The sequence below is a fragment of the Sphingomonas phyllosphaerae genome (genome assembly GCF_029623345.1).
GTDB lineage: Bacteria > Pseudomonadota > Alphaproteobacteria > Sphingomonadales > Sphingomonadaceae > Sphingomonas > Sphingomonas phyllosphaerae_C.
Genome location: NZ_JAPYKH010000007.1, coordinates 172134 through 229537, shown reverse-complemented (window position 1 = coordinate 229537; position 57404 = coordinate 172134). Strand labels below are relative to the sequence as shown.

The following is a 57404-nucleotide window of genomic DNA, read 5'->3' as shown; positions in this document are numbered from 1 at the left end:
GCGCGCGAGTGCGCCGACGAGCAGCCCCATCAGCAGCCCGCCGACCAGGTTGACGGTCAGCGTGCCCCAGGGCCAGTCGGGTCCGAGCGCGGCGGTCATCGCGCGCCCAGTCAGGTAGCGCCCGGCCGTACCGACCGCGCCGCCCGCCATCACGAGAAAGAGGGAGTTCATCGCGCCGCCCTAGTCTCTTTCGCCGCCGAAGGAAATCGGTGGGCGTGCAGTGGATGACGGCAGGGGTGATCGCGGCGCACGGAGCGACACGACGGCGACGTGGCGTCGGAGGTGCAAACGGGCGAAGCGTCGGCGGCGGACAATGGCGACGTGGCAGTAAATTGCTCGACGGTCGACGGATGGAGGTGACGTTTGTTGCCACAAACGAGGACCGAAGCTGAGGCGCACCCGACCAGCCCCACCCACTACCGTCATTCCCGCCTCCGCAGGGATGACGGTCGGACGGCTGGGGTTTACGAGAGTCATGGCATTAAGCGTGCGACAAACGCCCGACCGTGCGCCTCGCGCCGCGGGCACGCCTACCGCCGTCTCACCCTTGCAATACACCTCGCTGGCCGCCATCTTGCGCGCATGCTCAACCTGTTCTCGATCCTGATCGGCCTCGTCGCGCTGCTGCTCGGCATCGTGCCGTTCCTGCCGTTCCTCGCCTGGGGCTATTGGTTCGTCATACCGATCGCGGTGGTCGGCGCTGCGGTCGGCGCGCTGTCGTCGCGCAACACCGGGCGCAACCTCAACCTCGTGCTCATCCTGATCTTCGGGCTGCGGCTGATGCTCGGCGGCGGCTTCATCTGACGCGAGACGGGCCCCGGCATCGCTGCCGGGGCCCGCTCCTACGCATCACTGACGTCGAGCAGCCTCAGCGGCAAACCACCTGGCCGCGATCGACCTGCTGGCCGAGCAGCGCGCCGCCGCCCGCCCCGATCACGGTGCCGAGCAGGCGCGAGCCGCCGCCGGCGATGATGTTGCCGAGCGCGCCGCCGGCGAGACCGCCGACGATCAGCCCGGTCGTGCCGTCGTTGCGGCGGCAGTAATAACGGTTGTCCGAGCCGCGGTAGATGCGGTCGTTGCGGTTCAGTGCGCGGGCGCGATAGTAGCGGCCGTCGCGGTAATAACGGTCGGCATAATAAGCGCGCTGCCCCGGCTCGTACCGGTTATAGTCGTAGCGCGCCGAGCGGCGCCAGTCGCGCACCCGCTCGTTGCGGTCACGCCGCGCGTCGCGGACATTGTCGCGATACTCGCGGCGCGCGTCGCGCACGTCGCGGCGCGAGTCGGCGCCGCGCAGATCCTCGCGATATTCCTGGCGCGCGTCGCGCACGTCGTCGCGATACTCGCGGTTGGCGCGGCGCGGGTCCTGCGGCGCGGCCGTGGCGGGGACGCTGGCCAAGGTGGTGGCGGCGAGCGCGGCGGCGAGGATGATACGCATCACTGATCTCCCTACAGAGTGATGCCGTACCAACGGCGCCGCCGCGCCTCCGGTTGCGTGAACGGGAAACTACCTCTTGTTCACTTCAGAGACACTTACGACTCCAACTTGTGCGTCAGCGTCACTTCCGCGTTCAACACTTTGGAGACCGGGCAGTTCGCTTTGGCGTCCTCGGCGATCCGCTCGAACTCGTCGGGCGCGATGCCGGGGATCTTGGCGGTGAGGTCGAGCTTGGACGAGGTGATGGTGAAGCCGTCGCCGTCCTTGTCGACCGTGACTCGCGCGCTCGTCTCGAGCGTGCCGTCGTTGTAGCCGGCGCCGGCGAGCGCGAAGCTCAGCGCCATGGTGAAGCAGCTGGCGTGCGCCGCTGCGATCAGCTCCTCGGGATTGGTGCCGGGCTCGTCGCCGAAGCGCGTGCCGAAGCCATAGGGCTGCTCGTCGAGCGCCTTGGACTGGGTCGAGGTCCAGCCCTTCCCCCCCTTGCCGAGACCTTCGTAGCGTGCCGAACCACCGCGCGTGGGCATGAGTCACTCTCCCGTTGGGACCATAAGAGAAAAGGCGCGGCCCGCACTCGCGGACCGCGCCCCTCTAACGTCGGTCAGGCCGAAAGGCTCAATCGCGGCTCCGCTTCAGCGGCACTGGCGCTTGCCGCTGCGCTCGATCTCGCGACCGGCGAGCGCGCCGCCGACGCCGCCCAGCACGGTGCCGAGCGTGCGGTCACCGCGCGAGTCGATGGTGCGACCGAGCAAACCGCCCGCCACCGCCCCGACCACGAGGCCGGTGGTGCCGTCCGGCTTGCGGCAGCGCAGACGACCGTCGTTGCCGCGCCACTCGCGATACTTGTACCGGCGCTGCGCGTCGGCATCGACGGTGGTGGCGACGAGCGTCGGCGCGACCATCGCGGCGGCACCGAAGGCCAGCATCAGCTTACGCATGACTTCTTTCTCCCGTTCGAAATTCATGTTGGGGACGTAACGTGTCGCTTGTAGCGCGGTTGCATGAACCGGGAACAACGAGGCGTTCATGGTGTTGCGCGCGTCCCGCGGCGGGGCGATGGGAGGTTGCGGGGTGGGGGAGTTGAACGTTCCTTTTGCCACTCCACGGCGTCATCCTGACCTCGTTTCAGGATCCATGGTGCCGCGTAGCCGGATGCCGCTGCGCCTGCCGGACAGTGGATCCTGAGACGAGTTCAGGATGATGGTGAGGCCCAGGCGGCGGACTCGTCACCCGGCGTCGCTGAACCGCGGCGGCCGCTTCTCCAGGTTGGCGCGCACTGCCTCCGCCTGGTTGGGCGAGCGCAGCAGCGCGAGCTGCTCCGCGCTCTCGGCGGCGAGAAGGGCGGGCGCGTCGGCGTCGGCGGCGAGCGCGAACAGCCGCTTGGCGGCGCGCACCGCGTCGGGGCTGCGCGCCGCGATGGCCCGCGCGATCGCCAGCGCGCGCTCGCGCGGTGCCTCGTCCAGATAAGTGAGCAGCCCGCACGCCTGCGCCTCGGCGGCGTCGAGCTCGCGCGCGGTATAGACCAGCTCGCGCAGCACATCGTCGCGCACGCTGCCGCGCCACAGGGCATAGCCGCCCATGTCGGGCACCAGCCCCCAATGCACCTCGCGGATCGCCAGCCGCGTCTCAGGATGCGCGACGCGCACGTCGGCGCCGGCGAGCAGCTGGCAGCCGCCGCCGAAGGCGACGCCGTGCGCAGCGGCGATCACCGGCACCGGCAGCGTGCGCCAGCCGGTGCAGACATATTGCACGTCGTTGCTCGCGCCGTGCGTGCGCTCGCCGAGCGCAAGCCCCGAGCCCCCCGCCGCCATCGCCGCCATGTCGAGCCCGGCGCAGAAGCCGCGCCCCTCGCCGGAGAGCACCACCGCGCGCAACCCGGGTGCGCCGGCGAGCCGGTCGATCGCCGCCGCCAGCGCGGCGAACATCGCCGGGTCGAGCGCGTTCATCTTGTCGGCGCGCGCGAGCCGCACGTCGGCGACGCCGTCCTCCAGCGCGATCGTCACCCGCTCGTCCATTCCGCCTCCGCTCGCGCACCACGCCTCACCGCGCGAGGAACGGCCGCGCGGCGGCCGGAGTCAACCGGGGATCGGCGCGGCGCTCGCTCACAGCGACCCGCGCAGCTGCACCCCGATCCAGCGCGGAATGCCGGGCTTATACTGGTTCCACGACGGTTGCAGGCTGTTGTCGACGTCGAACAGGTTGCGCACCAGCAGCGCGACGTCGAAGCGACCCTCGCCCAGGCCAAGCCCGGCCGAGACGTCGGTGATCCCCCAGGCGTGCGTCCTGGTGTAGCGCGACAAGGTCGTATCGGCGAAATAGCCGCTCTGGAAGTTATGGTTCACGTCGACGTGGAGCACGCGCCCCGGCGCGACCGGATAGGACCAGTCGCCGAACAGGTTACCGCTCCACCGCGGCGCCCCCGGCAGCGCGCTGCCGCTGGCGTCGCGATAAGGGCCGGCGGGATTGTCCCCGCCCAGCTCGCCGGGAACGGGCGCGCGCGGGAACGAACGGTAGCGCGCGTCGGTATAGGCGCCGGCGAACCGCAGCGTCGTATAGGGGATGGCGAACAGCGCCACGTCCAGCTCAACCCCCTGGCTGCGCACGCGCGGCACGTTGCCCAGCGCGGCGCGATAGGCCGGATGACCGTCGCCGTTGAGCGCGCTCTGCACCGGATCGTAGACGAAGGTCGGCTGGATGTAGTCCGCGAACGCCTCGCGGAAGCCGGTGGCGCTGGCCTGGAGCTTGTGCGCGAGCGCGATCGTGCGCACGCCCAGCTCATAGGCGTCGACCCGCTCGGCCGCGACCGGCAGCGAGGTGCCGCCCGCCGCGCTCGCGCCGACGATCTGCGCCACGCCCGGCTTCTCGCCGTGGCGGTAGGAGGCCACGATCGTGTGCTCGGCGCTGAGCTTGTAGCTCGCCGCCAGATCGCCGGTGACGAGCGTGCCGCGATACGGCGCGGCCTCGCTGCGGCGATAGAGCGCGCCCAGCCGCGCGGCGCGGATCCCCTTGGCGGCGCCGAGCTGCGCGCGCTGCACGTCGCTCAGCTCGGCGTAGGAGGCGACGTGGAAATATTTCTGCGCGGTGCGGTCGGCGAGCGCGCACTGCGCGGCGTCGTTGCCGGCGGTCAGCGCGCCGTGCGCGTCGCTGTCGAAGCCGCCGAGCGCCACGTCGTTGACGCGCGCGGGGTCGAGCTCGGCGGCGAACCCCTCGGACTGGATGAAGCTGCGCGCACGGCTGTGCCGCGTCTCGCGCGACAGCCGCGCGCCGGCGTCGAGCGTGAGCCGCGCCGTCGCGTCCCAGCTAAGATGCGAATAGGCCGCGAGCGTGCGGTTGAGGTAGCGCTCCTGCCGCTTGGTGATCAGCGCGTCGGCGGCGTTAAGCAGCAGCCCGCGCCCGGCCGGGTCGACCGCGTCGGGCAGCGCCGGATCGACGGGATCGAGCAGCGCGTATTGCGCGGGACTGGCGTACCAGGCGCCCGCGTCGGAGCCGTAGCGTTCGGTCTGGCTGTAGTTGGGGAACAGCCCGCGATAGGCGAACAGGCCGCCGCGATAGCGCAGGCTCGTGAGCGGCCGCGCGTCGAGCCGCAGCTCCTGGCTCCACTGTTCGAACGAGGTCTGCGTGCCGCGCGGCGCGCGCAGCCACTCGAACTGGGTGTGCGAGCCGGCGCCCTGCGAGAAGGAATAGTCGCGCCACGCCGTGATCGAGCGCAGCACCGTGTCGGGCGCGAGCGTCAGCCGAATGTCGCCCGAGGCGCCCTTGGTGGCGTAGGTGTTGGGATATTCGCCGATCGTGTTGATCGCCTTGGCGGTGAAATCGCGCACCGAATAGTCGCTGCGCTGGCGGAACCAGCGGCGCTCGAGATGGCCGGTGTCCTCGTTGGCGTAATTCACCGCGGCGAGCCGCCCCGTGGCGGGATCGATCCAGTCATAGGTCGGCGGCGACACCAGGTTGAAGGCGAAGCAATTCTCGCAGATCTCGCGGTTGGTGGGGGTGATGTCGGCGATCAGCCGCGCCTCGATCGCGGGTGAGGGCGTGACCAACAGCTGCGCGCGCACGCTGGTGCGGTCGGTGTTGCGCCACGTGAAGTGCGTGTCGTTGCGGTTCTTATAGGGACCGTCCGCCTGCTCGCGGTTGATCGAGACGCGATAGGCCAGCAGGTCGTCGACGATCGGTCCGCCCAGCACCGCGGTGGCGACCAGGGTGTTGCGCTGCCCGACGGTGACCGCGGCCTCCGCCTCGGGGGTGAAGCTCGGCTTGCGCGTGCGGATCACGACCCGACCCGCGTTGGTCGCGCGCAGCCCGTCGCTGCCGGTCGGGCCGCGCACCACCTCGACCGTCTCGACATCGAGATAGTTGCTCAGCGCCGACATCGCGCTGATGCCGTGGCTGACATCGTCCACCGCCACGCCGACGCTGGGTTCGAGCACGCCCGCGCCCGCGGCCCAGCCGACGCCGCGGATGAAGATCGACGCGGTGTTGGGGTTGTTCCACGACGTGCGCACGTTGCCGATGCGGTTGACGATGTCGCGGAAGTTGTTGACCTGGAACTTCTCCAGCTCCTCTCCCGTGACCGCCGAGGTGGAGCGCGGCGCGTCCTTGAGCCGCACTGCGGTGACGGTGATCGCGTCGTCGAGCCCGCGGTCACCGCGATCGTCGCCCGTCGTGGCGGCGGGTGCGGGGCTCGCCGCGGGTAGCGCGGGCGCGTCCGGTGCCGCGACGCCGGCGCGGGCGAGCGCCGCGCGAAGCTGCGTCACCTGATCCGGGAGCGCCGCGTTGCGCTGACGCAGCGCCTCGGCATCCTGCGCCGCGACGGGCGCGGGCAGCAGCGGCGCCACGCCGGCGAGCAGCAGCGCCAGCCAGCGTCGCCGCGACCCGATCGGGGCGGCACCGAGTGAAGAATAGAAAGACATCGCAGCGACTCCTCGATCTCGCGGACGATCGCTCGCGCGCGACGAGGATCGCCGACAGGGACTGAACGCCCTCTCCCGCGCCGATGATAAGAATCACGCGGGATGACCGAAGATAGATTTTCTGTGACGCTTGCGAGAACTTTGAGAAGGCCAGCGACTACTTGGATTTACTGGGCAGCAGGGCCAGCTTTTCTCCGTTCCGGGTCATCTCTCCTACGCGTCGGGACAGGAGGCTTGCTAGCACGCGAGGGAAAGCTCCTCCCCTTCAGAAAAGGGGAGGGCAATCGCCGCGCGGCATCGACGAGAAGATCATCCGCCCAGTTTTGCGACAAACGCCTTGTCCGGACTTCAACCCCGGCCACCGCACACCCGAGCGCGTTCTGAGCGGTGGCGTCAAACCGAGAGCGTCTGCCCGGTCGCCAGCCCCCAGGCGGCGTAGACCGACAGAGCGGCGCTCAGCGCGCAGGTCGCGCCGAACAGGACATAACCGACATAGTTCAGCACCGCCGGGTTCGGCCGCGCCAGCTTGCGGTTCTGCGACGCGCCCGAGAGCACGAAGCTCAGCAGCATGCCATAGGTCAGTGCAACGGCTTCCAGCATTCCCACACCCTCGTGATTGGTGATCCACGCGGCCGCCCCCAACGCCCGCCACGGCTTAACCATATTCGTTCCCACCTACGAAGAGGTTAACGAGCGCCCCGCCGCGACCCGCGCACGCCTCGCCGCTGCGCCGCAGCATGAAACGGGCTGGCGCTTGCGGCACGCCCGGCCTAAGCGCGCTCATGCCCCCACGTCTCGCCGTATTCGACTGCGACGGCACGCTCGTCGACAGCCAGGCCAATATCTGCCGCGCGATGGAGGCCGCCTTCGCCGGCGCCGGCCTGCCCGCGCCCGCGCGCGAATCGATCCGCGGCATCGTCGGGCTCAGCCTGATCGAGGCGATGGCGGTGCTCGCGCCCGCGGCCGGCCCGGCGCGGCACGCGGCGCTCGCCGAGGACTATAAGGTCGCCTTTCAGCGCATGCGCGCCGAGGCGGCGCTCGATCCCGAGCCGCTGTATCACGGGCTGGTCGACGCGCTCGACACGCTCGCGAGCGCGGACTGGCGGCTCGGCGTCGCCACCGGCAAGTCCGATCGCGGCCTCGCGCTGCTGCTCGCGCACCATGGCCTGACCGAGCGGTTCGTCACGCTGCAAACCGCCGACCGTCACCCGTCCAAGCCGCACCCCTCGATGCTCCTTGCAGCGATGGCGCAGGCCGGGGCGGCGCCCCATATGACGGTGATGATCGGCGACACCAGCTTCGACATGGCGATGGCCCGTGCCGCGGGCGTGCGCGCGATCGGCGTCACCTGGGGCTATCATCGCGAGGAGGCGCTGTGGGCGGCAGGCGCCGACGCGGTGGCGCGGCGCTGCGACGAGCTCGCCGGGTGCTGCGCGTGAGCGCGCCGAGCGACCCCGCCTTCGCGCGCTGGTTCGCCATCGCGGGCGTGCGGCTGGCGACGAGCTTCGGCGCGATCCTCGGCGTGGTGCTGCTCGGCCGCGCCGAGACGCTGGCGCCGCGGCTGCTCGGCGTGGCGATCGTGCTGTCGGCGCTGTGGGTGATGGCGACGGTGCCGCGCGCACTGGCGGCGCGGTGGCGGAGCGAGCGATGAGGCGCTTCTGGCGCGAGGTGGTGGTCGACGCCGAGCGCGTCGTCCGGCTCGACGAGCGGCCGGTGCGCACCCCCGGGCGCGTGCCGCTGGCGCTGCCGAGCGCCGCGCTGGCGGCGCTGGTGGCGGACGAGTGGCGCGCGGTGGGCGAGACGCTCGACCCGCGCGCGATGCCGCTGACCGGGCTCGCCAACGCCGCGATCGACCGGATCGCACCCGCGCGTGCCGACTTCGCTGCGGGCCTTGCGCGCTACGCCGAGAGCGACCTGCTCTGCTATCGCGCCGATACCCCTGCCGCGCTGGTCGAGCGCCAGGCCGCCGCCTGGGACCCGCTGCTCGCCTGGGCGCGCGACCGCTATGACGTGCATTTCGAACTGGTCGCTGGCGTGATGCACCGCGCCCAGCCCGCGGAGACGCTGGCGCGGCTCGGCGAGGCGGTGGCGAGCCGCGACGCCTTCGCGCTCGCCGCGCTGTCGCCGCTGGTGACCGTGACGGGCACGTTGGTAGGCGCGCTCGCGCTCGCGGAGGGCGCAGTGTCGGCCGAGACGCTGTGGGACGCGGCCACGCTCGACGAGCGCTGGCAGGCCGAGCACTGGGGCGACGACCCACTCGCCGCCGCGGCGACCGCGGCGCGCCGGCGCGACTATGACGCGGGCGTGGCGTTCCTGGCGGCGCTGTAGAAGCCGTCGTCCGAAAATCGCATCGTGCTCCGGCGCACGCTCGAGCCCAAAGCAACGAGGGTGGCGCCCGCGACTCTGGTGCTCCTGCGTGCGCGGGAGCACGGCCGTTTCACCGCGGACACGCTATCGCGCGCCGCCCGCCCCCCTCACCCCGCCGGCGTGCGCAGCTTGCGGATGAAGCCGATCAGCCCGGTCTGGCGCGAGCGCTTGAGCCGCTCCGCCGCGAGGATCGTCTTGACCTTGGCGAAGCAGCTCTCGACCTCGTCGTTGACGAGGACATAGTCGTAGCCGTCCCAGTGGCTGATCTCGGCGTCGGCGCGTGCCATGCGCCGGTCGATGATTTCCTGCGCGTCGGTGGCGCGACCCTCGAGCCGGCGGCGCAGCTCCTCCATCGACGGCGGCAGGATGAACACGCGCACCACGTCGCCGCCCGCGATCTGGTGGAGCTGCTGCGCACCCTGCCAGTCGATGTCGAACAGCACGTCCTTGCCCGCCGCCAGCATCGCCTCGACCGGCGCGCGCGGCGTGCCGTAGCGCTGGTCGAACACGTGCGCCCACTCGAGGAACTCGTGGTTCGACGCCATCTCCCGGAAGCGGTCGAGCGAGACGAAATGATAGTCGCGCCCGTCCTGCTCGCCGCGCCGCATCGCGCGCGTGGTGGCGGACACCGACAGTGACAGCTCGGACTCGCTCGCCAGCAACATCCGCGCGATCGTCGACTTGCCCGCGCCCGAGGGCGAGGAGAGGACGAACAGCACGCCGCGGCGCTTCATCTGGTGCGGGTCGGCGGGGGTGGCGGAATCCATGCCGGCTGATGCCCCGCGGGGTCGCGGCGCGTCAAGGCAAAGCGTCCGCGCGCACCAGCGGCTTAGAAGCCCCACTGGCTTTATTGTAGGGGCAGCGTGCTCCTGCGGGAGCAGGTGTCCGGGGCCCCCGGCGACTCCCCCGCGGCCCTCAGCTTCGGCGTGCGCCGGCGCACAAGGCGGTCGCGACCGACCTGTCTAGCCGGCGGCGACCGCCTGGACGACCGCCAGCCCGTCCCGGTCGATCCGCAGCGCGGAGAGCACGCCGGTCTCATAAGCGCCGGTGTCGAGCCCGATCCGGTGCGGCAGCAGCACCGGCCGCTCGCTCGCCCAGGTATGACCGTGCACCACGATCGTCTCGGCGGGACGCGGATGTTCGAGGAAATCGTCGCGGATCCACAGCAGGTCGTCGCGCTGCTGCGCGCGCAGCGACACGCCCGGCCGCACGCCGGCGTGAACGAAGGTATAGTCGCCGACGCGCACCATCGGCTCGAGCCGCTCGAGCAGGCGGAAATGCGCCACCGGCATGACGTCGAACAGGCGATCACGCAGCGCGGTGAGCGCGGCGGCGTCGGGCACCTCTTCCTCCGGGGGCGCAATGCCGTAGGAGCGCAGCGTCTCCGAGCCGCCGTAGCGCAGCCATTGGCCGTGCGCCGCGGGCCGCTCCATGAACAAGCGGAACATCGCCTCGTGGTTGCCCTCGAGCAGCCGCGCGGTGATCGCGCTGGAGCGCGCCAGCCACGCCAGCGCGGCGAGCACCTTGGCCGAGTCGGGACCGCGGTCGACATAGTCGCCCAGCAGCACCAGCACCGGGGCGACGCCGGGGGAGCGCTCGGCGGCGTCGCTCGCCACCCAGGCGAGCAGAGCGTGGAGATGGTCGTAGCAGCCGTGCACGTCGCCGATCGCGTAGAGCGGCCGGTCGCCGGCGCGCGCCCCCGCGGAGGCGGCGTGGCGCTCGTGGCGCAGCGTGATCAGCGCCACGTGCTCCGCTCGTCCCCGCGCAGGTCCTCGCCCGGGTCGGTGGCGAGCATGCGGAGGTCGGCGGCGACCATGCCGTAGACGCGCAACGCCTCGCGCGGCCGGTCGCGCCCGACGCGGCGCGCGCGCAGCCATTCGCCGCGATAGTCGCGCAGCAGCCGCGCGCTCACCCCCGCTTGCGTCGCCTCGTTGTAGGCTGCGGCGACCTCGCCGTCGGCGTCGTAGAGCCGCTCAGCCGCGCAATAGCGATCGTCGAGGCAGCGCTCGCCGCGCAGCGCCACTGGCCGCACGCTCGGCGCCGCGGGCGAGCGCGGCGCCGCGGCGAAGCGCGTCGGCGCGGCGCTTCGCGGCGGAGCGGTGTAGCGCGACGGAGCGGGCGGCACCTTGGGTGGTCCCGCGGTCGGAGCGGCGGCATATCGCGTGGGGGCCGGCGCCACGGCGCGTACGGGGTCGACGAAGGACGGCACCGGCTCGGGCGCGGCGGCGAGCGCGGTCGCGGGCGGGGCGACCGACAGCACCGGCGCGGGCGTTCCCGGCGTCGGAAGGGCGCGCGCGGTGGCGCGCACCGGCGCGGTGGCGCCGTGCGGCGGCACCACCGGCCCGACCGCGCTGGTGCCGGCGAGCACCCCGGCGGTCACCGCCACGGCCAGCCCGGCCGCACCGAGCGCGAGCGAGCGCCCCCGCCGTCCGGACCGCACGGGCAACGGCCGTGGCGGGGGCGCGGCCGTGGGTCGGATGCCCGGCCCGAACAGCGCGGCCATGTCCTCGGCCACGTCGCGGCCAGCGATACGGTCTGGGTCAGTCATGACGTCGTTCCTGCCTTCATGCCACTGAACCGACGCTGTATGTGGGCGGATCCGTCGACAGTCGCGGGCTCGAGCGGCGCGACGACGAGCGGGCGCACGTCGATCAGTCGTCCATGCTTGCCGATCGCCGCCGGTTTGCCGTTGTCGACACGTTCGGCTATGAGCATGCAATGTCCGCCGAGGCTCCTCCCGTCGACGTCCGTGCGCCTGCCCGCAAGGGCGACCGACATCAAGAGGCGGTCACGCTGCTGCGCCGGATGATCCTCTCCGGCGAGCTCGCTCCGGGCGAACCGCTGCGCGAGGTCGCGCTCAGCGAGCAGTTCGGCACGTCGCGCACGCCGGTTCGCGAGGCATTGCGGACGCTGGCGGCGGAAGGGTTGGTGACGCTGCTGCCCAACCGGACGGTGCAGGTCAGCCAGCTCGACGAACAGGCCGCCTCCGACGTGTTCAGCGTGCTCGGCGCGCTCGAGTCGCTCGCGGCGCGGCTCGCGTGCGAGCGGATGCGGCCCGAGGACATGGAGGTGCTGGCCGAGCTGCACGGCGATCTGGCGCATTATTTCGAGGTGCGGGATCGGCCGCGCTATCTCGAGGCCAACCGGCTGATCCACGAGCATATCGTCGAGTCCTCGGGCAATATCTCTTTGGTGTTGGCGTGGCGGCTGCTGCTGCCGCGGGCCGAGCGCGCGCGCCACGTCAGCACGCTCGATCATGCGCGCTGGGCCGAGGCCTTCCAGGAGCATGTCGAGATCGAGCGCGCCTTTCGCGCGCGCGACGCCGGCGCGATCGCGCGGCTGATGGAAGCGCATTTCGACAATGGCGCCGCCAGCATCCAGGAAGCGCGCAAGCGCGCCCGGCGCGAGCAGCGGTCGCGCGCGTATAAGAGCGCGCCCGGCGCCGAGTGACGCCCCCGCCGCGCGGATTCAGCCGGCGTCGCGATAGAGCAGCCGCGACGCGTCGATCCGCAGGAACAGCAGCCCGCCCAGCGCCGACAGCGCGGCGAGCACGTACATGGCCGCGTTCCACCCGCTCCAGTGGAGGATATAGCCGGTGATCACCGCCGCGAGCGCGCCGCCGATGTTGCCGAACGTGTTCATCACCGCGGACACCGATCCGGCATAGACCCCGCCCACGTCGAGCGTCAGCGCCCAGGAGACACCGACCGTCAGCTCGAGACCGAACACCGCGAGCGCGAACCAGGCGACGCTCACCAGCGGCGAGGCGCTCAGCACGCCGGCCGGGATCGCCACCGCGGCGAGCGCGAAGCCCACCACCGCGACCGCGCGCCGCGCCGAGGTGACGCGCCCGGTGCGTCGCAGCAGGCGGTCCGACACCCAGCCCCCCGCCACGTCGCCGATCACGCCCGCCATCAGCGGCAGGCTGGCGAACAGCCCCATCCGCGCCAGCTCAAAATCGCGCACCTCGCCGAGATACTTGGGGAACCACGTCAGGAAGATGTTGATCGAATAGGCGTAGCAGAAATACATCGCCGAGATCAGCCAGAGCTGCGGCTGCGCCAGGATGCGCCGCCACGGCACCCGCGCCGTCGCCCCCGCCGCGGTCTGCGGCGCCAGCGCCGCCGCGATCATCTCGCGCTCGGCCGCGTTGGTGCCGGCGTGATCCTGCGGCCGGTCGCGGTAATAGCCGAACCACACCGCGGCCCAGACCAGCCCCAGCCCGGCGAAGATCAGGAACGGCGCGCGCCAGCCGAAGTGGATCATCAGCCATACCACCAGCAGCGGCGTCAGCGCCGCGCCGAGCCGCGCGCCCGCGTGCGTCACGCCCTGCGCGAAGCCGCGCTCCGACGGCAGCATCCAGCGGCTGAGCGAGCGCGTCGCATTGGGAAAGGCGCCCGCCTCGCCGCAGCCGAACAGGAAGCGACACGCGATCAGCGAGCCCATGCTCCACGTCGCGGTCGTCAGCGCGGTGAAGCTCGACCACCATACCACCACCGCGGTGAGCACGCGGCGCGGGCCGAAGCGATCGCCGAGCCAGCCGCCGGGGATCTGGAACAGCGCGTAGCCGATCTGGAACACGCCCAGCACCCAGCCCCAGGCGCGGTCGCCGATGCCATATTCCTGCTGGATCATCGGCCCGGTCACCGAGATGACCACGCGGTCCATATAGGTGATCATATAGGCCAGCACGGTGAGCCACAGCACGACGTGGCGCACCCGCGTCGGACGCATCGCCGCGGTGGAGCTCGCCGGCGCCGGCGCCGCGGCGAGCGGCACCCCGCTCATCGGACCGACGGCACCTTGCTGCCGCCGACATAGACCGCGGCGATGCGGCGGCTGTTGCGGACGTCGCGCGTCGGATCGGCGTCGAGCACGACGAAATCGGCGAGGCGGCCGGGGGCGATCACGCCGCGGTCGCCCGTGCCGAGCCACTCCGCCGAGCGGCCGGTCGCGGCGTGGATCGCCTGCGCCGGGGTGAAGCCCGCCTTCACCAGCTGCTCCAGCTCCCAATGTTCCGAATAGCCCGGCAGCCGCCCCGGCGGCCCCGCGTCGGTGCCGAAGCCGTAGCGCACGCCCGCGCGCGCCAACGCCATCTCATTGTCGCGCGCCTGCTCGTCGATCCGGGGCAGCGCGGGATAGATGCGGCTCGATGCGATCGACTTCTCGCGCTCGGGGCTCTCCAGCCCGGCGATCGTGGCGGGATCGGCGGCCTGGCGGAAGAACGGGTCGCGCGTGCGCGGATTGTCCGCGGCGAAGGCATAGACCGCGGCCTCGCGGCTCAACGTCCCGGCACCCTGCCACACGCCGCGCGCCTTCATCGCGCCGATCAGCTCGGCATCGACGGGCTTGTCGCGGACGCTGTGCATGAAACCGTCGATCCCCTGCGCCACCAGCATCTTGGCGTCGGCGAGATAGAAGACGTGGGCGAGCACGCGCTTGCCGCGGCGGTGGCCGGCGTCGATGATCGCCTTGCTGATCGCATAGGGCATCTTCGGCATGGCGCCGAGTTCGTCGTCCATCCACAGCTTGATGTAGTCGACGCCCTTGCGCGCCTGCGTGTCGACCTCGGCGGCGGCCTCCTCGGGCGTGGCGACGGGATGGTTGATCCCCGGCACGCCGCCATAGCCGCCCTTGAACACCAGCCCCTGCCCCGCGGTCAGCAGCCGCGCCATCGTCTGGGGGCCGCCCCGGCCGGCGTCGCGGATGGCGAGCACGCTGTCCTTGTCGGTGCCCATCGACTGCACTGTCGTCACCCCGAAGGCGGCATAGGTGCGCAGGTCGCGTCGCACCGACTCGGGCGTGAAATAGTCGGCCTTCTGGACGAGATCGCGCACCGTGCCGATGTGGATGTGCAGGTCGATGATACCAGGCATCAGATACTTGCCGCCGAGGTCGACGGTGCGCACGCCGCGCCGCTGCGGTGCCTTGCGCTGCGCGCCGACCCAGCGGATCCGCGCGTCGTCGACCAGCATCGCCTGCCCCGCGCGCGGCGCCGCGCCGGTGCCGTCGATCAGCGTGAAGCCGCGGTAGAGCACCGGCTCGGCCCGCGCCGCGCCCGTCAGCAGCAGCGCCGCGAGCGGCGCCCACCGCGCCGCACCCGTGATCGTCCGTCGCATCGTCATCCTCCCAGGCTGTTCCAGCATCAAGCGGCGAGTCGCTCAGCGCGGCGGCGCGACCAGCACGTCGCGCCCCACCGCCGTCGCGTCGCGCTGCCCCGCCAGCGCCATCGCGACCGCCAACTCGTGGCGCAGCAGCGCGAGCATCCGCGTCACCCCCGCCCCGCCCTGCGCGCCGAGCGCATAGGCCCAGGCGCGCCCGAGCAGCACGCCGCGCGCGCCGAGCGCCAGCGCGCGCAGGATGTCGGTGCCCGAGCGGATGCCGCCGTCCATCAGCACCTCGGCGCGGCCGTCGACCGCCGCCACCACGCGCGGCAGCGCCGCAATCGCGGAGGGCGCGCCGTCGAGCTGGCGACCGCCATGGTTGGAAACGATGATCGACTCCGCCCCGGCGGCGACCGCGTCGCGCGCGTCTTCGGCGTCGAGCACGCCCTTGATGACGAGCCGCCCGCGCCAATGCCGGCGCAGCCAGTCGAGGTCGGCCCAGGTGACCGAAGCGTCGAAGTTGCGGCTGACCCAGGCGGTGAACTCGGCCAGCCCCGCGCCGCCCGGCATCTTGGCGGCGTAATTGCCGAGCGTATGCGGCCGGCCGCGCACGCCGACGTCCCACGCCCACGCCGGATGGCGCGCGATCTCCACCGCGCGCCGCAGCCGCGCCGCCGCGCCCTGGTCGCCGGTCAGGCCGGTGCGTACGTCGCGACGCCGCGGGCTGTGCACGATCAGGTCGACCGTCAGCACCAGCGTCTCGACCCCCAGCGCGGCGGTGCGCGCCAGCAGGTCCTCCATGAAGCCGCGGTCCTTGATGATGTAGAGCTGGAGCATCACCGGCGCCGCCGCGGCCACCTCCTCGATCCCGCAGCAGGATGAGGAGGAGAGGATGAACGGCACGCCCGCCGCCGCCGCCGCGCGCGCCGCCTGGACCTCGCCGCGGCGCGCGTACAGCCCGGCGAGCCCGATCGGCGCGAGCGCCACCGGGAAGTCCGCCGCCTGCCCCATCAGCGTCGTGCCCAGGCTGAGCCCGTCGACGTCGCGCATCACGCGCTGGCGCAGCTTGAGCGCGGCGAGATCGGCGGTGTTGGCGCGCAGCGTCTCCTCGGCATAGGAGCCGCCGTCGATATATTCGAACAGGAAGTCGGGCAGGCGCCGCCGCGCCATCGCGCGGAAATCGTCGATCGAGGCGGCGATCATCGCAGGGTCACGCGCCGCGCCACTGCGGCGTGTCCTTGGCGAGGAAAGCGCGCACGCCCTCGGCGAAATCGACGCTGCCGTAGACGCGCGCGATCAGGTCGCTGATGTCGGGCTGCGCGGCGACGGCGGCGCGGCGGATCGCCTCCTTGCTCACCGCCATCGTCAGCGGCGCATGCGCGAGCAGCCGCTCGACCAGCGCGGCAACGATGGCGTCGATCTCACCGGGCGCGACCACCGCGTTGACCAGCCCGAGCGCGTGCAGCTCCGCCGCGTCGACGATCTCGGCACCGAGCAGCAGCCGCTTCGCCATCGCCACGCCGGCATGCTGGACCAGCCGGCCGTAGCCGCGCGCGGACAGGCAGTTGCCGATCGTCCGCGCGAGCGGCGAACCGAAGCGCGCGCCCGCGGCGGCGACGCGAAAGTCGCTCGCGAAGGCCAGCGCCAGCCCGCCGCCGACCGCCCAGCCGTCGACGATCGCGATCACCGGCTGCGGCAGCGCCTCGACCGCGCCGACATAGCCGTCCATCTCCGCCTCATAGGCGACACCCTGTTCGCCCCCGGTGAAGTCGCGGAAGCCGGCGATGTCGGTGCCCGAGACGAACGCCTTGCCGCCCGCGCCGCGCAGCGTGACCACGCGCACCTCGCGGTCGGCGGCGATCGCGGCGCAGGCGTCGCCGAGGCCGCGCCACATGTCCCAGGTGAGCGCGTTATAGGCGGCGGGGCGGTCGAAGGTGATGCGTGCGACCGCGCCCTGCTTCTCGTAGCGGGTGACGCCCGCGCTCACGCCGTCGCGCCCTGCGCCAGCCGGCCCGCCGCGCGCAACTCGCCGCGGATCTCGTCGCCGTGCTGGTCCAGCAGCGGCGGGGGATAGCGGACCTGCTGCGGCGTCGCCGACAGCTTCACCGGGAAGCCGAGCGCCTTGATGCTGCCCTCCACCGGATGCGGAATGTCCTGCACCATCGCGCGCGCCTGCGCGTGCGCGCTGGTGGTCGACTGCGCGTAATCGAGGATCGGCCCGGCCGGCACGCCCGCGGCGAGCAGCGCGTCGACCCAGTCGGCGACGGTGCGCGCGCGGAAGCTGGGACGCAGCAGCTCGATCAGCTCGCGCGCCTTGCCGACGCGCGCGCTATTGTCGAGGAAGCGCGGGTCGTCCGCCAGCTCGGCGCGATCGATCACGCCGAGCAGCGCGAGCCAGAGCTTCTGGTTGGCGGCGGCGAAGACGAACCAGCCGTCCGCCGCCTCCACTGCCTGATAGGGCGCGGACATGCGGTTGGCGCTGCCGAGCGGGCGCGGGCTTTTGCCGGTGCCCCACAGCTCCGCGGTCTCCCATACCGACAGGCCGAGCGCGGCCTCGAACAGCGAGGCGGTGACGAGCTGCCCTTCGCCGGTGCGCTCGCGCACGAACAGCGCGGACAGGATGCCATAAGCCGCGAACAGCGCCGAGCCGAGATCGCCCACCGGCGTGGTGTTCTTGACCGGCTCGGCGTCGGGAAGGCCCACGGCGCTGATCAGCCCCGACATCGCCTGCGCGATCAGGTCGTAGCCGGGCCGCGTCGCCCAGGGTCCGCTCGCGCCGAAGCCCGAGATGCTCGCGTAGATCAGCCGCGGGTTGCGCGCGCGCAGCGTCTCATAGCCCATGCCCAGCCGCGCCGCGACGCCGGGACGCCCGTTCTCGACCAGCACGTCGGCGGTGTCGACCAGCGCGTAGAAGGTGTCGCGGTCGGCCGCGTCCTTGAGGTCGAGCACGATGCTGCGCTTGTTGCGGTTGAGCGCGAGGAAGCCGGGGCTGTCCTCGCCCTTGAGCCGGAATCCCATCGAGCGGCGCGAGCTGTCGCCGACGTGCGGCGGCTCCACCTTGATGACGTCGGCGCCCATGTCGCCCAGCAGCATGCAGCAGAACGGCCCCGCCATCACCTGCGACACGTCGAGCACCCGGATCCCTGCCAGTGGCTGATCGCCCGTCGTCATCCCCGCCCCGCTCCCCGGCGCCAGTGTGTACTCATCTTATGCACCTTGCATACAATGTCCGCGAGCGGCGGCAAGGGTCGGTGGGCGCTCACGCCCCCGGCTTGTCCTGCGTGATCGCGATCGCGCCGAGCGCCCCCGCATCGCTCGGCAGCTCCGCCGCGCCCGCGGGGAAGCCGTTCTTCGACAGGATCATCGCCTCGACGTCGGCCACCTTGGCGGCGCCGAGCGAGTTGGGATTGTCGAACGGCATGGTCGTCTTGATGCGGGTGAACAGCGCCGCCGCGGTCTGGCCGTTCCAATTGGCGAGGAAGCCGCTGCCCGCCAGCGCCGGCGCCTGGTCGTTGCCGCCGAGCGCGTCGCCGTGGCAGCTCGCGCAGCTGGCGGCATAGACCGCGGCGCCGCGCTGCACCTGCGCCGCGCTGTAGACGCCGCCCCAGACGCTTCGGGGCGCGGCCTGCGACAGCGCGACGGCCGGCAGCGCGACCAGCGCGACAGCGAGCGACGGGCGGAGCGACGGATGGGTCATGCGCACCTCTGGGGACGGGCCGCTCATGCGGCGGGGAGACGGAAGGCGACCAGCTCGCTGCTGTACGCGCCGCCGCCGATCGCGATGACGAGGTACTGGCGCTGGTCGAGCATGTAGGTCATCGGCGCGCCGGTCTGGCCCGCGGGCATGTAGACCGCGCCCTTCTGCTCGCCGCTGGCCTTGTCATAGGCGCACAGCATCGCGCCGCGGCGCCCGTCGGGCAGCGTGAAGACGCCGGGCTCGCCGCAGATCACCAGCGTCTTCGTCACCAGCGGCCCGACATTGCCCGCGCGCCCTGTCTTCGGGATCGTCAAGCCCTTGAGCTTGGGATGATTGCGCACCGTGTCGGGGGTCTCGCCGTGCGCCACCTGCCAGAGATGCGCACCGCGCTTGAGGTCGATCGCGGTGAGGCGACCATAGGGCGGCTTGAGCAGCGGCAGCCCCTCCACCGTCAGCGCGCCATAGGTGTGGTCGCCGCGGCGCGGCGCGTCGGGCATGCCGCGCACGTTGATGACCGCGAAGTCGGAGCGCTTCGGGTCGTCGTTGGGCAGCTCGCTCATCACGTCGGCCACGGTCTTGGAATAGACGTAGACCACGCCCGTCTCGGGGTCGGCGCCACCGCCGGGCCAGTTGGTGCCGCCGGTCAGGTTGGGCGCGGTGAGCGTGCCCCAGGTGCCCTCGCGGTCGAACATCGAGGCCGGGGTGAAGAGCGGGCCGCGGCGATAGTTCTTCGCCAGCGCCAGCGCCTTGGCGCGCAGCTCCGGGGTGAAGTCGATCAGGTCGTCGTCGCCGACGCCCTGGACGTCGTACGCGGCCGGGCGCGACGGGATCGGCTGGGTCGGCGCGTACCACTCGCCGGGCACGTCGCCCTTGGCGACCTTGCGCTCGGGGATCGGCCAGATCGGCTTCCCCGTGGCGCGGTCGAGCACGTAGAGGAAGCCCTGCTTGGTGGGCTGCGCCAGCAGCTGCCGCATGCGCTCGCCGACCGGCACGTCGAGCAGCATCGCGGCGCAGGGAATGTCATAGTCCCACAGCCCGTGATGGACGAGCTGATAGTGCCACTTGCGCTCGCCGCTATCGAGATCGACCGCGACGATGCTCTCGCCGAACAGCCCCGGCCCGCGGCGATACTGGCCGCCGACGTCGCCGGTCGGCAGCTCGATGCCGAGATAGGCGAGGTTGAGCGCGGGATCGGCCGAGATCTGGCACCACATGCCGGCGTTGCCGATCGTCGCGGTGCCGTCGAGCCAGGTGTCATAGCCGAACTCGCCCGGGCGCGGGATGGTGTGGAAGATCCACTTCCGTCGTCCGGTGCGCGCGTCGTAGCCGCGCACATAGCCGCGAACGTTGTCGCGCGTCCTGGGCACGTTGCCCGCGGTATGCGCGGCGCCGACCACGACCGTGTCCTTGGCGACGAGCGGGGTCGAGTTGAGCCCGACGTCGCCCTCGATCAGGTCGATCTCCTGGTCGAACCCGGTCTTGAGATCGACCACGCCGTCGCTGCCGAAGTCGGGGACGCGCTGGCCGGTGCGCGGGTCGAGCGCGATCAGCCGATAGCCGATCGTCACGTAGAGCAGCCGCTCCTCCTTGCCGTCGGTCCAGTAGGACACGCCGCGCCCGGAGAGCTGGCGCGGCGCCTTGCGCGCGCGCTCGCCCTCGTCCTCGCGGTGGATCCACAGCAGCTCGCCGGTCGCGGCATCGAGCGCGACCACGTCGCGGCGCGACCCCGCGGTGGAGTAGATCACGCCGTTGACCACCAGCGGCGTCGCCTCGAGCTGATAGTCGGGGCGTGCGCCGAGCGAGTCGGTGCGGAAGCGCCACGCCACCTCAAGGCTGTCGAAATTCGCCGCGTTGATCTGGTCGAGCGCGGCGTAGCGCGTGCTCGCCAGATCGTTGGCATAGTGCAGCCAGTCGGTGTCGCCGGGAACGCGCCGCCGCGCGCTGACCTGCGCCGCCGCGAACGGCGCGCGCAGCGCCAGCAGCGTGAGCGGCGGCAGCGCCAGCAGCGCGCGTCGGGTGAAGCGCATCGCGCGATCCCCTGCCGGCCGCCTCAGTGCGCCGGCTCGAAATTGTGGAGGATGACGGGGCGCGGGTTGATCGGGATGCGCGTCGACATCGGCGCGCTGGGATCGTTGCCGGCGCGGTGCCAGCGCCCGCGCACCGCGGTCACGACGTCGCCCGGCTCGGAAGTGAAATAGGGAAAGCCCTCGATCTTGTAGCCGATCTTGCCTTCCATGATGAACCAGAACTCGGTCCATTCGGTGTGGAAATGGCCCTTGTTGGTGTCGGGCGGCACCGCGTCCGCGGCCTTGCCGCGCAGGATGTTCGAGGTCCAGTGATCGTCCCACACGAACTTGCCGTTGTACGGCTTGTCGCCGACCGCGATCGTCTTGAAGAAATCGACGTAGATCGGGTTGGTATCGCGATCCTTCGCCGGGCCGGGGTTGCCCATCACCTTGACATAGGTGCGGCCCTTGACCGGATCGGGGGTCTCGCTGGCGGGGTAGAGCGGCGCGGTGCCGGCCTGGCGCACCTCGAACCAGACGGCCGGCTGCTGCCCGACATTCTCCACCGAATAGACGTGGCGGAACGGCACGCTGACCATGAAGCCCTTGGTCGCGGTGAAGGGCTCGGTGCCGTCGATCGTCACGCGCAGGCTGCCGTCCCACACGATGAACATGATGCGGTCGTCGGCAAAGAAGCGCGGCTTGGTCTTCTTGCCCGCACCGAGCGAGACATAATCGGCGTCCTGCTCGGGATTGCGCACCACGGGATGGACCCAGTCGCTCTGGCCGCGATGCGTCGCACGGATGTCGGCGAGCTTCCAATGGACCTTGTTGGGGGCGGCGTAGGCGGTCGGCTGCGTGGGCTTGGGCGCCCAATACTCGCCCGGCATCTTGGGCTGGGTTACCGGCATCGGATCCTCGCGGCCGGAGAATTGGGCGGAGGCGGCGACGCCGCCGGCGAGCGCCACGACCGCGCCGCCCAGGTACAGCAACCCTTTCATCCCACTCTCCTTTTTGCGACGCTGCCCGTAGGCGCGCCGTTTGTATGGACAGGCGCAATCTTGTATGCGATCTGAAACCACGTCAAGCACACTGACGATGATCATCGTCAGGGCGAGGCAGGGCGGCGGGGAGGATCGGAATGCGCTGGACGCTGGCGGGGCTGTTACTGACCGCGATCCTCGCCGCCCCGCTGCCGGCCGCCGACTATCAGGCCGATCTCGGCCCGATGCCGCTCGACGACGAAACCAAGGCGGTGATCGCCGGCCGCGGCGAGGCGGAGGCACGGCTCGACGGCGCGCGGCTGACGGTCAGCGGGCGCTTCCGCGGACTGCCCTCGCGCGCCACCGCGGCGCACCTGCTGATCGGGCCCGCGATCGGCGTGCCGGGCAGCAAGGCGCTGGCGCTCACCGTGAGCGGCGACACCGACGGGACGATCGCGGGCCGCTACCGGCTGAGCAAGGCGCAGGCCGCGGCGCTGCGCACCGGGCGGCTGTACGTCCAGGTCGACAGCGAGAAGGCGCCGCCGGGCTATAGCTGGGGGCCGAAGGGGACCTTGTGGGGCTGGCTGCTCCCCGCGCATGCGCGCGCCACCCCCGGCGAGCCGCAACGCGGCGCCTGGTTCCTGCCCCAGCTCGACACGCCGCGGCGCTGACCATGCGACACTTGGCCCCTTATGCCCGCGCCCGCACCGCGCTCCTGCTCGCCGTCGCCGGCGCCACGCTCGCGGGCACGATCGCGGTCGCGCAGCAGCCCGGCGGGCTCTTCACCCGCGCGCAGGTCGCCGCGGGACGCAGCGCCTATGCCGAGCAATGCGCCGCCTGCCACCAGCCCGACCTCGCCGGCGCCACCGACGCGCCCGCGCTGACCGGCGCCTCGTTCAACGCCGTCTGGGGCAAGCGCGCGGTCGCGTCGCTGTACAGCAAGATCCACGCCTCGATGCCGTACGGCCGCGGCGCCAGCCTCGACGACGCAACCTATGACGCGATCGTCGCCTATATCCTCTACGCCAATGGTGCGCCCGCGGGCGCCACGCCGCTCGACCGGCAGGCGACAACCCTGCTCGGCGCGGTGGCGAGCGGGAAGCCGCCCGCGGACGCCTTTGCCGCCGCCCCCGACGCTACCACCGCCACCGGCGCGCCTGCGGGCAGCACCGCCTCGCAGGAGGCGCAGATCGGCGGCGCCAAGGAAGCCGCCCCCGCCAACGGCCCCGGCGGCGCCGCCGCGCCGGCCACCTCGGCAGGCTTCGCCGCGCCGGGGCAGAAGGTGAAATATGCCGATCCCGGCCGCTTCGTGCTGCCGAGCAGGCCGGGGCTGAGCCTCAAGGGCGCGATCGCCGACTATCGCCCCGTCACCGACTCGATGCTGCGCGACCCGCCGCCGGGCGACTGGCTGATGTTCCGCCGCAACTACCAGGGGTGGAGCTACAGCCCGCTGGCGCAGATCGACACGGGCAACGTCGCGCGGCTCCAGCTCAAGTGGATGTGGTCCATGCCCGAGAACGGCACGATGGAGGACACGCCCATCGTCCACGACGGGATCATGTACATGTGGGGCGTCGGCAACGTCATCCAGGCGCTCGACGCGCGCGACGGCGAGCTGCTGTGGGAGAACCGGCTCGGCCCCTTCCCCACCAGCGCCGGGCCCGGCCCGTCCTCGGTGGAGACGCGCGCGATGGGGCTGTGGGGCACCAACCTCTACGTCAACACGCCCGAGGGCTGGGTCTATGCGCTCGACGCGCGGAGCGGCGAGGAGGTGTGGAAGACGCACATCACCGACGAGAAGCCCGGCGTCGGCCGCTCCACCGGCGGCCTGATCATCATCAAGGGCAAGGTGATCGTCGGCATGACCAATTGCGGGCGCAAGGGCACGCCCGACCATTGCTACATCAGCGCCTACGACGCCGCGACGGGGAAGCGCGACTGGACCTTCACCACCGTCGCGCTGACCGGCCAGCCCGGCGGCGACAGCTGGGGCGCGCTGCCCGACGACGAGCGCAAGGGATCGGAGACCTGGATCGCGGGCACCTACGATCCCGAGCTCGACACCACCTACTGGGGCACCGCGCAGGGCAAGCCGTGGCGCCGCGACGAGCGCGGCTCCGCCACGGGGGCGACCGATTACGCCAACTCGACGCTTGCGCTCGATCCCGCCACGGGCAAGCTGCGCTGGTGGTTCAACCATGCCCCGGGCGAGACCTTCGACCTCGACGAGGTGTTCGAGCGCGTGCTGGTCGATCACGGCGCGCGCAAGTCGCTCTACACGATCGGCAAGGCCGGCATCCTGTGGCAGCTCGACCGCGCCAGCGGCAAATTCCTGGGCGCGACCGAGACCGTGTTCCAGAACGTCTTCACGCGGATCGACCCGGTGACCGGCCGGCCGAGCTACCGCGACGACGTGGTCAAGCAGCAGTCCGACCAGTGGCTCGCCTCCTGCCCCGGACCGGAGGGCGGGCACAATTGGCAGGCGATGAGCTATCACCAGCCGAGCGACGCGCTGGTGATCCCGCTCAGCCAGAGCTGCGTGCTGATGCTCGGCAACGGCAGCCAGGTCTATTACGAGATGCCCGGCACCGGCGGCAATCTGGGTCGGCTCTCGGCCTATCGCGCGCGCGACCGCGCGCCGCTGTGGACCGTCCAGCAGCGCGCGCCCTTCCTCACCTCGGTGGTGTCGACCGCGGGCAATCTCGCCTTCGTCGGTGATTTCGACCGCGTCTTCCGCGCGGTCGACGTGCGCACCGGCGAGACATTGTGGAAGACGCGGCTGGGCACCACGGTGCAGGGCTTTCCCGTCTCCTTCGCGGTCGACGGCCAGCAATATGTCGCGGTCACCACCGCGCTTGGCGGCGGCAGCCCGCAGCTCAAGCCGGGCACGATGCTGACCGAGGTGCATCGCCCGATCACCGGCTATGCCGTCTATGTCTTCGGGCTGCCGCAGGCGAGATGACCGTCACCGCCTGGGTCGTCCGCGCGGCTCGGCGCCATCGCTGCGCCGGCATCGGGCGCGGCCGGTGATGAGGCACTCTCGAGCAGCTTGAGCTGCTCCGCTATTGACGAGGCGGTCAGACCAATCCCTTTGTCTTCGGGCGCAATCGCTAACGCCGCTACATGCAGGTGCAGGAGCAAGGCACGCGGCGGTGGATTGCCCTCTCCAGCGAGCCGCACCGCATTGTAAGAAACGACGGTGCACACACTGCAACTTTTCTGTCGACAATGATGCAAATCTGTCAGACAACTCGGGGGACGGAGAGGATCAGGTCGGCGACGCTCGGCCGGCGGCATCTGTTCGAGCGGAACGACCGCCGGACACATCGGGTCACCGATACGCCGCGAGAGCGTCGACCTGCTTCGCCCATGAACGGGAGAGGGGTCTGGACATGATGGCGTTCGAGATGAAGCTTCGGCGTGGCACCATTGCGTGTCGCCGCGGCACACTGATGGCGGCGAGCGGTGTGGCACTCGCGATGGCGCTGGCGATGCCGGCACAGGCACAGACCGAGCCCGCGACTCAGACGCCCCCCTCGCCGACGACCCAGCCCGGCTCGGCGGCGGCGACGCCGTCGGGCGCCGACCCCGCCACCGCCGACAGCGCCGCCACGGTCGACCAGCCCGATCCCGCCGCCGAACCGGGCAGCGACATCATCGTCACGGGCTCGCGCATCACCTCGAGCGGCTTCAACGCGCCGACCCCGACCCAGGTCATCGGCGCGGCCGATCTGCAGCGGCTGGCGCAGCCCAACATCTTCAACGCGGTCACGCAGCTGCCGTCCCTTCAGGGATCGACCGGGCGCGCCACCTCGGTGGGCAGCACGTCGAGCGGCATCCAGGGGCTGAGCTCCTTCTCGCTGCGCGGGCTTGGCGCGATCCGCACGCTGACGCTGCTCGACGGCCAGCGCTTCGTCGGCGCCAATTACTCGGGCGTGCCCGATGTCAGCCAGTTCCCGCAGCTGCTCGTGCAGCGCGTCGACGTCGTCAACGGCGGCGCCTCGGCGTCCTACGGGTCGGACGCGGTCGGCGGCGTGGTCAACTTCATCACCGACAAGCGCTTCAAGGGCTTCAAGGCGAACGTCCAGGGCAGCATCACCACTTATGGTGACGACGCCGGCGTCACCGCGCAGGCGGCCTGGGGCAACAGCTATTACGAGGATCGCCTCCACGTCGTGGTCAGCGCCGAATATGGCCGGCAGGGCGGCGTGCCCAACCCGGGCTTCGGCATCGTCGGCGCCAACGGCCGCGACTGGTACAATTCGCCCGCCTTCGTCCAGACCGGCGTGACCAACACGCCCGCGGGCCAGCCGCGCATCTTCTACATCCAGAACGCGCAGCAATATCAATATTCGAAGTTCGGCCTGATCACCTCCGGCCCGCTCCAGGGCATTGCGTTCGGCGCCAACGGCCAGCCCTATCAGTTCCAGTACGGCTCCAACGGCGTACCCACCGGGACCGGCGCGGTGACCGGCTGCACGCCCTCCTTCTGCTCGGGTGGCGACACCAGCGGCGTGGTCGGCGCGGGCACCAGCCTCGCCTCCAAGCTGGAGCGCTATAACTACTACTCGCGCGTCGGCTTCGACTTCGCGCCCAACAACGAGGTGTACTTCTCGTTCAACGGGTCGCGCGTCAGCTCGGAGAACTCGCCCAACCCGGGCTACGCCCAGCAGGCCAATCTGACGATCCAGTGCGGCCTCAACAACGCGAACGCCAATCCGTTCGTGCCGCAGTCGATCCAGCAGGCCTGCACCAACGCGGGCATCACCCAGTTCCAGTACGGCTCGGCGCTGGCGCAGCTCGGCGACTTCATCGAGGTCAAGCCGGTGCGCACCAACCTGCGCTACGTCGTCGGCGCCAACGGCAAGTTCCGCGGTCTCGGCACCGAGTGGAGCTATGACGCTTACTACGAATACGGGCGCAACTACACCGACCTCCACGTCGACAACATGCTCAACATCTCGCGCTTCCGTGCGGCCTACCAGGCGGTGCGGCTGCCCAACGGCACGATCGGCTGCGCCAATGCAGCGGCGCGCGCCGCCGGCTGCGTCCCGCTCAACATCATCGGCGACGGCGGCGTGACCGAGGCCGCGCTCAACTACGTCAAGCCAGCGATCGGCCCCTATCAGCACACCTGGTCGACGCAGAACGCCGGCGCGATCAGCTTCAACGGCCAGCCGGTCTCGACCTGGGCGGGCCCGCTGTCGATCGCCTTCGGCTATGAATATCGTCGCGAATGGTACCGCACCAAGGCCGATCCCTACGGCAACGGCGTCAGCGCGGAGAACCCGAACACCAGCGACTATCCCGCCGACCCGACGCAGAACACGCGCACCGGCGGCAATTGGTACGCCGGCAACTACAAGAACGGCACGGGCCGGTACAACGTGCACGAGGGCTTCCTCGAGCTCGACATCCCCATCTCGAACGAGGACCAGATCGGCCGCGCCAACATCAACGCCGGCATCCGCCAGACGCGCTACAGCACCTCGGGCTGGATCACGAGCTGGAAGGTCGGCGGCACCTGGGACACGCCGCTCACCGGCATCAAGCTGCGCGGCGTGACCTCGCGCGACGTGCGCGCGCCCAATCTGTCCGAGCTGTTCCGCACGCCGACCTTCGCCAACGCCACCTTCCTCGATCCGCGCGCGCCCGGCAGCTCGCCGACCGCGGGGCAGTTCGTCCAGGCGCCGTCGAACACGATCGGCAACACCGCGCTGAAGCCGGAGACCTCGCGCAACACCACCGGCGGCATCGTCTTCGACGGCGCCGCCGCCGGGTTCCTGCCGGGCTTCAGCGCTTCGTTCGACTATTACAACATCAAGGTGGAAGGCATCATCACGCCGTTCACCGGCCAGTCGGCGATCAACCAATGCTTCCTGCAGAACATCGCGCAGTTCTGCTCCTCCTTCAATCTCGACACCGCCGCCGGGCCACTGTTCGTCAACGAGCAGCTGTTCAACTTCGCGCGCGTCCGCACCAACGGCTTCGACATCGAGGCGAGCTATCGCCGGCCGTTGAGCGGGATCGGCATGCCCGGCTCGTTCACCATCCGCGGCCTCGCCACGCGCACGCTGCATTATACCGAGACGTCCGGGCTGCCCGGCACGATCCCGACCGAACAGGCCGGCAACAATCGCGGCAACGTGCCCGACTGGAAGGTGTTCGCGATCCAGAGCTGGGACACGGACGACTTCTCGCTGTCGGTGACCGAGCGCTGGTTCTCGGACGGCGTCTACTCGAACGAATATATCGAGTGCGATCCGGGCAGCTGCCCCGCTCCCGACCCGACCGGCAACATCTCCACGATCAGCGACAACACGATGCCGGGCGCGCTGTACGTCGACTTGGGCGGCTCGTTCAACATCAGCAAGAGCATTTCCGCTTACGCCAAGGTGGACAATCTCTTCAACAAGGCGCCCGAACCCTCGCCGCAGAACGGCGTGACCTACGGGTTCAACCCGGTGTTGTACGACGTGCTCGGCCGCACCTTCCGTCTCGGCCTGCGCCTCACCCTCTAGGCCGCTTCCCCTTGGCCTTGCCCTGGCTCCCGAGGACATTCCTCGGGAGCCAATTTTTGTTCTCGAAGGCACGCGCGGCCGCGGCCGGGCGTCCCGCTCTCAGCGGCTCACCGACAGGATGATCCGGCGGTAGCTGGTCAGGCTCGGCAAGCCGTCATCGGTCACCTCCAGCACGACGTGGATCGTGCCGCGATCGCACTTCGCCGCGCGCGTCGGCCACGGCGCGTCGCAGAGCCGCGTCGGCGTGATCGCAGCAATCGCGCGGTCCGCGCCCGCGATCGTCACCACCGCGGACCGCTGCCCCGCGGGCTGCCCCGCCTCGGGATAGGCGTACCAGCGGTAGCGCAGCCGACCGCGGTCGGGATCCGCGCTGGCGCTCGCGTCGAGCCGCAGCGTCTGCCCCAGCCGGACGTCGCGCCGCACCGTCGCCGTGCCGGTATCGCCGTCGATGGCGGCGAGCGGAGCGTGATTGGCGCCGCTCCAGGGGCGGTACGTCCAGGCCATCCGTGCCGCGAAATCATGCTGGAAGGCAGTGCGCCAGCGCCAGATCGTCGCCTGATCCGAGACGTGGGACCGGCCGTCGCGGCCGAACACCGTGTCGCGCGAGCTCAGCCGCAGCGTGTCGTCGCTGCCCTGCGTCCAGATCGCGCGGGTCTCGCCGGCGGGACGGCGAAGCACGTAGCGCCCGCCCCAGCCGCCCCAGTCGGGCTGGTCCTGGCGGTTGAGCCCGTTCGGGATCAGTCCGAGAAAGGCCGGCGTGTCGCCTTCCATGATATAGGCAAAGCGCAGGTAATGCCGGGCGAGCGGCCGGTCGCCGCGGATGTGACGGTCGAGCCAGCCATTGGTCACCGTGCGCGCGTCGGCCCCCGCGCCGTTGCGGTAGAAGACATCGCCGCTGATCCCGGTCCAGGTCGCCGCCGCATAGTCACCGCTGTCCTGCGACGAGGGCGAGACGATGAAGAACAGGTCGGGGAACTCGCGCCGGATCCACGCGCCCGAATCGTCCTGGTCGGCAATGGCATAGACGCGCAGCCGCGACACGAACGCGCGCAGCGCGTCGGGCGATCGCGTCCGCCGCACGTCGTAGAGCGCCTGCGCCAACGCGTTGGTGCCGCCCCAGGCGCTGATCCACAGCGGCCGCGCGTCGGCGCGGTCGGCCGCGGCGATGATCGCGCGGGACGCCGCGGAGGCATGGCCCTCGCCCACCCCCGCCATGCCATAAAGGGGAACCCCCTCGACGACGCGCCCGAGCAGTTCGTCCGCGGTCGGCCATCCCCGGGCGTGGCGCACCAGCTGCGGGCGCACGGCGCCATAGTCCGCGACGATCGCACGCAGCGTGGGCGCGTTCGTCGTGGTGCGCAGCCAGGTCGAGGTGACCGCGGCGAGCCCCTCGATGTCGATCGCCTGCGCGTAGAGCAGCAGGCGGACGAGCGACATCTGGTCGTCCGGCTCGTTGCCGATGTCGGTCAGGACGAAGAGGCGCGCCCGGTCGGTCGGCTGCGGCACCAGCGCGGCCACGGCGTCCCGCGGCGCCGGCGCCGCGGCGGACGACATCGCCGCAACCACAGCCATGCCGGCAGCGAGGGGAAGGCGCGGGATCGTCATCGGGGGGAACGTCGCACACCCCGGGCGGTAGCCCGTGCTATCATCGCCTGTCCCGCGCAAGGCGGTCGTCGCCGCGCGGCGACGTCGCGACGGAACCGCGCGCGCCGACGATGCGCAGCACCGCCAGGTCGGCGGTAACGTTGCCGAGCGTGCGGAAGATGTCGGGCACCGTCCCGATCGCCAGCAGCAACGGGAGCAGCCCGGCGAGGATCCGCGCCGAGGGACCGCTCAGCACGCGGGCGTGATCGCGTTCGATCGGGCCGGGGCGCGGTCAGCGCGCATCGTCGGGACGGTTCCTCAGCATGGCGGCGACCAGCGCCGCGTCGGTGTGCCCGGCGACGATCTCGGCGAAGGTCGCCGCGCGCTCGTCCTGGCCCAGCTTGAACTGCGGCTCGCACGAGACGATCCGCGCGCGGAAGGCGACGACGTGGCGCGCGAGCGCGTCGAAGCGCGCGCCCATCTGCTCGGGCCGCCACCCGCCGGCGGGCTCGAGCTGCGCGGCGAGGCGGCGCAGCGCGTCCTCGGTTTCTTCCGGCACGAAGGCGAGCGTGGCGACGATCCGCAGCGCGGCGTAATTCCACGTCGCGCCCCAGGTCGCATTCGACACCAGCCGCGGCGAGACATAGCCCTCGGGGCCGCGGAACAGGATCAGCGCCTGCGGGTCACGCTCGAACGCGGCGACCTGCGGGTTGCGGCGGGGATAATGGCCGACCAGCGCCACCGGCGTGCCCTCGGCGTCACACTCGGCGATGAGCGGGAGCAGCGTGGCGTCGCGGTCGTCCGATACCACCCAGGCGAGCGGGTGGTCGCGGATCAGCCTGCCGATCTCGTCCGGCGAGAGCGGGACGAAGCTCACGCCGGCGCGTGCCCCAGCGTCGCCGCGAGCCAGCGCGCGGCGTCGTCGAACGCCGCGTCGGCCAGCGGCGAGACCGACACCGCCTCGAGGAAGCTGTGCGTCGCGCCGGGGTAGACGCACGCCTCGACCGCGACCCCGGCGGCATGGAGCCGCTCGGCCATGGCGCGGTTGGCGTCGGCGAGGATGTCGCACTCGGGGATCGTCACGAAGGTCGGCGGCAGGCCGGTCAGGTCGGCGCGCGCGGGAACCACCAGAGGGTCGTCGAGCGTCGCGGGCTCACCGGCATAGTCGCGCCAGAACCGGTCCATCTCCGCGATCGTCAGCATATAGGCCGGCCCGTCGTAGCGCGCGTAGCTCGGCGAGGGCGCGGGATCGAAGGCGCCATAGTTGAGCAGCAGCGCGGCGGGCAGCGGCTCGCCCAGCGCGCGCAGCCGCAAGCTCATCGCCACCGCGAGATTGCCACCGGCCGAGTCGCCGCCCACCGCGATCCGGTCCGCGGCGATGCCGTGCGCGGCCGCACCGGCGCGCAGCTGGCGATAGGCCGCGACCACCTCGTCGAGCGCGACCGGGAAGCGCGCCTCGGGCGACAGGCTATAGTCTATCCCGACCACCACCACGTCGGCGCGCGCGGCATATTCGCGCATCAAGCGATCGTGCGTGTCGATGCTGAACATCGTCCAGCCGCCGCCATGCACATACAGCAGCGCCGGTCGCGGCGTGCGGCTCGTGCTCGGATAATGGAAGCGCGCGCGGCAGCCGGCGAGCGTGCCGTCGCGCGTCTCGGCCATGACCGGCCCGCCGGCGCGCCACGGCGCGCGCACCACCTCCGCGGCGGCGCGGCGCTCGGGCAGCGGCAGCGCGGCGAAGTCGGAGAACTGCCCGTAGCCGTGGTTGAGCGCGACGACGAAGCGCCGGATATCGGGATCGACGTCGTCGTGCGCGGCGAGCGCCTCGCTGGTGAGAGTCATGCGTCCTGCTCCTCGCGCGGGCGCTCGCGGCCCGTCACGCTGTTTCGTTCTCGCCCGTCGCTCTCGCACGGAGTCGTGCCTGCCGCCCCTATGCGCGCGGGCCGATGATGCGCGCGTGCGGGCCGCGTCACGGCAACGCGTAGAGGCTGGGCGGCACGCCATAGGCGCGGCGGAACATCGCGGTGAAGGCGCTGGGGCTGTCATAGCCGACGTCGAACGCGATCGTCGTGACGGAGCGCCCCGCCGCCATCAGCGACAGCGCCTCCATCAGCCGTACCTGCTGCCGCCACACCGCCAGCCCCATCCCGGTCTCGCGCTTGAACGCGCGCGTGAAGGTGCGCCGCCCCATGCCCGCGACGCGCGCCCAATCGTCGACGTCGCGGTCGTCCGCGGGCTGGGCCAGGATCGCGCGGCAGACGCGCAGCAGGCGCGCGTCGGCCGGCATCACCGCGCCATAGGGCGCCAGCGGCATGGCGGCGATCTCGTCGAGCAGCACCGCGACGATGCGCCCGGCGTGGCCGTTCGCGTCATAGTCCGCGCCGAACGACACGACCTTGAGGATCAGCGCCTTGAGGAAGTCGCTCACCTCGATCACGCGACACGGCGGCGGATCGGGGTAGAGCGCGGGGTCGACGTAGAGCGTGCGCAGCGACACCGGACCGCGGCACGACACCTCGTGGCGCTGCCCCGCCGGCAGCCACAAGGCGCGCTGCGGCGGCACGACGAAGCTGGTCGCCGGCGTCTCCACCGACATCACGCCCGAGCAGGCGTACAGCACCTGGATCCAGTCGTGCGCGTGCATCGGGTCGACGAAGCCGGCGCCATATTCGTCGGTGAGCCCGCGCACCGGCGGTGCCGCGCGGCCGCCCGGCCCGGTCACGATGCTGGCTGCCCCATCGTCGCGAAGCTGCCACGCGCGTCGCGCCGGGACAAGCCCGTCATACCGGCTTGCCGCGATGGCCGCCGCCCCGCCCCTCACCGCAGCGCGAAACGCAGGTTGGCGCCGATCGTGCGCGGCCGCGTGACGCTGCCGGCGAAGGAGAAGGGCGCGTTGAGGATGCCGTAGGTGTCGAACAGGTTCTTGGCGAACACCCCGGCCTCGATGCCGTCGCCCAGCCGGATCGCGGCGTTGAGGTCGACCAGGCTGTAGTCGCCCTTCTGCAACGTCGCGCCGAACGCAACCGGGGCGGCCGACAGATAGCGGTGCGCGATGCCGATGCGCGGCCGTAGCGGCGAGCTCCGCAGCTCCCAGTCGAGCTGGTTGGCGATGATCCAGTCCGACGCGCCGGGCAGCTGCGTGCCCGCGGCGTAGCCGCCCCCCGCCGCATTGCTGTCGGGCAGCAGCCCCGACAGGCGCGCGTCATTGTAGGTGACGTTGGCGCTGTAGGTCAGGTTGGCGGTGGGGCGGAAGACCAGCGACAGCTCGACGCCGTCGATCTTCGCCCCGCCGCCGTTGACGGTATAGGCGTCGAAGGTGACGGGCGTGAACAGCCGCGACTGGATGTCGTTCCACTTGATGTGGAAGGCGGCGATATCGAACGACATCGCGCCCGGCACCAGCTCGAACTTGGCACCGACCTCGTAATTCTGCGTGCTGTCGCTGCCGAACGTCAGCGGCGTATTCGAGGCGGCGCTGAACACGTTGACGCCGCCGATGCGGAAACCCTCGGAGTAGAGCCCGTAGAGCGTGAAGCGGTCGCTCGGCTTGTAGGCGAGCGACACCTTGGGAACGAAGCCCGATTGTTTCTGCGAGCCGGGCTGATAGTCGAACGGCGCGATCAGCGCGGCGTTGGGCAGGAACTGCAGGCGCGGGCGCGACTCATATTGGAAGACGCGCCCGCCGAGCGTCAGCGTCACCTGGTCGAAGAAGGTATAGGCCAGCTCGCCGAAAGCGGCGATCTCGCGCACGCGGTTGGTGCTGAGGGTACGGCGCAGCAGGTCGCCCGGTGCGATCACGCTGCTCGGCTGATTGGCAAAATCGCCGGGGTTGGCATCGATATAATCGGCGATGCCGTCGAGCCGCGCGCCGTCGGTCGAGTCCGACCGCAGCCTGGTGTAATTGGCGCCGATCAGCCAGGTGAACGGCCCGGTGCCGCTCGAGGCGAGCCGCATCTCACCATAATAGGTGGTGGACTTGCCGGTGGAACTGGAGAGCTGCGGCGTGCCGGTGCGCGCGTCGATGCCGAGGAAGATCGAATCGTCGAACGCCAGATCCGCCTTCTTCTGCGTATAGCTGCCGATCGCGGTGAAGTTGGCAAAGCCGAGCTCCTGGTCGAGCCGCAGGCTGTACAGCTGGATCTCGGTGTCCTGATATTCGTCGACGTTGGTGTTCCGCTCGAACGTCTTGGGATTGTCGCCGAACAGCACGTAGGTCTGGTCGTCGAGGTCATATTCCTGGTACATCGCGAGCGCCGCGAGCTTGGTCGTCGCGCCCGGCTGCCACACCACCGAGCCGCGCAGGCCGCGCACGCGCAGGTCGTTGCTGCCCTTCTCGCCGGTGCCGACATTGTCGAGATACCCCGCGTCATAGCGCTGCAACGCCACCAGCCGCACCGCCAGCTTGTCGTCGACCAGCGGCACGTTGACCATCGCCTTGGCGGCGTAGCTCGCCTCGCCCGCGCGCCGTGTGCTCGAGACGATGCCCTCCGCCCCGGCGTCGAGCCGGGTGGGATCGGCCTCGTTGACGACGTAATTGACCGCGCCGCCCAGCGACGAGGAGCCGAACAGCGTGCCCTGCGGACCGCGCAGCACCTCCACCTGCTTGACGTCGAACGCGTCCACGTCGGGGATGACGAGCGGGAAGCCCGGCTCCACCAGCGGGATCTGGTTGATGTAATAGCCCGTCGTCGCCTGGTTGGCCTCGTGATAGGTGGTCGAGGCGACGCCGCGGATCACCACCTCGGAGACGCCGGGCTGATAGTCGTTGAAGACCACGCCGGGCACGCGCGTGATATAGTCCGATAGGCTCTGCGCGTTGAGCCGCTGCAGATTCTCCTGGGTCACCGCCGAGACCGCGCCGGCGACGTCGCTGGCGGCCTCGTCGCGCTTGGTCGCGGTGACGACGATTTCGCGCTCGCTTGCCCCGTCCGCGTTGGCGTCGGCGTTGGCGTCCGCCGCGGCGGGCGCGGTCTGCGCCGCCGCGGTGGTGCTCGCAAGCGTCATCGTTGCCGCTGCCAGGATGCTCGCCCCCGCGAGTTGTGAAACGATCGTGCGCATCGCCGCCCCCATTCTTTTCAACAATGCTGTCGGAGATCGTAGTTGACGCTGTTTCTTGCGGCATGGCCGCGCGGACAGGGCCGATCGCCGTCGCGATCGGGCCATTCCTTCACGCGCGATTGCGGCACGCGCCGGCCTGGCCCTAGCGTCGGCGCCGACGCAGCGCGCGAGGATCCTTGACCGTCATGCCCTCCCCTCTGATCGATCACGCGCGCCGGCGCTTCCTCGTCGGCGCCAGTGCGGCGGCGTTGCTGGTCGCGACCGAGGGCCCGGCGCGCGCCGCCAACGCGGTGCTGCCAGCGCCTCCCGTTACGCCGCGCGTGCCATTCCTGCGCCGCCAGCTCGGGCGCACCCGCGACGATCCGTACGCCTGGCTCAAATACGTCCCGCCGCAGGGGCAGCGCGACATCGCGACGATGCCGCCCGCGATCCGCGACCATCTGCTCGCCGAGAATGCTTATGCCGGCGCAATGCTCGACCGCGTCGCGGCCACGGAGCGCCGCTTCCTCGCCGCGCTCGACGCGCGCGCGCCGCTGGGCGGCGGCGAACCCGACGTCAGGCGCGGCGGCTGGACCTATAGCGTCGACGCGAGCGCGGGCGCGCACCCGCGCTACACCCGCCGCCGCGCCGGCACCGCCACGGTCGAGCTGCTGCTCGACGAGAATGAGCGCGCGCGCGGCGAGGCCTATTACCGCACCACCGGGCAGCAGGTCAGCCCGGACGGGCGCCTCTACGCCTGGGCCGAGGACGTCGGCGGCAACGACCGGCATCGGCTGTGCGTGCGCGATCTCGCCAGCGGCGCGGTGCGCGTCGTCGTCGACACCGACGCCTATGGCTATGGCGGACTGGTGTTCTCGCCGTCGTCGCGCTGGCTGTTCTGGATCTGGCGCGATGCACGCAACCGGCCGACGCGGGTGTATCGCACGCCGGCGACCGGCGGCGAGCGCGTGTTGGTCTATGAGGAGCACGACCCCGCGATCTTCATGGCGATCGCGCGCACCGCGGCGGACGGTTTCGTCGCGATCACGCTTTCGGGCCCGGACACGAGCGAGGTGCGGCTCGTCGCCGCCGACGCCGAGGAGCGCGCCCCCGCGCTGGTCCGCCCGCGCGCGCCCGGGCGCCGCTACGCGATCGACGAGTGGGACGGCGCGTTGGTCGCCTTGATCGAGGACGAGCAGACGATCGACGGCCGCGTCGCGCGGCTCGACCGTCGCAGCTTCGCCGAGACCGGCACGCTGGTGCCGCATCGCGCCGGCACGCAGATCCTGCAGCTGATGCCGTTCCGTCGCGCGCTCGCCTGGGTCGAGCGGCGGGACACGCTGCCGCGGCTGATGCTGCTCGCGCCCGGCGGCACCGTGCGCGAGGTCGCCTTCGCCGGCGACGCTTATGCGCTGACCGTGCCGGGCGAGCAGGATTATGCCGCAGCGACCTGCCGCGCCACGATCGAGACCCCCGCCGCGCCGCCGCGCTGGGTCACGGTGGACCTCGCGAGCGCGCGCGTGACGACGGTCGCGACGCAGCGGCTCGCCGGCTACGACCCCGCGCGCTTCACCGTGCGCCGGCTCTACGCCACCGCCCCCGACGGCGAGCGCGTCCCGATCACGCTGCTGACGCGCCGTGGCGCGCGCGCGGACGGGCGCGCCCCGCTGCTGCTCTACGGCTACGGCGCTTATGGCGTGTCGAGCGAGGCGCTGTTCGACGTCGCGCCGACCGTCCTGGTCGAGCAGGGCTGGAACTATGCGATCGCGCACGTGCGCGGCGGCGCGGAAAAGGGCCGGCGCTGGTTCCTCGACGGGCGGCGCCACCACAAGCGCAACAGCTTCACCGACTTCATCGCCTGCGCGCAGCATCTCGCCGCGACCGGCCACGCCGCGCGCGGCCGGATCGTGTCCTACGGCCTGTCCGCCGGCGGGTTGCTGGTGGGCGGCGCGATGAACCTGGCACCGGCGCTCTGGGCCGGGGTGATCGCGACCGTGCCCTTCGTCGACATGCTCAACACGATGAGCGACGCCGACCACCCGTTGGTGCCGCTGTTCCGCCCCGACTGGGGCGATCCGCTGTCGAGCGCGGCCGACTATGATTACATGCTGGGCATCTCGCCCTATGAGAATGTGCGGCCGGCGCCCTACCCGCCGCTGTTCACCACCGCCGGGCTCAAGGACGATCGCGTCGGCTATTGGGAGCCCGCCAAGCTGGTCGCGGCGGTCCGCGCCGCCTCGACCGCGCGCGCGCCCGCGCTGCTGCTCACCGACCTCGCCGCCGGCCATCAGGGCAGCGCCGGGCGCGATTCGATCAATCACAAGATGGCGCGGCTCTACGCCTTCGCGCAGGGCTGCGTCGACGGGAGCTTCGCGTGACGATCGTGTTCGACCGGCGCCAGCTGGCGCACGCCCCCACGCGCGAGCTGCACAACGGCGACTGGGTCGCCTACAACGAATGCCCCGCGCGCGCGGAGTCGATCGAGGCGGCGCTCGGCGCCACGACCCCGGCGCGCGACCTCGGCATGGCGCCGCTCGCGGCGGTGCACGACCCGGATTACCTCGCCTTCCTCAGCGTCGCGCATGACGACTGGACCGCCGCAGGGCGGCAGGGCGACGCGATCGGCTACACCTGGCCGGTGGTCGGGCGGCGCGCGCTCGACCTCACGCGGATCGACGCGCGGCTCGGACGGTATAGCTACGACGCGGGCACGCCGATCGCGGCGGGCACATGGGAGGCGGCTTATTGGTCGGCGCAGACCGCGCTGACCGCGCTTGACGAGGTTGCCGCGGGGGCGACGCGGCGAGCGTTTGCGCTGTGCCGTCCGCCCGGTCACCACGCCGGGCGCGACTATCTCGGCGGCTATTGCTACCTCAACAACGCCGCGATCGTGGCGGCGGAGGCGCGGCGCCGCGGGCTCGGTCCGGTCGCGATCCTCGACGTCGACTATCACCATGGCAACGGCACGCAGGACATCTTCTACGCCGATGGCGGGATGCTGTTCGTCTCGATCCACGCCGATCCGGCGACCGACTATCCCTTCTACTGGGGCCATGCCGACGAGACCGGCACGGGCGCGGGACGCGGCGCGACGCTCAACCTGCCGCTGCCGCGCGGCACGGGCTGGGCGAGCTACGAACCCGCGCTGGAACGCGCGCTGGACGCGATCACGCGCTATGGCACGCGACTGCTCGTGCTGTCGCTGGGCGCGGATCTCTACGCCGGCGACCCGATCTCGCACTTCACCTTCGTGCGCCACGACTTCGCCGCGCTGGCCGCTCGGCTCGCGGCGACCGGGCTGACGATCGTGACGGTGATGGAGGGCGGCTATGCCACCGACGCACTGGGGGACAATGTCGCGGCGTTCGTCACCGGGCTGCACAGCAACGAGTAAGCACGACCGATCGACTTGGACCCGGGAGCGATCGTTTCCTTTAGCCTGCCGATCTTCCAACGTCGGTCGTTCGTTGCTCCCGGCGTTCGCGGCGCGCCGACTATCGCCTCGCCGAGCTTCGTGGCGACGATCATGAGTGAGCATGTCGCTCTTCTCTCGAGCAACATCCTTCGCTCGCTCCACGACGCCACCGGCGCCGCTGGCGTCGTGGAGCGGAGGCCAGCGCCCACGGCTTATCCAGGGTAACTCTAAAGGCTGAACGCCCAATATCGGCAAGTTTCGGCTTAACGTCTGGTGAACAGATCATTACTTCTGTGGGATGTGCCGACGCACGACGATCGAGGGGTTACGGATGAGAAAGCTTTTTGCGACTTCGCTGGCAGGCGCCTTGTCGCTCGTGGCCACCACAAGTAGCGCTGAGGTTTTCAATTACACCATCAACCTAAGCGGTTTAGCTCAGATCGATTCCGGTCAGCGCCTCTTCGAGACGCCAATCTCAATCTACCTGACGGGCGAGTCTTCTGATCTGAGGCCCAATCCTTATGTTCTCCCGATCCGCACTGCCGCGATAGGCCTGTCTACCGGCTTATATGAAGTTACGAACAAGGTCGAGTTTCGCACCGGAGCTGACGGCTTCTATCTCGCCTTCGATCAGACGTATGATAACGGCGTAAATGCGACAAGCCCGGCGCTGATTGGCTACAACTATATCTCGCCACTTTCTCAAACCCCGCTGACCCTTGCCTGGTCAGGCGTTGCCGGGTTTCAAAAGAACGGCAAGGTCGTTCAATTCGTCGTGCCGGAAAATCGCGGTCTCACCTTCTCTGTCGAGCGCGCCGTTCCTGAACCTTCCACTTGGATGATGATGATCCTCGGCTTCGGCGTCATTGGCTATGCGTTGCGCCGCAAGACCGTGCTTCGCTACGCCTGACCATAGATCGGCCGCAGGCGCGATCCTGCGGCCCAGGCGCGTCCATGTTCAGCGCGACCGGCTTTCGCGAGGGTCAGACCCGCTCAAGCATCAGCGCGATGCCCTGGCCGACGCCGATGCACATAAACGCCATGGCGTAGCGGCCGCCGATGCGGTGCAGCTCCTCCGCCGCGGTCAGCGCCAGCCGCGCGCCGGACATGCCGAGCGGATGGCCCAGCGCGATCGCACCACCGTTGCGGTTGACGCGTGGGTCGTCGGGCGCGATGCCGAGGTCGCGCAGCGTCGCGATCGCCTGTGCGGCGAAGGCTTCGTTGAGCTCGATCACGTCGAGCCGGTCGAGCCCCACGCCGGTGAGCCGGCACAGCTTGCGCGCCGCCTCGATCGGCCCCGCCCCCATGATCCGCGGCGCGATGCCCGAGAGCGCCAGCCCCAACACGCGCGCACGCGGCCTCAGCCCGTGACGCGCCGCCGCGGTCTCGCTCGCCACCAGCATCGCCGCGGCGCCGTCGTTGAGCCCCGAGGCGTTGCCGGCGGTCACGGTGCCATCGGCGCGGACCACCGGGGTGAGCCGCGCGAGCGCTGCGAGGCTGGTCGCGCGCGGGTGCTCGTCGACCGCGACGACGACCGGTTCGGCGCCGCGCCGCGCCATGGTGACCGGGACGATCTCGGCCGCGAGCCTCCCGCTGGCGATCGCCGCCGCGGCTTTCTCCTGGCTGGCGAGCGCGAAGGCGTCCTGCTCGGCGCGTGAGACGCCCCATCGCTCGGCGACGTGCTCGGCGGTCTGCGGCATCGTGTCGACGCCGTACGCCGCGCGCATCGCCGGGTTGACGAAGCGCCAGCCGAGCGTGGTGTCCTCGAGCTGCTGCGCCCGGTCGAACGCTCCCGCGGCCTTGCCCATGACGTACGGCGCGCGCGTCATGCTCTCGACCCCGCCCGCGACCACCAGCGCGGCGTCGCCGCAGCGGATCGCCTGCGCCGCCATGCCGAGCGCGTTGAGCCCCGAGCCGCACAGCCGGTTGACGGTCACTCCCGGCACGGTCTCGGGCAGGCCAGCGAGCAGCACCGCCATGCGCGCGACGTTGCGATTGTCCTCGCCGGCCTGGTTGGCGCAGCCGAGCAGGACATCGTCCACGCTCGCCCAGTCGACCGTCGGGTTGCGCTCGACCAGCGCACGCAGCGGCACCGCGGCGAGATCGTCCGCGCGCACGCCCGCAAGTGCGCCGTTGAGCTTGCCGATCGGGGTGCGCACCGCGTCGCAGAGGAAGGCTTCGGGCATCGGATCGTCCTGTTCCAGCGTGGCGTCGTGCGGTGCGGGTCGCTCAAGCCGCGGCGATCCACGCGCTGATCTTGGCGTCGAGCACGTCCATCGGCAACGCGCCGGTGTCGAGCACCGCGCGATGATAGTCGCGCACGTCGAAGCTGGCGCCACGCGCCGCGGCGGCGCGCTCGCGCAGCTCGCGGAACTTGAGCTCGCCGATCTTGTACGCGCAGGCCTGGCCCGGGTAGGCAATGTAACGATCGATCTCGACCGCCACGTCCTTGGCCGCCATCGAGGTGTTGGCGAGCATATAATCGATCGCGCGCTGCCGCTCCCAGCGCTGCGCGTGCAGGCCGGTATCGACCACCAGCCGCACCGCGCGCAGCATCTCCATGTCGAGATGGCCAAACCATTGCATCGGGTCGGTGAACATCCCGAGCTCGCGGCCGAGCGACTCGGCATACAGGCCCCAGCCCTCGGTATAGGCAGTCGCCTCGCCGAAGCGCAGCAGCGGCGGCAGCGCCAAATTCTCGCGCGCGAGCGTCAGCTGGAAATGGTGGCCGGGTATGCCCTCGTGCAGCGTCAGCGTCTCCAGCGTTGGGATCGGGCGTGTGCTGAGCATCGCCATGTTGAAATAGAGGATGCCGGGCGACACCCCGTCGGGCTCGCCCGGGCGGTAATAGCCGGTGCCGCGTTGCTCACCGAGCGCGGGCAGCGGGCGCACCGCGAACGGCGCTTTGGGCCGATCGTGGAAGAGCCGCGGGATCGCGGTCCAGATCTGCGCCTCGATCGCGGCGAAGCGCGCCAGCAGCTGCTCGGGCCGGTTATAATAATAGCGCTTGTCGGTCCGCACGTGCTCGAACAGCGCGTGCAGGTCGCCGCTGAAGCCGATCGTGACCCGCACCTGTTCCATCTCGCCACGGATCCGCGCGACCTCGCTGAGCCCCAGCCGGTGGATGTCGTCCGCCGAGCGCGCCGTGGTGGTATGGCGAGCGAGCTCCGCGGCGTAGAGCGCGTCGCCGCCCTTGAGCGCCCAGCGGCCCGGCGCTGCGGCGGCGCGCGGCAGATAGGTCTCGCGCAGGTAACGCTGCCAGCGCGCGTAGGCCGGATAGACCTTGCCCGCGATGGCGGCACGGTACGCGAGCGTCAGCCGCGCCCGGTCGGCCGGCGCGACGCTCGCGGGCATGCGCCCGATCGCCTTGAAGAAGGGGCTGTCGTCGACCGGGATGGCGAGCAGCGCGTCGACCTGGCGCAGGATGTTCTCGACGATGATGCGCGGCTGAACATAGCCCTGCGCCACGCCCTCACGTAGCCGCACGACATTCTGGTCGAGATGACCGGCGAAGCCATCGAGCCGTCGCAGTCCGTCCTCATAGTCGGCCAGCGTCGCGAACGGCGCACTCGGGCCGGCGACGAAGTCGGGGAACTCCACCTGCAACCCGAACGACGGGTTCAGCGGCGTGAGCTGCGCGACCTTGAACGATCCGTCGGCGATATAGGCGAGCGTCTGGCGCAGCCGATAGGCGAACACGTCATAGGCGATCCGGTCGACCGGCGGCAGCGCGGCGCGATCGATCGCGCCGAGCCGCGCCAGTTCCGCGCCCTTGTTGGCGCGCAGCGTGGTCGCATAAGCGTCGCCGAGCGGGTCGACGAAGACCGGCCCGCCCGCCGCCGCGCCCTTGCGGGCCGCCGCCAGCGGGTCGAGCCGCGCGTCGGCCGCGGCGCTGTCGTCGAGCAGCGCGCGCAGCCGTTGCGACGCGTCGCTGTCGGCGGCGCGCAGCGGCGTCGCCGCGGCCAGCATCGTCGTGCCGAGCAGCCGAAGCGCCGCGCGGCGCGAGAGATCCGATGCTGTGTCGTCGCTCATATCGCCCCCGTTCGCGCGCAGTCTGCGCAACGAACGCGACCTTGCCAAGAGACCCGCCGGCGCGGGCGGAAGGCGTTCGCCGCACCAGCGAAGGAGCCTTCAGGCCAGGATTTCCCCCATTTCCGCGTTCGCCTGATCGCGCCGCGCTCGTCCGATGGCGCGGGATGTTGCGCCTGACGCAACGACTTACTCGCGCGAACACGCTTGTGGGCGTGCGGTGATCGCCCATGCTGCGGCACGGGGCCGAGACGCCCCGGGGCAATCAGGGGGGTCTACCATGAAGCGATCGTTCGTCGCGCTGCTGCTCGCGGCCTGTGCCGCCGTCCCCGCGCTCGCGCAGGCCCCCGCGGCGCCGGCTGTACCGGTGGTGGCGCTGGTCGGCGGCACCGTGGTCGACGTCGCCAAGGGCACCAAGATCGCCGACGCCACGGTGTTGGTTCAGGGCGAGCGGATCGTGCGGGTCGGCGCCTCGGGCGCGGTAGCGGTGCCCGCGGGTGCGACGGTCGTGCCGATGCGAGGCCAGTGGCTGATCCCCGGGCTGATGAACATGCACGTCCACCTCGGGCTCAAGCTGCCCGGCGCGCAGGGCAACGCGCTGCTCAACGAGACCGACCCCGAGGAGGTGCTGCGCATGGCGGACAATGCGCGCCGCACCTTGCTCGCCGGCGTCACCACCGTGCGACTCACCGGCGAGGACCATGGCACCGACTTCGCGCTCAAGCGCGCGATCGACCGCGGCGAGGTGCCCGGCCCGCGGATCGAGACCGCGGGCGAGGTGATCGTCACCACGGGCGGTCACGGATCGCTCGAGGCGGACGGGCCCGCCGCGCTCTCGCACGCGGTACGCCAGCAGATCAAGCTGGGCGCGACCTGGATCAAGATCGCGATTTCGGGCGGCATCTCCGATACGCATGGCAGCATCTCCGCGGCGCCGATGACCGACGACGAGCTGTCGACGCTGATCGAGGTGGCGCATCGCAACGGCGTCAAGGTCACCGCGCACAACGGCTCGGCCGAGGCCGCGCGCCAGGCGTTACGGTTCGGCATCGACGGCTTCGAGCACGGCTACCACCTCGACGACGCGGTCCTCGCCGACATGAAGGCCAAGGGCGTGTGGCTGGTGCCGACGATGGTAGTGAGCCAGCCCGGTGCCTATGAGTTCTACCGCAAGATCGGCTCGCCCGACTGGTACCTCGAACGCGTCGCCTCCACCGGCAAGGATCACTGGGCGATGCTGCAGAAGGCGATCCGGCTCGGCGTCAACATTGCGCTCGGCACCGACCAATTCCCGTTCGAGCCCAACGCCGGGACCAACGCCACGGTCGCCGAGGCCGAACTGTACGTGAAGGCGGGGATGACGCCGCTCCAGGCACTTCAGTCCGCGACGATCCGCGCCGCGACGATGCTCGGCCGCGAGGCGAGTGTCGGCCAGATTGCCGCGGGTCAGTATGCCGACATCGTCGCGCTGCCCGCGGACCCGACCGCCGACATCGCCGCGCTTCGCCGCATCGCGTTCGTGATGAAGGGCGGCGCGATCGTTCGCGACGACGGCGATCCGGCCCGCGTCACGCACTGACACCGCCGGTCGTTGCGTCCAAAGCAACGATCACTACCTTGCGGAGGCATTGTAACAACAACGCAACTCACCGACACTCCGCCACGAAGCCGTTGCGACAGGGGCAAGGTAGCGCGGCGGTCAAGGGGAGATAGCGAGAATGAGACAGCGCATGATCGCGACGATGGCGGCGGCCATGATCTTGGCAACACCAGTCGTCGCGCAGCAGCCGAGCGACGCGCTATCACGGATGTTTATCTGGTGGGACCAGGCATTCAAGACGCCAGGGGCATTCACGGCCGAGAACTTCTCGCGCTATTTCACGCCGGACGCGACCTTGACGCTCGAGGGGCGAACCGTGATCCGCGGCGTGGATCAGTGGGCGACGCATTTCCAGAAGATCCAGGCCGGCGGCGGCGACGTCGAGATCGTGGTGCCGTTCAAGGCGGCGTTCCAGCAAGGTGACCGCCTCTACACCTATCACGTGATCCGCTCGCGCCGCGACGGCAAGCTGGGCTGCGTGCTCGCGGCCGGCCACGCCGAGCTGCGCGGCGGCAAGATCGCGTCGATCACCTTGGTCCGCGCGCCGGTCGACCTCGCCAAAAGGCCGCCCGATCCGGCCTGCTGGACCAAGTGAGCCGCTAAGGCCGCGCACCGCCGACACGGCGGGCGGACGTCAGGGGAACGTGGACAGACATGCCGGCGCGCGATCGCGCGCGCCGGCGATCGAAGGGGCATGGCATGAACAATCGTACGCGCGGCACCCGCCGCGGCGCACCGCAGCTTCGCCACGGCGCCGCCGTGGCGACCCTCCTCGCCGCGCTCGCGGCACCCGCGACGGCGCAGCAGGCGACGCCGCAGGACGCGACGGCGAGTGAGGCGAGCGGCGAGACGCCGGGCGGCGACATCGTCGTCACCGCGCAGCGCCGCGCCGAGTCGATCCAGGACGTGCCGATCGCGATCACCGCCATCACCGCGCAGACGCTGCGCGATCAGAACGTGCAGAGCGTCGAGGACTATTTCGCCCTCACCCCCAACGTCAGCTTCCAGTCCAACGGCTCGCGCGACCGCAAGGACCTGTCGATCCGCGGCATCTCCAACCAGCTCAACCCGTATGCCGACGTGCGCCAGGGCAGCTACGCCTTCTACATCGACGAATTCAACGTCGCCGCCGCGACCAGCAACCCGCAGATCGTCGACCTCGAGCGGATCGAGGTGCTGCGCGGCCCGCAGGGCACGTACTTCGGTCGCAACTCGGTGGGTGGCGCGATCAACATCATCACCAAGAAGCCGGTCAACAACTTCGAAGGCGAGATCGAGCTGGGTTACAGCAGCTTCGATACAAAGCGCGCGCAGGGCGTGCTGAACGTGCCGGTGATCGACGGCGTGCTCGCGCTGCGCGCCTCCGGCCAGTATGAAAAGTCGGACGGTTACATCAAGAACATCAATCCGATCGGCGGAGGCAACGACAGCAAGTTCTACACCGGCCGGATCCAGGCCCGGCTCACGCCGCTGGACGGGCTCACCTGGGACTTCGCTTATAGCTACTCCGACGAGGCCACCGGCATGCGCAACGGCGTGCCCACCGGCTTCGTCACGGCGACCTGGGCGTCGGTCTATTACAGCCGCACCGCGGGTCCGATCGGCAATCCTGACGGCGTCGGCTTCTTCCCCGACAACACCGATCGCGTGAACTTCAACCGGCCGCAGCGGGTCGGCAGCAAATATCAATATTACAGCACGCGCGCGGTATGGGACGTCGGCCTCGCCTCGATCACCGCCGTCGTCGGCCATCTCAAGTCGGACGTGTTCAACTACGGCGATGTCGACGGCGGCAGCCGCGATTACTTCTACGAGAATCTGAAGCTCACCCGCAAGTCGACCAGCGGCGAGCTCCGCCTCCAGTCCAACGGCACCAACTTTCTCGACTGGAGCCTGGGCGCCTCGGTCGGGCGCGACACCGGCGTGACCGGCCAGCAGACCTTCCACGGCGCGGACAGTCCGCTGTGCCCCGCCGCGCGCGCCAATAACTGCGAAGGCCTCGCCGTCACCGGACTGATCTCCGACAGCGCGACTAAATATATGGCGATCTTCGCGCAGGGCACCTTCAACCTCACCGAGCGCTTCTCGGCCACGGTGGGAGGCCGCTACTCGTTCGAGAAGACGCGCAACTACGCCGAGAACCGCTCCAACGACATCGTCACCGCGGTGAACAACCGCTCGGCCGCGTTCGAGGACATTTCGCCCAAGCTGACGCTGAGCTACAAGCTCCAGCGCGACCTGCTGCTGTTCGCCACGGCGTCGCGCGGGTTCAAGTCGGGCGGCACGCAGACCAGCAACAACGTCAACCTCGCCAATGATTTCCAGCCCGAGACGCTGTGGAATTACGAGCTCGGGTCCAAGTTCGACCTGTTCGACCGCCGCCTGCGCGTCGACGTCACCGGTTTCTACATGAAGTGGAACGACGTGCAGCAGACGATCCGCTTCCAATATATCGATCCGGTCACCGGCCTGTTGCGCGGCGTCAGCGGCATCGCCAACGCCGCCGCGGCGGACAGCTACGGCGTCGAGGGCAGCTTCGACCTGCGCGTCAGCGACGCGATCAAGCTGAGCGGCAACGCCGGCTACAACGAGTCCAAGTTCAAGGACTATCGCAACGCGCTGATCGACGGCGTGGTGATCGACATCACCGGTCGCCCGCTTGTGAACGCGCCCAAGTTCACGCTCGGCGCGCAGGCGCAATACAAGCGGCCGATCACCGACCGGATTGACGGCTTCGCCCGCGCCGAGTGGAGCTACCGCTCGGAGATGCTGTCGACGCCGCTCGCCTATCGCTATACCGTCTATCCGTTCGTCTCGCCCGGATACCACAACGTCAACCTGCGCGCCGGGCTCGAGAACGACCGCCTGCGCGCCACGGTGTTCGTCGAGAATCTGTTCAAGGCGCACTATTTCGCCAATGCCTACGAGAAAGCCTTTTACAGCGGCGTGCAGGTCGAGCCGTCCTATCGCGTGATCGGCGGAACGCTGGGCTACAAGTTCTGACGGCATCGGCCGCGCCGCCGGACGATCGACGATTGAGGGAGAGAGCATGATCGACCGGCGACAGTTCCTGGGCAGCTCTTCGGTCGGGCTGCTCACCGCCGCGCTGCCGGCGGAAGCGACGACGGGCGCCGACGACGCCGCGCTCGCCGCGCTGCTCCAGCGCCACAGCGAGGCCTATCTGGCGCGCTCGCCCGAGGAGGCGACCGCCAACGACTTCGACACCGGCGCGCACGCCGCGCTGCGTCGCCGGCTCGACGATCGATCGCTGACAGCACGCGCCGCCGATCGCGCCGCGGTGCGCGTCGCGCGCGCACAGCTCGCCGGGATCGATCGCGCGCGCCTGTCGCCGCGATCGGCGCTCGACCACGACGTCGCGCGCTTCGTCTACGATACGCTCGACGATCTCCTGGCGCGCTACGGCTATGTCGACGGCAACCTGCGCCCGAGCCCCTATGTCGTCAGCCAGATGAACGGCGCCTATTATTGGCTGCCCGACTTCATCGGGAGCCGGCACCCGATCGATGACGCCGCCGACGTCGACGCCTGGCGCGCGCGGCTCGCGGCGCTGCCGGCCGCGCTCGACCAGGAGACAGATCGGATCCGCCATGACGCCGCGATCGGGGTGGTGCCGCCGGGCTTCGTCATCGCCAAGACGGTGGCACAGATCGGTGCACTGCGTGACGGCGCGCCGCTCGAGTCCGCGCTGCTCGCGCCGGCGCTCGCGCGGATCCGCGCCAAGGGGCTGGGCGACCGCGACGACGCCGCGCTGGCGGTGTTCCGCACATCGATCGCCCCGGCGCTCGACCGTCAGGCCGCCGCGCTGGCGGCGCTGGCGCCACGAGCGGTCGATACCGCTGGCGTGTGGCGCCTGCCCGACGGCGAGGCCTATTACGCCGCCGCGTGCCGCGCCAACACCACCGCCGCGCTCACCCCGGCCGAGCTGCACGAGACCGGGCTCGCGCAATGCGCTGCGCTGGCGGCGGAGATCGACGCCAGCCTGCGCACGCAAGGCCTCAGTCGCGGCAGCGTGGGCGAGCGGATCGCCGCGCTCAACGCCGATGCGCGCTTCCGCGTCTCCGACGACGACGCCGGCCGCGCGCGGCTGCTCGCGATCGCCGACACCGCGCTGCGCCGGGTGATCGAGCGACTGCCGCGCGCCTTCGGCAACGTCGCGGTCGACCCAATCGTGGTCCGCCGCATCCCGGTCGCGATCGAAGGCGGCGCGCCGGGCGCCTTCTACAGCGAAGGGAGCAAGGGCGAGCCCGGCGTCTTTTCGCTCAACCTCAAGACCCCCGCCGAGCATACGACATGGCGGCTGCCGACGCTCGCGCATCACGAGGGCGTGCCGGGCCATCACTTCCAGTACAGCGTGCTGGCGCACAGCCCGGCGTTGCCGCTGTTCCGCCGCATGGTGCGCTTCTCCGCCTACACAGAGGGTTGGGCGCTCTACGCGCAGCAGGTGGCCGACGAGCTCGGCCTCTTCGAGGCCGACCCGTTCGGCCGGATCGGTTACCTCCAGTCCGAGCTGTTCCGCGCCGCGCGCATCGTCGTCGACACCGGGATCCACTACAAGCGCTGGACCAAGGAGCAGGCGGTCGCCTGGATGGTCGAGCACGCCGGCGAGCAGCCGCTCGCGACCGAGCGCGAGGTGACGCGCTACTGCGTGTATCCCGGGCAGGCGTGCAGCTTCAAGGTCGGCGCCAACCGCATCGTCGCCGCGCGCGAGCGCGCGCGCCGCGCGATGGGCGCACGCTTCGACGTGCGCGGCTTCCACGACCTGGTGCTGCAGTCGGGCCCGGTCCCGCTCGCGGTGCTGGAACAGGCGGTGGCGAGCTGGTCGGCGGCCTGAGCGTTCATCCCCGATCGCGCCGGTTCCGCGCGCTCAACGGGCGGCCACGTCGATCTGTCCGGTGAGCGCGTGATCACGTGAGCTGCCGCCGACGAACACCCCGGCGCGGCCCGGATGGAGGCGCCAGCCGCCAGACGCCTCGTCCCAGGTCGACAGGTCGCGCTCGGTGAGCGTGAAGTCGACCGTCTCGGCCGCGCCCGGCTCCAGCGTAACTCGCGCGAAGCCCTTGAGCTGCTGGGGCGGCTCGCCGCTCCCGGGCGCCAGCGCGACGTAGAGCTGCGCCACCTCGCTGCCCGCGCGCGCGCCGACGTTGCGCACCGTCGCACGCACCTGCCAGCCGCCGCCCGGTCGCGGCGCCACGCTGAGCCGATCGTAGCGGAAGCGCGTGTAGGACAGCCCGAAGCCGAAGGGATACAGCGGCTCGACGCGCTGCTGGTCGTACCAGCGATAGCCGACCAGCAGGTCCTCGTCGTAGCGCACCGTCGTGCCGACGCCGGGATAACGCTCGGGCCGGTCGGTCGGCCCGCTGGTCATGTCGGCGGGGAAGGTCACCGGCAGCTTGCCCGACGGGTTGGCGCGGCCGGTCAGCAGCGCGGCGATCGAGTCCGCCGCCTGCTCGCCGGGATACCAGGCTGCGACGATGCCCGCCACGCGGTCGCGCCACGGCATCAGCACGGGTCCGACCGTGTGCAGCACCACCACGGTGCGCGGGTTGGCCGCGGCCACGGCGGCGATCAGCGCGTCCTGGTCGCCGGGCAGGCGCAGGTCGGTACGGTCCGCACCCTCCGAGACATGATCGGCGACGAACACCAAGGCGACGTCGCTCGCGCGCGCCGCGGCGACCGCCGCGTCGATCAGGCCGGCGTCGGGCACCTGCCAGCCGAGCCGCAGCTCGGTCGGCGAGAGCGTCGGCGCATTGCTATAGTCGAGCCGGAAGCGGACCGGGACGCCGGCGCGCAGCTCGGCCACGCCGTGGGTGACGAGACGGAAGCTGTTCTTGGGCACGGTGGCGACCCGCCGCCCGTCGATGGTCAGCCGCGCGTCGCCGCCGCCGTCGAGCGAGAAGCGGTACGATCCCGTGCGCGGCGGCACGATCTGCCCCTCCCAGCGCGCCGACCAGGTCGTGGGCAGCCCGGCCACCCCCGCCTTCGCCCCCGCCTCGGCATAATCGATGCGCGGCTCGGCGCGCGTGACGAGCGCGCTGCCCTGCGGGGTGGCGCCGGCGAAGTAGCGTGCGGTGAGCCCGCGGAACGCCGCCACCGGGATGGCGGGCAGCGCACCAATGCCGAGCGTGCCGCGCGCATAGCGCACCCGCGTCCCGGCGGGCAGCGCGGCGCGGATCGAATCGAGCGGCGCGCGCGGGTGGACCGCGTCGTTCTTGACGAACCCGCCGTAGCGCTCGGTGGTCTGGACGTTGGCGCCGGCATCGTCGCCGATTACCGCGATCGAGCGCACGGTGCGCGCCAGCGGCAGCACGCCGCCCTCGTTGCGCAGCAGCACGCTGCCCTGCTCGGCGATCTCCTCCGAGAGCGCGAGATGCGCCGGCGCGCGCGCGTCCGCGGCGCTGCTGCCGCGGATCGGCCGGTCGACCAGCCCGAGCCGGAACATCGGCGTGACGATCCGGGTGACCATCGCGTCGATATCGCCGCGCGAGACCGCGCCGCGCGCCAATGCCGCGCGCAACGGCGCGCCGTAGAAGTCGGCAAAGCCGAACGGGCTGGTGCCGCCGGGCATCGAAATGTCGAGCCCCGCCTTGGCCGCGGCGACCGTGCTGCGATGCGCGAAATACCAATCGGCGACGACGAAGCCGTCAAAGCCCCAGCCGCGCAGCGTCCCCAGCAGATCGTGGTTCTCGCACGCATAATGACCGTTCACGCGATTGTAGGCGCACATGATCGAGCCCGCCCCGGCACGCGTCACCGCCGCTTCGAACGCCGGCAGATAGATCTCGTGCAATGCGCGGGCGGAGACGCGCGCGTCGATCGCCTCATAGGCCGGCGCGTCGCCGAGACGGAGCCATTCCTGATTGTTGGCGGCGAGATGCTTCGGCGTGGCGATCACCCCCCGCGCCTGGATCCCGCGCACGATCGCGGTGCCCAACGTGGCGGTGAGATAGGGATCCTCGCTCAGCGTCTCGGCGGTGCGGCCCCACAGCGGCGTGCGGATGATGTTGATCGTCGGCGCGAGCACGACGTTGCGCCCCTTCGCGGCATGTTCGGCACCGAGTGCGGCGCCGTATCGCTCCATCAGCGCCGCGTTCCACGTCGCCGCGCCCATGATCGGCGCGGGAAATTGCGTGACCTGGGTCATGCCGTTGCCGACGCCGGCGGGCCCGTCGCCCATGCAGAGCGCGGGCAGGTCGAGACGCGGAATTCCGCTGACATGACCGACGCAGGGATTCACCCCAGTGCCGTTAGCGTCGAGCGTGGTGTCGCCCTCGAGCAGCGCCAGCTTCTCCGCCTCGGTCATCGCCGCGACGATCAGCCGCGCACGCTCCGCGGCTGGCCGCGCGGGATCGGCCCAGGGGCGCGGTTCCCCCGCGGTCGCGGCCGTCGCGGCGGTGAGCGCGACGAGCGCAACTGCGCCCTGCCGGAGCTGGACGGGGCGGATCAGAACCGCACCGTGCCGGCGAGCGTGACCGTGCGCGGTCGGCTGATGTAGAATCCGTCGGGGTACACGCCGGGGACGATCTCGTTGTAGTTGATCGGCGTATTGTCGTCGAACAGGTTGGTCATATTGAGGTTGAGCGCCCACGGCCCGCGCGAGACCCCGGCGCGCAGTCCGACCAACCAATAAGAGTCGAGCGCGCGGTAATTGGCGATCGCCGGGTTGAACTTGGTCGCCATCGATCCCTGGTAGCTCGCGTCGGCGCCGATCGTTCCCTCCAGCCCGGCGTCGCCGATCGGTGCGCTGTACGAGAAGCCGGCCGAGCCGGTCCACTCGGGCACATAAGGCACGCGGTCGCCCTTGCGCCCGGTGGCGGGAACGGGGTTGTCCTCGCTCAGCTCCGCCAGGCTGTAGTTGAGCCCGAGGTTGAGCTGCAACCCGGCGACCGGGCGCGCGTCCAGCGTCAGCTCGGCACCCTTGACCGACGCCTTGCCGCCGTTGCCGGTGAACGGGAAGGAGACCGTGCCCGCGCTGGCCTGGTCGGTCACCTGGATGTTCGACCAGTCGATGTAATAGACCGCGCCATTGAGGTAGAGCTTGCGATCGAGCAGCGCCGTCTTCACGCCGAGCTCGTAGTTCCACAGCGAATCCGAGCCGTAGCCCGCCGGGATCGACACGTTGGCAAGCTCGGCGGCGGTCTGGTCGTTGGTGCCGCCGGAGCGATAGCCCTGCGCCACCTGGACATAGGCGTTGACCTGCTCGTTGACCTTCCACGCCAGGTTGAAGCGCCCGATCAGCCCGCTGTCGCTCGCCTTGAGCAGCGGGCCCGGTCCCGCGCCGGTGCCGCCACCGGCGCTGACGATCGCAACCGAGCGCTGCTCCAGGTTGAAGTCGAAGAGCCGCGCACCGACGGTCAGCGTCAGATTTGGCACGAAGGCGTAGCTCGCCTCGCCGAACAGCGCTTTCTCCTTGATATCGGTGCCGACGGTGCGATCGAGCAGCAGGCGCGTGCTGGCGTCGATCACCCCCTGCGCGTTCACCGTCGGCCAGTAACTGCGATAATTGCGGTTCTCGTTCTGATAGAAGCCGCCGAACAGCAACTGGAACGGGCCACCGAAGTCGGAGGCGAAGCGCAGCTCGGCGCTGTCGACGCGGCGGTGCTTGACCTGGCGCAGGAGCGAGCGGCCGGCACCGTCGTACGGCAAGTCGAAGAAGGCCTGCGCCGCCAGCGAGGCATCGCGGTTGAAGTCGGTATCGCGCACGAAGCGCGAGCTGGTCGCGGTGACGGTGCCGAACGGCTGCGCATAAGTCAGTGTCGCGTTGTAGATCTCGCTCTCGTCGTCATACGGCGCGCGCGCGACATCGGCCTGCTGATAGCGGTAACCCGTGAGGGGAGCACCGGCGAAGTCGACGCGATTGTAGAAGTTCTTCGCGTCCTGATGGACCTTCTGGTACATCGCCATACCGTCCAGCGTGAGATCGGGCGTGATCTGGAGCCGCGCCTGCAACCGCCCGGCCTTGCTCTTCTCGGCGTTGGCGCCTTCCTGAAAGCGGTTGTCGATATAGCCGGGCAGATCGGCGTAGAAGCCCGAGGCGCGCACCGCGAGTACGCCCGCGATCACCGGTATGTTGATCGCACCGTCGGTCTGTAGCCCGAGATCGGCGCCGCGCGTCGCGCGCAGGCCCGACTGGACGTAGCCGGTCCAGCGATCGAGCTTGGGCTTGGCGGTGATGTAGCGGATCGTGCCCGCCATCGAACTGGCCCCGAAGGTGGTGCCCTGCGGCCCGCGCAGCACCTCGACGCGGTCGATATCGAACAGCTTGATGTCGGGCGCCTGGCCCGAGCCGTCCTGGGCGTTCTCGCCGGTGATCACGGTCTCGTCGAGATAGAGGCCGACGGTGCCGGCACCGTTCGAGTTGATGCCGCGGATGACGTAGCGCTTGTCACCCGGCCCCTCGTCCTGCACCGACAGGCCCGGAACGGAGCGATAGAAGTCGGCGAAATCGACCGCGCCGCGCGCCTTGAGGTCGTCGCCGCTCAGTGCCTGGACCGAGATCGGCGTGTCCTGCACCGTGCTGGCGACGCGCTTGGAAGCGGTGACGACGATGTCACCCGCCGCGGCGCCGACGCTCGGCTCGGTCTCGGCGGTGGCGTTCTGTGCGTCGTTCGTCGCCGGAGACTGCTGCGCTTGCGCGGTGGCAGCGAACAGCGCTGCCGCCATGGCTGCGCCGCTGGCCGACAAAAAAAAGGCGATGATGTTGGGACAACGCATGGAGATCCTCCCCTGCAAGGGTTGGTAAGAGTACGATGCCCGCCTGCGGACGCTTCCGACGTGTGAGCCGTCGGTAAGCGTGAGATCATGATCTATCTTGGTCGCCTTCCCTGCAATGCGGCGGAGGCGAGGACTTCGTTGCGCTGCGCACAACACTGCCGTGATACGGTTTCGTTACCGCGAACCCACGCCACGCGCTTGGGTGAGTGCAAGATATAGCCGACATATCTGACCGTTAAGGCACTCAGGTTGGCTGTGGTGTGCCCGCCTGATCAGTCCGGCAGCGCCGCGATCGCTTCTATCTCGACCAGGAAGTCGGGCAGCGCCAGCGCCTGCACCCCGATGAAGGTATTGGGCGCGGGCATCGCCTCGCCGTAGAAGGCGCCGACCTCCTGGAGCACGATGCCGAGCTTGGCGGGTTCGTGGTCGACGACATAGGTGCGCAGCCGCACGATGTCGGCCGCGCTCGCGCCCGCCGCCTCGAGCACCGTGCGCAGGTTGGCGAGGGCCTGGCGCGTCTGCGCGGCGAGATCGCCCGCGGCGACGTTCAGCTCCTTGTCCCAGCCGACCTGTCCGGCGAGGTGCAGGGTGCGACCACCGTGCTGCACCGTCGCATGGCTGAAACCGAACTGCAGGCTGTCGTAGAGCGCGGGCGGGTTGAGACGTTCGATCGGCATAAGCTCTCCTGGGTCTGGCGCGGACGGGGCGGCGATCAGTCGACGATCTCGAGCTGATGGCCGAAGGGATCGAGCACGTAGAGGTTCTTGTGGCCGGCGAGCGGGCCGGCATCGATCACGATCGTCTCCATGACCGTGCAGCCGTGCGCCGCCAGGTAGCGTGCCGCCTTGTCGACGTCGTCGACGCGCAGGCCGAGGTGATGGCCGCCGCGGTCGCAGTTGCGCGGCAGCTCGGTGCGGCGGTCGTCGGGCTTGTCATACTGCACCAGCTGGAAGTTGAGGTTGGCCGTCAGCTTGAGCATCGCCAGCGTCAGCCGCGCGCCGGGCACGTTGACGTGCGACGCCATCCAGTCGCGGCCGTCGTCACCCGGCGGGATGTCGGCGGCGTCGAGCGGCCCCATGCGGAACAGCTCGGTCGCGCCGAACACCTCGGTGTAGAAGCGCACCGCCGCGTCGAGGTCGGGCACCGTCCAGGAGACATGGTCGGCCTCAAGGAAGAGCGGGCGATCGTGGTCGGCCATGGGCGCATACTCCTGCTGGTCGGGTCTGGCGGCGAGTGTGCTGGGGCGGCCAGGAACGGACAAGCGCGCGCGGGCGACGACTTCGTTGCGTCAGCGACAACCCGCCCCGTCGCGTGAGCGACAGCCCGCCCCGTCGCGTCAGTGACAGTCCGCCCCGCCGACGCTCGCGATCGGCACCGGACGGACCGGGAAGCGCGGCGTGAAGCCACCGATCGCCGCGGGCGCGACGCCGGTCCGCTCCGCCAGCAACCGCAGCACCGCCGCCTCGCAGCCGCGTCCCTGGCACAGCCCCATGCCCGCGCGCGTGACCAGCTTGAGCGCGCTCGCGTCGGACGGCGCCGCGACGCCCCCGGCCGCGGCAAGTAGCTGCGCCCGCGTGACATCCTCGCAGCGGCAGACGATTGTGTCGTCGCTCGCCAAGCGCGTCACCACAGCGCGCGGGTCGGCGACGGCGTCAAGCAGCGCCGCGAAACCGCGCAGGCGGGCGAGCCGGCGCCGCGGCTCCGCCACCGCGCGCTCGGCGGCCGCCGCATCGATCCGCCCGGCGTCACGCGCCACCGCGATCCCCGCGATCCGCCCCTCCTCCAGCGCGGCGGGCGCTCCGGCGACGCCGGTGGTCTCGCCCGCGACGTACAGGCCGGGCACGTCGCCGCGCTGCCACGCGTCCGCCACGGTGGCCCAGCCGCCGGTGCGCTCGACCCAGCGCGCGGTCGCGCCGAGGCTACGCGGCAGGTCGGCCTGGGGCAGGAAGCCGAAGCAGAGGCCGACGCGGTCGCAGGCGATCACCTCACCCGCCTCGCCGGGCACGCCGACGCGCGCAGCCACGACCTCGTCGCTGCCCTCGACCGCCAGCACGGTCCGACCGAAGCGGATCGGCACGCCGGCGCGGCGCAGGCGCACGTAGCTCGCCGCTGCCGCGGCCAGCGGTCCGGCGTGCCGCAGCGCGGAACCGGCATGATGGGCGAGCGCCCCCGCAGCCGCGGCGGGCGCCTGCGCGAACAGCAGCGCCGCGACCTCGCCCCCCGCGGCGACGATCTGATCGGCCAGGATCAGTTGCAGCGGGTGCGTGCCCGCGAGCACGAAGCGCTCGCCCGGCACCAGCCGCTGGCTCTTCACGAAGGCCTGGATCGCGCCCGCGCTCATGACCCCGGGCAGCGTCCACCCCGGCAGCGGCACCGGCAGGTCGTAGCAGCCCGCCGCCACCAGCAAGCGCCGCGCCGCGATGCGACGGCCCGGCGCGCCGTCGGTCGGCACCGCGATCAGCGCGAACCCCGCCGCTTCGCGCAGCACACCCGCCACCGAGGTGCGCCCCGACCAGGTGAGGCCGGGCAGCGCCTCGGCGCGCGCGAGCTGGCGCTTCAGCGCACGATAACCGCGTCCGTCGAGCCAGCGCGGCACCGTCATGCCCAGGGGCGGCTGGCGCAGGATCTGCCCGCCCATGCGCGCCTGCTCGTCGAGCATCACCACGGTCAGCCCGGCGGCGACCGCCTGCTCGGCCGCCGCCTGCCCGGCCGGGCCGCCGCCGACGATCGCGAGGTCGTAGCAGGGCTCGCTCACGCCGCGCCGTCCCGCGTCGTCACACACTGCCCCGGTGCCGCGTCGACCAGGCAGGCGCGCACCCGTCGCGCCTCGCCGTCCCGCTCGATCAGCACGAGGCACTCGCAGCACGTTCCCATGTTGCACCACAGGCCGCGCGGCCGGTCGTGGCGATCGCGACGGAAAGCGGCGTGCCCGGCCGCGAGCATCGCCGCGGCGATGGTCTCGCCGGGGTGAAAAGACACGCGCTCGCCATCCACCATGATCTCGGCCGCGACCCCCCGCGCGGTATCCGCCACCCGCGCCATCACGCCAGCATCGCGTTGAGGTGCGCGAAGCGCGCGGGCGCGACCAGTGCCATCGCCGCGGCCGCGTCCCCCGCGGACCGGCCGAGCATCTCCGCGCTGACCACGCGCGCGAGCGTCGGGCCGAGCGTGAAGCCCGATCCGCCGGCGATGACGAACAGACCGGGGCGACCCGGCACCGCGCCGGCGAGCGGCAGCTGGTCGGCAGTGATGGCGACCACCCCGGTCCAGGTGCGGATCAGGTTGAGTGCGCCGACGCGCGGCACCGTCGCCGCCGCGACCGCGAGATTGCCAGTAAGCGAATCGGGCAGCACCATCGGCGCACGCGCAAGGTCGAACCCACCCTCGCCGCGCGCGAGCCGCGACGGCCAGCCACCGCCGATCAGCACGTTGCCGTCATGCGCCTGCTTCATCGAGAGGCGGCGGCCGACGTGCTGCACGAGGTGCGGCAGGAACGGCGCGACACGCTCGGTGACGTTCATCTGCAGCCCGATCGGGAAGACGGGCAAGTGCACCCCCGCGAGCGCGCCCACCGCCATCGTCCACGCGCCCGCCGCGATCAGTACGGCCGCGGCGGCCACCTCGACGTCGGCGGTGCCCCGCCGCAGCGTCGCTCTCCAGCCGCCCGGTGCCGGGACGAGCGCGCGTAGCGCCGTCCGGGGACGCAGACGCGCGCCCGCCGACGCCGCGGCGTCCGCGAGCGCGCGGGTGACCAAGCGGGGATTGGCATGGCCCTCGTCCGCGAGGAAGCTGGCGGCACGCACGTCATCCGCCAGATAGGGTGCGATCGCCCGCGCTTGCGCGCCGTCGATCAGCTCGGTCGGCAATCCCCAGCGCGCCTCCAGCGCCGCCTTGCGCTCGAGCAGACGTACCTCATCGTCGCTCTGCGCCACCATCAGCCCGCCCTGCATCGCCACGTCGAGACGGTCGTCGCCGAGTGCCGCC

Annotated in this window: 48 protein-coding genes (2 of these 48 cut by a window edge); 15 read left to right on the top strand and 33 right to left on the bottom strand. The window is 70.9% G+C overall.

The features are described 5' to 3' along the window. Positions 1-171 carry the start of a fluoride efflux transporter CrcB gene (crcB, locus tag QBJ89_RS09640; protein WP_277980300.1) on the bottom strand. The gene continues 204 nt to the left of window position 1, outside the view, so only the first 171 of its 375 coding nucleotides appear in the window; it begins with the start codon at positions 169-171; its stop codon lies off the left edge, out of view. A 411-nt stretch (positions 172-582) separates the two neighbouring features. Between crcB and QBJ89_RS09635 the strand changes: the two genes are divergently transcribed. Beyond that, entirely contained in the window at positions 583-804 is a 222-nt protein-coding gene (locus QBJ89_RS09635; protein ID WP_223013121.1) for a hypothetical protein, read from the top strand. A gap of 64 nt (positions 805-868) precedes the next feature. Here QBJ89_RS09635 and QBJ89_RS09630 read toward each other — a convergent pair whose 3' ends face one another. The 6 genes from QBJ89_RS09630 to QBJ89_RS09605 all read right to left on the bottom strand — a co-directional run bounded on the left by QBJ89_RS09630 (position 869) and on the right by QBJ89_RS09605 (position 6942). Next, complete coding sequence (locus QBJ89_RS09630) at positions 869-1435, bottom strand: glycine zipper 2TM domain-containing protein (RefSeq protein ID WP_277980299.1); 567 nt, start codon at positions 1433-1435, stop codon at positions 869-871. A gap of 95 nt (positions 1436-1530) precedes the next feature. Then, positions 1531-1959 (bottom strand): OsmC family protein, encoded by a 429-nt coding sequence (locus QBJ89_RS09625; RefSeq protein ID WP_277980298.1) that lies wholly within the window; start codon positions 1957-1959, stop codon positions 1531-1533. A 105-nt stretch (positions 1960-2064) separates the two neighbouring features. Next, positions 2065-2370 (bottom strand): glycine zipper 2TM domain-containing protein, encoded by a 306-nt coding sequence (locus QBJ89_RS09620; RefSeq protein WP_183921641.1) that lies wholly within the window; start codon positions 2368-2370, stop codon positions 2065-2067. Between the two features lie 288 nt (positions 2371-2658). Next, positions 2659-3447 (bottom strand): crotonase/enoyl-CoA hydratase family protein, encoded by a 789-nt coding sequence (locus QBJ89_RS09615; protein WP_277980297.1) that lies wholly within the window; start codon positions 3445-3447, stop codon positions 2659-2661. Positions 3448-3534: 87 nt separating this feature from the next. Further along, positions 3535-6342 carry a TonB-dependent receptor gene (locus QBJ89_RS09610; RefSeq protein ID WP_277980296.1) on the bottom strand — a complete coding sequence of 936 codons (2808 nt, stop codon included), beginning with the start codon at positions 6340-6342 and terminating at the stop codon, positions 3535-3537. Between the two features lie 393 nt (positions 6343-6735). Then, positions 6736-6942 carry a hypothetical protein gene (locus tag QBJ89_RS09605; protein WP_277980295.1) on the bottom strand — a complete coding sequence of 69 codons (207 nt, stop codon included), beginning with the start codon at positions 6940-6942 and terminating at the stop codon, positions 6736-6738. A gap of 182 nt (positions 6943-7124) precedes the next feature. Between QBJ89_RS09605 and QBJ89_RS09600 the strand changes: the two genes are divergently transcribed. Genes QBJ89_RS09600 through QBJ89_RS09590 form a run of 3 tightly spaced genes read left to right on the top strand, consistent with a single transcriptional unit; the run spans position 7125 to position 8670 of the window. Then, positions 7125-7781, top strand: coding sequence for an HAD-IA family hydrolase (locus QBJ89_RS09600; RefSeq protein WP_277980294.1), 657 nt, complete (start codon positions 7125-7127; stop codon positions 7779-7781). Then, positions 7769-7993: a hypothetical protein gene (locus tag QBJ89_RS09595; RefSeq protein WP_277980293.1), complete on the top strand. Its 225-nt coding sequence runs from the start codon at positions 7769-7771 to the stop codon at positions 7991-7993. Before QBJ89_RS09600 ends, QBJ89_RS09595 begins: the two co-directional genes overlap by 13 nt. Beyond that, entirely contained in the window at positions 7990-8670 is a 681-nt protein-coding gene (locus QBJ89_RS09590; protein WP_277980292.1) for an ATP12 family chaperone protein, read from the top strand. Before QBJ89_RS09595 ends, QBJ89_RS09590 begins: the two co-directional genes overlap by 4 nt. A 146-nt stretch (positions 8671-8816) precedes the next feature. Here the strand turns inward: QBJ89_RS09590 and gmk are convergent, their stop codons facing one another. From gmk to QBJ89_RS09575, 3 genes are all read right to left on the bottom strand, one after another. Then, positions 8817-9476 carry a guanylate kinase gene (gmk, locus tag QBJ89_RS09585; RefSeq protein WP_277980291.1) on the bottom strand — a complete coding sequence of 220 codons (660 nt, stop codon included), beginning with the start codon at positions 9474-9476 and terminating at the stop codon, positions 8817-8819. A gap of 195 nt (positions 9477-9671) precedes the next feature. Then, complete coding sequence (locus tag QBJ89_RS09580) at positions 9672-10454, bottom strand: metallophosphoesterase family protein (protein ID WP_277980290.1); 783 nt, start codon at positions 10452-10454, stop codon at positions 9672-9674. Next, positions 10445-11257 (bottom strand): hypothetical protein, encoded by an 813-nt coding sequence (locus QBJ89_RS09575; protein WP_277980289.1) that lies wholly within the window; start codon positions 11255-11257, stop codon positions 10445-10447. The genes QBJ89_RS09580 and QBJ89_RS09575 overlap by 10 nt, the downstream gene beginning before the upstream one ends. Before the next feature lie 41 nt (positions 11258-11298). Here QBJ89_RS09575 and QBJ89_RS09570 point away from each other — a divergent pair, with 41 nt between their 5' ends. Continuing rightward, the gene (locus QBJ89_RS09570; RefSeq protein WP_277980288.1) at positions 11299-12159 is read left to right on the top strand and encodes a GntR family transcriptional regulator; all 861 of its coding nucleotides are present in this window, start codon (positions 11299-11301) and stop codon (positions 12157-12159) included. An 18-nt stretch (positions 12160-12177) separates the two neighbouring features. Here QBJ89_RS09570 and QBJ89_RS09565 read toward each other — a convergent pair whose 3' ends face one another. From QBJ89_RS09565 to QBJ89_RS09530, 8 genes are all read right to left on the bottom strand, one after another. After that, positions 12178-13497 carry an MFS transporter gene (locus QBJ89_RS09565; protein WP_277980287.1) on the bottom strand — a complete coding sequence of 440 codons (1320 nt, stop codon included), beginning with the start codon at positions 13495-13497 and terminating at the stop codon, positions 12178-12180. Then, positions 13494-14828 carry an amidohydrolase family protein gene (locus QBJ89_RS09560; RefSeq protein ID WP_277980286.1) on the bottom strand — a complete coding sequence of 445 codons (1335 nt, stop codon included), beginning with the start codon at positions 14826-14828 and terminating at the stop codon, positions 13494-13496. Before QBJ89_RS09560 ends, QBJ89_RS09565 begins: the two co-directional genes overlap by 4 nt. A gap of 42 nt (positions 14829-14870) precedes the next feature. Next, a complete protein-coding gene (locus QBJ89_RS09555) occupies positions 14871-16016 on the bottom strand; it encodes an L-lactate dehydrogenase (protein WP_277980285.1) in 1146 nt (381 codons plus the stop codon). Positions 16017-16023: 7 nt separating this feature from the next. Continuing rightward, positions 16024-16800: an enoyl-CoA hydratase gene (locus tag QBJ89_RS09550; RefSeq protein ID WP_277980284.1), complete on the bottom strand. Its 777-nt coding sequence runs from the start codon at positions 16798-16800 to the stop codon at positions 16024-16026. Then, on the bottom strand, positions 16797-17984 hold the full coding sequence (locus QBJ89_RS09545; protein WP_277980283.1) for a CaiB/BaiF CoA transferase family protein: 1188 nt from the start codon (positions 17982-17984) through the stop codon (positions 16797-16799). The genes QBJ89_RS09550 and QBJ89_RS09545 overlap by 4 nt, the downstream gene beginning before the upstream one ends. Before the next feature lie 88 nt (positions 17985-18072). Then, positions 18073-18510, bottom strand: a complete 438-nt coding sequence (locus tag QBJ89_RS09540; RefSeq protein WP_277980282.1) for a c-type cytochrome — start codon at positions 18508-18510, stop codon at positions 18073-18075. A 23-nt stretch (positions 18511-18533) separates the two neighbouring features. Further along, the gene (locus QBJ89_RS09535) at positions 18534-20537 is read right to left on the bottom strand and encodes a PQQ-binding-like beta-propeller repeat protein (RefSeq protein WP_277980281.1); all 2004 of its coding nucleotides are present in this window, start codon (positions 20535-20537) and stop codon (positions 18534-18536) included. A 23-nt stretch (positions 20538-20560) separates the two neighbouring features. Then, complete coding sequence (locus QBJ89_RS09530) at positions 20561-21517, bottom strand: hypothetical protein (RefSeq protein ID WP_277980280.1); 957 nt, start codon at positions 21515-21517, stop codon at positions 20561-20563. Between the two features lie 140 nt (positions 21518-21657). Here QBJ89_RS09530 and QBJ89_RS09525 point away from each other — a divergent pair, with 140 nt between their 5' ends. From QBJ89_RS09525 to QBJ89_RS09515, 3 genes are all read left to right on the top strand, one after another. Next, positions 21658-22170, top strand: coding sequence for a CHRD domain-containing protein (locus tag QBJ89_RS09525; protein ID WP_277980279.1), 513 nt, complete (start codon positions 21658-21660; stop codon positions 22168-22170). A 2-nt stretch (positions 22171-22172) separates the two neighbouring features. After that, positions 22173-24461: a PQQ-binding-like beta-propeller repeat protein gene (locus QBJ89_RS09520; protein WP_277980278.1), complete on the top strand. Its 2289-nt coding sequence runs from the start codon at positions 22173-22175 to the stop codon at positions 24459-24461. Between the two features lie 445 nt (positions 24462-24906). Beyond that, positions 24907-28020, top strand: a complete 3114-nt coding sequence (locus tag QBJ89_RS09515; RefSeq protein ID WP_277980277.1) for a TonB-dependent receptor plug domain-containing protein — start codon at positions 24907-24909, stop codon at positions 28018-28020. Positions 28021-28119: 99 nt separating this feature from the next. On the opposite strand, the gene QBJ89_RS09510 is transcribed toward QBJ89_RS09515, so the two are convergent. From QBJ89_RS09510 to QBJ89_RS09485, 6 genes are all read right to left on the bottom strand, one after another. Beyond that, entirely contained in the window at positions 28120-29625 is a 1506-nt protein-coding gene (locus QBJ89_RS09510; protein WP_277980276.1) for a nucleoside hydrolase-like domain-containing protein, read from the bottom strand. Positions 29626-29665: 40 nt separating this feature from the next. Then, a complete protein-coding gene (locus QBJ89_RS09505; protein WP_431522525.1) occupies positions 29666-29860 on the bottom strand; it encodes a hypothetical protein in 195 nt (64 codons plus the stop codon). Positions 29861-29896: 36 nt separating this feature from the next. Next, positions 29897-30481 (bottom strand): FMN-binding negative transcriptional regulator, encoded by a 585-nt coding sequence (locus tag QBJ89_RS09500; RefSeq protein ID WP_277980275.1) that lies wholly within the window; start codon positions 30479-30481, stop codon positions 29897-29899. Further along, the gene (locus tag QBJ89_RS09495; RefSeq protein ID WP_277980274.1) at positions 30478-31449 is read right to left on the bottom strand and encodes an alpha/beta hydrolase; all 972 of its coding nucleotides are present in this window, start codon (positions 31447-31449) and stop codon (positions 30478-30480) included. The genes QBJ89_RS09500 and QBJ89_RS09495 overlap by 4 nt, the downstream gene beginning before the upstream one ends. A gap of 127 nt (positions 31450-31576) precedes the next feature. Beyond that, the gene (locus tag QBJ89_RS09490; RefSeq protein WP_277980273.1) at positions 31577-32329 is read right to left on the bottom strand and encodes an AraC family transcriptional regulator; all 753 of its coding nucleotides are present in this window, start codon (positions 32327-32329) and stop codon (positions 31577-31579) included. Positions 32330-32424: 95 nt separating this feature from the next. Beyond that, positions 32425-34665: a TonB-dependent receptor gene (locus QBJ89_RS09485; protein WP_277980272.1), complete on the bottom strand. Its 2241-nt coding sequence runs from the start codon at positions 34663-34665 to the stop codon at positions 32425-32427. 185 nt (positions 34666-34850) lie between these two features. Here QBJ89_RS09485 and QBJ89_RS09480 point away from each other — a divergent pair, with 185 nt between their 5' ends. The 3 genes from QBJ89_RS09480 to QBJ89_RS09470 all read left to right on the top strand — a co-directional run bounded on the left by QBJ89_RS09480 (position 34851) and on the right by QBJ89_RS09470 (position 38969). Continuing rightward, entirely contained in the window at positions 34851-37022 is a 2172-nt protein-coding gene (locus QBJ89_RS09480; protein WP_277980271.1) for a prolyl oligopeptidase family serine peptidase, read from the top strand. Beyond that, the gene (locus QBJ89_RS09475; protein WP_277980270.1) at positions 37019-38038 is read left to right on the top strand and encodes a histone deacetylase family protein; all 1020 of its coding nucleotides are present in this window, start codon (positions 37019-37021) and stop codon (positions 38036-38038) included. Before QBJ89_RS09480 ends, QBJ89_RS09475 begins: the two co-directional genes overlap by 4 nt. Before the next feature lie 352 nt (positions 38039-38390). Then, positions 38391-38969, top strand: a complete 579-nt coding sequence (locus tag QBJ89_RS09470; protein ID WP_277980269.1) for a PEPxxWA-CTERM sorting domain-containing protein — start codon at positions 38391-38393, stop codon at positions 38967-38969. A gap of 73 nt (positions 38970-39042) precedes the next feature. Here the strand turns inward: QBJ89_RS09470 and pcaF are convergent, their stop codons facing one another. Next, the gene (gene pcaF, locus QBJ89_RS09465) at positions 39043-40245 is read right to left on the bottom strand and encodes a 3-oxoadipyl-CoA thiolase (RefSeq protein WP_277980268.1); all 1203 of its coding nucleotides are present in this window, start codon (positions 40243-40245) and stop codon (positions 39043-39045) included. Between the two features lie 43 nt (positions 40246-40288). Further along, the gene (locus QBJ89_RS09460) at positions 40289-42091 is read right to left on the bottom strand and encodes a DUF885 domain-containing protein (RefSeq protein ID WP_277980267.1); all 1803 of its coding nucleotides are present in this window, start codon (positions 42089-42091) and stop codon (positions 40289-40291) included. A 277-nt stretch (positions 42092-42368) separates the two neighbouring features. On the opposite strand from QBJ89_RS09460, the gene QBJ89_RS09455 reads away from it, so the two are divergent. The 4 genes from QBJ89_RS09455 to QBJ89_RS09440 all read left to right on the top strand — a co-directional run bounded on the left by QBJ89_RS09455 (position 42369) and on the right by QBJ89_RS09440 (position 48540). Then, a complete protein-coding gene (locus QBJ89_RS09455) occupies positions 42369-43667 on the top strand; it encodes an amidohydrolase family protein (RefSeq protein WP_277980266.1) in 1299 nt (432 codons plus the stop codon). Positions 43668-43818: 151 nt separating this feature from the next. Continuing rightward, the gene (locus QBJ89_RS09450; protein WP_277980265.1) at positions 43819-44283 is read left to right on the top strand and encodes a hypothetical protein; all 465 of its coding nucleotides are present in this window, start codon (positions 43819-43821) and stop codon (positions 44281-44283) included. Between the two features lie 104 nt (positions 44284-44387). Next, on the top strand, positions 44388-46691 hold the full coding sequence (locus QBJ89_RS09445) for a TonB-dependent receptor (protein ID WP_277980264.1): 2304 nt from the start codon (positions 44388-44390) through the stop codon (positions 46689-46691). A 46-nt stretch (positions 46692-46737) separates the two neighbouring features. Further along, the gene (locus QBJ89_RS09440; RefSeq protein WP_277980263.1) at positions 46738-48540 is read left to right on the top strand and encodes a DUF885 domain-containing protein; all 1803 of its coding nucleotides are present in this window, start codon (positions 46738-46740) and stop codon (positions 48538-48540) included. 33 nt (positions 48541-48573) lie between these two features. On the opposite strand, the gene QBJ89_RS09435 is transcribed toward QBJ89_RS09440, so the two are convergent. From QBJ89_RS09435 to QBJ89_RS09405, 7 genes are all read right to left on the bottom strand, one after another. After that, positions 48574-51009 (bottom strand): glycoside hydrolase family 3 C-terminal domain-containing protein, encoded by a 2436-nt coding sequence (locus QBJ89_RS09435; protein ID WP_277980262.1) that lies wholly within the window; start codon positions 51007-51009, stop codon positions 48574-48576. A 140-nt stretch (positions 51010-51149) separates the two neighbouring features. Further along, on the bottom strand, positions 51150-53420 hold the full coding sequence (locus tag QBJ89_RS09430; protein WP_277980261.1) for a TonB-dependent receptor: 2271 nt from the start codon (positions 53418-53420) through the stop codon (positions 51150-51152). Positions 53421-53692: 272 nt separating this feature from the next. Continuing rightward, positions 53693-54097 carry a RidA family protein gene (locus QBJ89_RS09425; protein ID WP_277980260.1) on the bottom strand — a complete coding sequence of 135 codons (405 nt, stop codon included), beginning with the start codon at positions 54095-54097 and terminating at the stop codon, positions 53693-53695. A 35-nt stretch (positions 54098-54132) separates the two neighbouring features. Continuing rightward, entirely contained in the window at positions 54133-54618 is a 486-nt protein-coding gene (locus QBJ89_RS09420; protein WP_277980259.1) for a VOC family protein, read from the bottom strand. Between the two features lie 138 nt (positions 54619-54756). After that, positions 54757-56175, bottom strand: coding sequence for an NAD(P)/FAD-dependent oxidoreductase (locus QBJ89_RS09415; RefSeq protein WP_277980258.1), 1419 nt, complete (start codon positions 56173-56175; stop codon positions 54757-54759). Continuing rightward, the gene (locus QBJ89_RS09410) at positions 56172-56462 is read right to left on the bottom strand and encodes a 2Fe-2S iron-sulfur cluster-binding protein (protein WP_277980257.1); all 291 of its coding nucleotides are present in this window, start codon (positions 56460-56462) and stop codon (positions 56172-56174) included. Before QBJ89_RS09410 ends, QBJ89_RS09415 begins: the two co-directional genes overlap by 4 nt. Then, positions 56462-57404: the 3' portion of an NAD(P)/FAD-dependent oxidoreductase gene (locus tag QBJ89_RS09405; protein ID WP_277980256.1), read on the bottom strand. It continues 257 nt past the right edge of the window; the window shows 943 of its 1200 coding nt (coding positions 258-1200); its start codon lies beyond the right edge, outside the window; it ends in the stop codon at positions 56462-56464. Before QBJ89_RS09405 ends, QBJ89_RS09410 begins: the two co-directional genes overlap by 1 nt.

Coding starts and splice junctions, on each gene's coding strand:
- QBJ89_RS09510 (WP_277980276.1), bottom strand. CDS start 29,625: ATGACGATCCCGCGCCTTCCCCTCGCTGCCGGCATGGCTGTGGTTGCG.
- QBJ89_RS09430 (WP_277980261.1), bottom strand. CDS start 53,420: ATGCGTTGTCCCAACATCATCGCCTTTTTTTTGTCGGCCAGCGGCGCA.
- QBJ89_RS09460 (WP_277980267.1), bottom strand. CDS start 42,091: ATGAGCGACGACACAGCATCGGATCTCTCGCGCCGCGCGGCGCTTCGG.
- QBJ89_RS09590 (WP_277980292.1), top strand. CDS start 7,990: ATGAGGCGCTTCTGGCGCGAGGTGGTGGTCGACGCCGAGCGCGTCGTC.
- QBJ89_RS09425 (WP_277980260.1), bottom strand. CDS start 54,097: ATGCCGATCGAACGTCTCAACCCGCCCGCGCTCTACGACAGCCTGCAG.
- QBJ89_RS09520 (WP_277980278.1), top strand. CDS start 22,173: ATGCGACACTTGGCCCCTTATGCCCGCGCCCGCACCGCGCTCCTGCTC.
- QBJ89_RS09440 (WP_277980263.1), top strand. CDS start 46,738: ATGATCGACCGGCGACAGTTCCTGGGCAGCTCTTCGGTCGGGCTGCTC.
- QBJ89_RS09575 (WP_277980289.1), bottom strand. CDS start 11,257: ATGACTGACCCAGACCGTATCGCTGGCCGCGACGTGGCCGAGGACATG.
- QBJ89_RS09480 (WP_277980271.1), top strand. CDS start 34,851: ATGCCCTCCCCTCTGATCGATCACGCGCGCCGGCGCTTCCTCGTCGGC.
- QBJ89_RS09545 (WP_277980283.1), bottom strand. CDS start 17,984: ATGACGACGGGCGATCAGCCACTGGCAGGGATCCGGGTGCTCGACGTG.
- QBJ89_RS09565 (WP_277980287.1), bottom strand. CDS start 13,497: ATGAGCGGGGTGCCGCTCGCCGCGGCGCCGGCGCCGGCGAGCTCCACC.
- QBJ89_RS09445 (WP_277980264.1), top strand. CDS start 44,388: ATGAACAATCGTACGCGCGGCACCCGCCGCGGCGCACCGCAGCTTCGC.
- pcaF (WP_277980268.1), bottom strand. CDS start 40,245: ATGCCCGAAGCCTTCCTCTGCGACGCGGTGCGCACCCCGATCGGCAAG.
- QBJ89_RS09495 (WP_277980274.1), bottom strand. CDS start 31,449: ATGACTCTCACCAGCGAGGCGCTCGCCGCGCACGACGACGTCGATCCC.
- QBJ89_RS09455 (WP_277980266.1), top strand. CDS start 42,369: ATGAAGCGATCGTTCGTCGCGCTGCTGCTCGCGGCCTGTGCCGCCGTC.
- QBJ89_RS09450 (WP_277980265.1), top strand. CDS start 43,819: ATGATCGCGACGATGGCGGCGGCCATGATCTTGGCAACACCAGTCGTC.
- QBJ89_RS09525 (WP_277980279.1), top strand. CDS start 21,658: ATGCGCTGGACGCTGGCGGGGCTGTTACTGACCGCGATCCTCGCCGCC.
- gmk (WP_277980291.1), bottom strand. CDS start 9,476: ATGGATTCCGCCACCCCCGCCGACCCGCACCAGATGAAGCGCCGCGGC.
- QBJ89_RS09485 (WP_277980272.1), bottom strand. CDS start 34,665: ATGCGCACGATCGTTTCACAACTCGCGGGGGCGAGCATCCTGGCAGCG.
- QBJ89_RS09435 (WP_277980262.1), bottom strand. CDS start 51,009: ATGACCGAGGCGGAGAAGCTGGCGCTGCTCGAGGGCGACACCACGCTC.
- QBJ89_RS09620 (WP_183921641.1), bottom strand. CDS start 2,370: ATGCGTAAGCTGATGCTGGCCTTCGGTGCCGCCGCGATGGTCGCGCCG.
- QBJ89_RS09470 (WP_277980269.1), top strand. CDS start 38,391: ATGAGAAAGCTTTTTGCGACTTCGCTGGCAGGCGCCTTGTCGCTCGTG.
- QBJ89_RS09530 (WP_277980280.1), bottom strand. CDS start 21,517: ATGAAAGGGTTGCTGTACCTGGGCGGCGCGGTCGTGGCGCTCGCCGGC.
- QBJ89_RS09420 (WP_277980259.1), bottom strand. CDS start 54,618: ATGGCCGACCACGATCGCCCGCTCTTCCTTGAGGCCGACCATGTCTCC.
- QBJ89_RS09540 (WP_277980282.1), bottom strand. CDS start 18,510: ATGACCCATCCGTCGCTCCGCCCGTCGCTCGCTGTCGCGCTGGTCGCG.
- QBJ89_RS09410 (WP_277980257.1), bottom strand. CDS start 56,462: ATGGCGCGGGTGGCGGATACCGCGCGGGGGGTCGCGGCCGAGATCATG.
- QBJ89_RS09615 (WP_277980297.1), bottom strand. CDS start 3,447: ATGGACGAGCGGGTGACGATCGCGCTGGAGGACGGCGTCGCCGACGTG.
- QBJ89_RS09535 (WP_277980281.1), bottom strand. CDS start 20,537: ATGCGCTTCACCCGACGCGCGCTGCTGGCGCTGCCGCCGCTCACGCTG.
- QBJ89_RS09610 (WP_277980296.1), bottom strand. CDS start 6,342: ATGTCTTTCTATTCTTCACTCGGTGCCGCCCCGATCGGGTCGCGGCGA.
- QBJ89_RS09555 (WP_277980285.1), bottom strand. CDS start 16,016: ATGATCGCCGCCTCGATCGACGATTTCCGCGCGATGGCGCGGCGGCGC.
- QBJ89_RS09635 (WP_223013121.1), top strand. CDS start 583: ATGCTCAACCTGTTCTCGATCCTGATCGGCCTCGTCGCGCTGCTGCTC.
- QBJ89_RS09605 (WP_277980295.1), bottom strand. CDS start 6,942: ATGCTGGAAGCCGTTGCACTGACCTATGGCATGCTGCTGAGCTTCGTG.
- QBJ89_RS09630 (WP_277980299.1), bottom strand. CDS start 1,435: ATGCGTATCATCCTCGCCGCCGCGCTCGCCGCCACCACCTTGGCCAGC.
- QBJ89_RS09600 (WP_277980294.1), top strand. CDS start 7,125: ATGCCCCCACGTCTCGCCGTATTCGACTGCGACGGCACGCTCGTCGAC.
- QBJ89_RS09625 (WP_277980298.1), bottom strand. CDS start 1,959: ATGCCCACGCGCGGTGGTTCGGCACGCTACGAAGGTCTCGGCAAGGGG.
- QBJ89_RS09560 (WP_277980286.1), bottom strand. CDS start 14,828: ATGCGACGGACGATCACGGGTGCGGCGCGGTGGGCGCCGCTCGCGGCG.
- QBJ89_RS09515 (WP_277980277.1), top strand. CDS start 24,907: ATGAAGCTTCGGCGTGGCACCATTGCGTGTCGCCGCGGCACACTGATG.